The sequence below is a fragment of the Anaeromyxobacter sp. PSR-1 genome (assembly GCF_000964525.1).
Taxonomy (GTDB): domain Bacteria; phylum Myxococcota; class Myxococcia; order Myxococcales; family Anaeromyxobacteraceae; genus Anaeromyxobacter.
The window spans coordinates 1-54,627 of sequence record NZ_BAZG01000008.1 but is presented as its reverse complement, the minus strand read 5'-3'; the positions used below and the strand labels follow the sequence as shown (position 1 = coordinate 54,627).

Annotated in this window: 56 protein-coding genes, 1 other RNA gene and 1 pseudogene (1 of these 58 only partly in view); 30 read left to right on the top strand and 28 right to left on the bottom strand. The window is 74.3% G+C overall.

The annotated features are described in order from the left end of the window. The 7 genes from PSR1_RS02805 to PSR1_RS02775 form a co-directional block, all read right to left on the bottom strand. Positions 1-375, bottom strand: partial view of a MarR family winged helix-turn-helix transcriptional regulator gene (locus PSR1_RS02805; protein WP_059436119.1) — the 5' portion only. The gene continues 54 nt to the left of window position 1, outside the view; the window shows 375 of its 429 coding nt (coding positions 1-375); the start codon lies at positions 373-375; its stop codon lies off the left edge, out of view. A 77-nt stretch (positions 376-452) separates the two neighbouring features. Beyond that, the gene (locus PSR1_RS02800) at positions 453-737 is read right to left on the bottom strand and encodes a hypothetical protein (RefSeq protein WP_059436118.1); all 285 of its coding nucleotides are present in this window, start codon (positions 735-737) and stop codon (positions 453-455) included. 97 nt (positions 738-834) lie between these two features. Then, the gene (locus PSR1_RS02795; protein WP_059436117.1) at positions 835-1,101 is read right to left on the bottom strand and encodes a hypothetical protein; all 267 of its coding nucleotides are present in this window, start codon (positions 1,099-1,101) and stop codon (positions 835-837) included. 136 nt (positions 1,102-1,237) lie between these two features. Next, on the bottom strand, positions 1,238-2,527 hold the full coding sequence (locus PSR1_RS02790; protein ID WP_059436116.1) for a HAMP domain-containing sensor histidine kinase: 1,290 nt from the start codon (positions 2,525-2,527) through the stop codon (positions 1,238-1,240). Continuing rightward, the gene (locus PSR1_RS02785) at positions 2,524-3,228 is read right to left on the bottom strand and encodes a response regulator transcription factor (protein WP_059436115.1); all 705 of its coding nucleotides are present in this window, start codon (positions 3,226-3,228) and stop codon (positions 2,524-2,526) included. Before PSR1_RS02785 ends, PSR1_RS02790 begins: the two co-directional genes overlap by 4 nt. 58 nt (positions 3,229-3,286) lie before the next feature. Beyond that, on the bottom strand, positions 3,287-3,739 hold the full coding sequence (locus PSR1_RS02780) for a Spy/CpxP family protein refolding chaperone (protein WP_059436114.1): 453 nt from the start codon (positions 3,737-3,739) through the stop codon (positions 3,287-3,289). Between the two features lie 128 nt (positions 3,740-3,867). Continuing rightward, positions 3,868-4,407: a murein L,D-transpeptidase family protein gene (locus PSR1_RS02775; RefSeq protein WP_059436113.1), complete on the bottom strand. Its 540-nt coding sequence runs from the start codon at positions 4,405-4,407 to the stop codon at positions 3,868-3,870. Positions 4,408-4,553: 146 nt separating this feature from the next. Between PSR1_RS02775 and PSR1_RS02770 the strand changes: the two genes are divergently transcribed. Next, positions 4,554-5,399, top strand: coding sequence for a L,D-transpeptidase family protein (locus PSR1_RS02770; protein ID WP_059436112.1), 846 nt, complete (start codon positions 4,554-4,556; stop codon positions 5,397-5,399). A 47-nt stretch (positions 5,400-5,446) separates the two neighbouring features. Here PSR1_RS02770 and PSR1_RS02765 read toward each other — a convergent pair whose 3' ends face one another. Then, a complete protein-coding gene (locus PSR1_RS02765; RefSeq protein WP_237757797.1) occupies positions 5,447-5,758 on the bottom strand; it encodes a hypothetical protein in 312 nt (103 codons plus the stop codon). Between the two features lie 321 nt (positions 5,759-6,079). Here PSR1_RS02765 and PSR1_RS02760 point away from each other — a divergent pair, with 321 nt between their 5' ends. The 5 genes from PSR1_RS02760 (at position 6,080) to PSR1_RS02740 (ending at position 11,574) form a co-directional block, all read left to right on the top strand. After that, complete coding sequence (locus PSR1_RS02760) at positions 6,080-6,262, top strand: hypothetical protein (RefSeq protein ID WP_059436110.1); 183 nt, start codon at positions 6,080-6,082, stop codon at positions 6,260-6,262. Positions 6,263-6,573: 311 nt separating this feature from the next. Then, positions 6,574-6,888, top strand: a complete 315-nt coding sequence (locus tag PSR1_RS02755; RefSeq protein WP_059436109.1) for a hypothetical protein — start codon at positions 6,574-6,576, stop codon at positions 6,886-6,888. 70 nt (positions 6,889-6,958) lie between these two features. Continuing rightward, positions 6,959-7,345, top strand: a complete 387-nt coding sequence (locus PSR1_RS02750) for a DUF488 domain-containing protein (protein ID WP_059436108.1) — start codon at positions 6,959-6,961, stop codon at positions 7,343-7,345. Between the two features lie 215 nt (positions 7,346-7,560). After that, positions 7,561-9,873, top strand: coding sequence for a collagen-like protein (locus PSR1_RS02745; RefSeq protein WP_059436107.1), 2,313 nt, complete (start codon positions 7,561-7,563; stop codon positions 9,871-9,873). A 429-nt stretch (positions 9,874-10,302) separates the two neighbouring features. Continuing rightward, on the top strand, positions 10,303-11,574 hold the full coding sequence (locus PSR1_RS02740; RefSeq protein WP_237757796.1) for an alpha-amylase family glycosyl hydrolase: 1,272 nt from the start codon (positions 10,303-10,305) through the stop codon (positions 11,572-11,574). A 6-nt stretch (positions 11,575-11,580) separates the two neighbouring features. Here PSR1_RS02740 and PSR1_RS02735 read toward each other — a convergent pair whose 3' ends face one another. Further along, positions 11,581-12,339, bottom strand: a complete 759-nt coding sequence (locus PSR1_RS02735; protein WP_237757795.1) for a phosphatase PAP2 family protein — start codon at positions 12,337-12,339, stop codon at positions 11,581-11,583. A 90-nt stretch (positions 12,340-12,429) separates the two neighbouring features. Between PSR1_RS02735 and PSR1_RS02730 the strand changes: the two genes are divergently transcribed. The 3 genes from PSR1_RS02730 to PSR1_RS02720 all read left to right on the top strand — a co-directional run bounded on the left by PSR1_RS02730 (position 12,430) and on the right by PSR1_RS02720 (position 16,469). Further along, entirely contained in the window at positions 12,430-14,136 is a 1,707-nt protein-coding gene (locus PSR1_RS02730) for a class I adenylate-forming enzyme family protein (protein ID WP_059436105.1), read from the top strand. Positions 14,137-14,302: 166 nt separating this feature from the next. After that, complete coding sequence (nrfH, locus tag PSR1_RS02725; RefSeq protein ID WP_059436104.1) at positions 14,303-14,758, top strand: cytochrome c nitrite reductase small subunit; 456 nt, start codon at positions 14,303-14,305, stop codon at positions 14,756-14,758. Between the two features lie 40 nt (positions 14,759-14,798). Beyond that, positions 14,799-16,469 carry an ammonia-forming cytochrome c nitrite reductase subunit c552 gene (locus PSR1_RS02720; protein ID WP_059436103.1) on the top strand — a complete coding sequence of 557 codons (1,671 nt, stop codon included), beginning with the start codon at positions 14,799-14,801 and terminating at the stop codon, positions 16,467-16,469. Positions 16,470-16,490: 21 nt separating this feature from the next. Here PSR1_RS02720 and PSR1_RS02715 read toward each other — a convergent pair whose 3' ends face one another. Further along, entirely contained in the window at positions 16,491-16,853 is a 363-nt protein-coding gene (locus PSR1_RS02715; protein WP_059436102.1) for a cupin, read from the bottom strand. A 251-nt stretch (positions 16,854-17,104) separates the two neighbouring features. Between PSR1_RS02715 and PSR1_RS24035 the strand changes: the two genes are divergently transcribed. Together PSR1_RS24035 and PSR1_RS02705 are read left to right on the top strand one after the other, a co-directional pair. After that, positions 17,105-18,529 (top strand): vanadium-dependent haloperoxidase, encoded by a 1,425-nt coding sequence (locus PSR1_RS24035; RefSeq protein WP_059436101.1) that lies wholly within the window; start codon positions 17,105-17,107, stop codon positions 18,527-18,529. 134 nt (positions 18,530-18,663) lie between these two features. After that, positions 18,664-20,775: a PD40 domain-containing protein gene (locus tag PSR1_RS02705; RefSeq protein ID WP_059436131.1), complete on the top strand. Its 2,112-nt coding sequence runs from the start codon at positions 18,664-18,666 to the stop codon at positions 20,773-20,775. A gap of 3 nt (positions 20,776-20,778) precedes the next feature. Here the strand turns inward: PSR1_RS02705 and PSR1_RS02700 are convergent, their stop codons facing one another. Further along, positions 20,779-21,447 (bottom strand): NAD(P)H-binding protein, encoded by a 669-nt coding sequence (locus PSR1_RS02700; protein ID WP_059436100.1) that lies wholly within the window; start codon positions 21,445-21,447, stop codon positions 20,779-20,781. A gap of 246 nt (positions 21,448-21,693) precedes the next feature. Between PSR1_RS02700 and PSR1_RS02695 the strand changes: the two genes are divergently transcribed. The 9 genes from PSR1_RS02695 (at position 21,694) to PSR1_RS02655 (ending at position 33,777) form a co-directional block, all read left to right on the top strand. Then, positions 21,694-22,962 (top strand): acetate/propionate family kinase, encoded by a 1,269-nt coding sequence (locus PSR1_RS02695; RefSeq protein WP_059436099.1) that lies wholly within the window; start codon positions 21,694-21,696, stop codon positions 22,960-22,962. A gap of 17 nt (positions 22,963-22,979) precedes the next feature. Then, positions 22,980-25,124, top strand: a complete 2,145-nt coding sequence (gene pta / locus PSR1_RS02690; protein WP_059436098.1) for a phosphate acetyltransferase — start codon at positions 22,980-22,982, stop codon at positions 25,122-25,124. Between the two features lie 138 nt (positions 25,125-25,262). Beyond that, positions 25,263-25,742 (top strand): cupin domain-containing protein, encoded by a 480-nt coding sequence (locus PSR1_RS02685; RefSeq protein WP_059436130.1) that lies wholly within the window; start codon positions 25,263-25,265, stop codon positions 25,740-25,742. A 47-nt stretch (positions 25,743-25,789) separates the two neighbouring features. Then, positions 25,790-26,401, top strand: a complete 612-nt coding sequence (locus tag PSR1_RS02680) for a histidine phosphatase family protein (RefSeq protein WP_059436097.1) — start codon at positions 25,790-25,792, stop codon at positions 26,399-26,401. A gap of 241 nt (positions 26,402-26,642) precedes the next feature. Continuing rightward, entirely contained in the window at positions 26,643-27,806 is a 1,164-nt protein-coding gene (locus PSR1_RS02675) for a TRAP transporter substrate-binding protein (RefSeq protein ID WP_059436096.1), read from the top strand. A gap of 9 nt (positions 27,807-27,815) precedes the next feature. After that, positions 27,816-28,484: a TRAP transporter small permease subunit gene (locus PSR1_RS02670; RefSeq protein WP_059436095.1), complete on the top strand. Its 669-nt coding sequence runs from the start codon at positions 27,816-27,818 to the stop codon at positions 28,482-28,484. Beyond that, complete coding sequence (locus PSR1_RS02665) at positions 28,481-30,400, top strand: TRAP transporter large permease subunit (protein ID WP_059436094.1); 1,920 nt, start codon at positions 28,481-28,483, stop codon at positions 30,398-30,400. The genes PSR1_RS02670 and PSR1_RS02665 overlap by 4 nt, the downstream gene beginning before the upstream one ends. Before the next feature lie 231 nt (positions 30,401-30,631). Then, entirely contained in the window at positions 30,632-32,164 is a 1,533-nt protein-coding gene (locus PSR1_RS02660) for a hypothetical protein (RefSeq protein WP_059436093.1), read from the top strand. A 47-nt stretch (positions 32,165-32,211) separates the two neighbouring features. Beyond that, positions 32,212-33,777: an arylsulfatase gene (locus tag PSR1_RS02655; protein WP_082100118.1), complete on the top strand. Its 1,566-nt coding sequence runs from the start codon at positions 32,212-32,214 to the stop codon at positions 33,775-33,777. Positions 33,778-33,838: 61 nt separating this feature from the next. Here PSR1_RS02655 and PSR1_RS02650 read toward each other — a convergent pair whose 3' ends face one another. Both PSR1_RS02650 and PSR1_RS02645 read right to left on the bottom strand, forming a co-directional pair. Next, positions 33,839-34,426: a zf-HC2 domain-containing protein gene (locus PSR1_RS02650; RefSeq protein WP_059436092.1), complete on the bottom strand. Its 588-nt coding sequence runs from the start codon at positions 34,424-34,426 to the stop codon at positions 33,839-33,841. Continuing rightward, positions 34,423-34,992, bottom strand: a complete 570-nt coding sequence (locus PSR1_RS02645; protein WP_059436091.1) for an RNA polymerase sigma factor — start codon at positions 34,990-34,992, stop codon at positions 34,423-34,425. The genes PSR1_RS02650 and PSR1_RS02645 overlap by 4 nt, the downstream gene beginning before the upstream one ends. Positions 34,993-35,125: 133 nt before the next feature. Here PSR1_RS02645 and PSR1_RS02640 point away from each other — a divergent pair, with 133 nt between their 5' ends. Then, positions 35,126-35,872: an MBL fold metallo-hydrolase gene (locus tag PSR1_RS02640; protein ID WP_059436090.1), complete on the top strand. Its 747-nt coding sequence runs from the start codon at positions 35,126-35,128 to the stop codon at positions 35,870-35,872. Between the two features lie 69 nt (positions 35,873-35,941). On the opposite strand, the gene PSR1_RS02635 is transcribed toward PSR1_RS02640, so the two are convergent. Together PSR1_RS02635 and PSR1_RS02630 are read right to left on the bottom strand one after the other, a co-directional pair. Beyond that, complete coding sequence (locus tag PSR1_RS02635) at positions 35,942-37,777, bottom strand: long-chain fatty acid--CoA ligase (protein WP_059436089.1); 1,836 nt, start codon at positions 37,775-37,777, stop codon at positions 35,942-35,944. A 120-nt stretch (positions 37,778-37,897) separates the two neighbouring features. Further along, complete coding sequence (locus PSR1_RS02630) at positions 37,898-38,323, bottom strand: VOC family protein (RefSeq protein WP_059436088.1); 426 nt, start codon at positions 38,321-38,323, stop codon at positions 37,898-37,900. A gap of 227 nt (positions 38,324-38,550) precedes the next feature. On the opposite strand from PSR1_RS02630, the gene PSR1_RS02625 reads away from it, so the two are divergent. Continuing rightward, a complete protein-coding gene (locus PSR1_RS02625; protein ID WP_059436087.1) occupies positions 38,551-39,702 on the top strand; it encodes an NAD(P)/FAD-dependent oxidoreductase in 1,152 nt (383 codons plus the stop codon). 61 nt (positions 39,703-39,763) lie between these two features. Here the strand turns inward: PSR1_RS02625 and PSR1_RS24355 are convergent, their stop codons facing one another. Next, positions 39,764-40,135, bottom strand: coding sequence for a hypothetical protein (locus PSR1_RS24355; protein ID WP_059436086.1), 372 nt, complete (start codon positions 40,133-40,135; stop codon positions 39,764-39,766). Positions 40,136-40,356: 221 nt separating this feature from the next. Between PSR1_RS24355 and PSR1_RS02615 the strand changes: the two genes are divergently transcribed. Then, entirely contained in the window at positions 40,357-40,929 is a 573-nt protein-coding gene (locus PSR1_RS02615) for an NADPH-dependent FMN reductase (RefSeq protein WP_059436085.1), read from the top strand. Positions 40,930-41,021: 92 nt separating this feature from the next. On the opposite strand, the gene PSR1_RS02610 is transcribed toward PSR1_RS02615, so the two are convergent. Continuing rightward, a complete protein-coding gene (locus tag PSR1_RS02610) occupies positions 41,022-41,432 on the bottom strand; it encodes a RidA family protein (protein ID WP_059436084.1) in 411 nt (136 codons plus the stop codon). A 117-nt stretch (positions 41,433-41,549) separates the two neighbouring features. On the opposite strand from PSR1_RS02610, the gene PSR1_RS02605 reads away from it, so the two are divergent. Next, the gene (locus PSR1_RS02605) at positions 41,550-42,176 is read left to right on the top strand and encodes a TetR/AcrR family transcriptional regulator (protein ID WP_059436083.1); all 627 of its coding nucleotides are present in this window, start codon (positions 41,550-41,552) and stop codon (positions 42,174-42,176) included. Positions 42,177-42,228: 52 nt separating this feature from the next. Here the strand turns inward: PSR1_RS02605 and infA are convergent, their stop codons facing one another. Continuing rightward, the gene (infA, locus tag PSR1_RS02600) at positions 42,229-42,447 is read right to left on the bottom strand and encodes a translation initiation factor IF-1 (RefSeq protein ID WP_012634130.1); all 219 of its coding nucleotides are present in this window, start codon (positions 42,445-42,447) and stop codon (positions 42,229-42,231) included. A 249-nt stretch (positions 42,448-42,696) separates the two neighbouring features. After that, the gene (locus PSR1_RS02595; protein WP_059436082.1) at positions 42,697-42,975 is read right to left on the bottom strand and encodes a hypothetical protein; all 279 of its coding nucleotides are present in this window, start codon (positions 42,973-42,975) and stop codon (positions 42,697-42,699) included. A gap of 355 nt (positions 42,976-43,330) precedes the next feature. Between PSR1_RS02595 and PSR1_RS02590 the strand changes: the two genes are divergently transcribed. Both PSR1_RS02590 and PSR1_RS02585 read left to right on the top strand, forming a co-directional pair. Continuing rightward, positions 43,331-43,699: a hypothetical protein gene (locus tag PSR1_RS02590; protein ID WP_059436081.1), complete on the top strand. Its 369-nt coding sequence runs from the start codon at positions 43,331-43,333 to the stop codon at positions 43,697-43,699. Then, positions 43,700-44,326, top strand: coding sequence for a YdeI family protein (locus tag PSR1_RS02585; RefSeq protein ID WP_059436080.1), 627 nt, complete (start codon positions 43,700-43,702; stop codon positions 44,324-44,326). A gap of 166 nt (positions 44,327-44,492) precedes the next feature. Here the strand turns inward: PSR1_RS02585 and PSR1_RS02580 are convergent, their stop codons facing one another. The 5 genes from PSR1_RS02580 to PSR1_RS02565 form a co-directional block, all read right to left on the bottom strand. After that, positions 44,493-44,894, bottom strand: coding sequence for a type II toxin-antitoxin system death-on-curing family toxin (locus tag PSR1_RS02580; protein WP_059436079.1), 402 nt, complete (start codon positions 44,892-44,894; stop codon positions 44,493-44,495). After that, on the bottom strand, positions 44,891-45,115 hold the full coding sequence (locus tag PSR1_RS02575; protein WP_059436129.1) for an AbrB/MazE/SpoVT family DNA-binding domain-containing protein: 225 nt from the start codon (positions 45,113-45,115) through the stop codon (positions 44,891-44,893). The genes PSR1_RS02580 and PSR1_RS02575 overlap by 4 nt, the downstream gene beginning before the upstream one ends. 179 nt (positions 45,116-45,294) lie before the next feature. Beyond that, positions 45,295-45,645, bottom strand: a transfer-messenger RNA (tmRNA) gene (ssrA, locus tag PSR1_RS02570). A gap of 97 nt (positions 45,646-45,742) precedes the next feature. Beyond that, positions 45,743-45,910 carry a hypothetical protein gene (locus tag PSR1_RS24150; RefSeq protein WP_193388335.1) on the bottom strand — a complete coding sequence of 56 codons (168 nt, stop codon included), beginning with the start codon at positions 45,908-45,910 and terminating at the stop codon, positions 45,743-45,745. Between the two features lie 159 nt (positions 45,911-46,069). Continuing rightward, a complete protein-coding gene (locus PSR1_RS02565) occupies positions 46,070-46,663 on the bottom strand; it encodes a TIGR02265 family protein (protein WP_059436078.1) in 594 nt (197 codons plus the stop codon). A gap of 208 nt (positions 46,664-46,871) precedes the next feature. On the opposite strand from PSR1_RS02565, the gene PSR1_RS02560 reads away from it, so the two are divergent. From PSR1_RS02560 to PSR1_RS02545, 4 genes are read left to right on the top strand one after another with little or no spacing between them, the layout of a single operon-like run. Further along, complete coding sequence (locus PSR1_RS02560) at positions 46,872-48,338, top strand: FAD-linked oxidase C-terminal domain-containing protein (RefSeq protein WP_059436077.1); 1,467 nt, start codon at positions 46,872-46,874, stop codon at positions 48,336-48,338. Beyond that, positions 48,335-49,564: an FAD-binding oxidoreductase gene (locus PSR1_RS02555; RefSeq protein WP_059436076.1), complete on the top strand. Its 1,230-nt coding sequence runs from the start codon at positions 48,335-48,337 to the stop codon at positions 49,562-49,564. Before PSR1_RS02560 ends, PSR1_RS02555 begins: the two co-directional genes overlap by 4 nt. Further along, positions 49,565-50,881 carry a (Fe-S)-binding protein gene (locus PSR1_RS02550; protein ID WP_059436075.1) on the top strand — a complete coding sequence of 439 codons (1,317 nt, stop codon included), beginning with the start codon at positions 49,565-49,567 and terminating at the stop codon, positions 50,879-50,881. 36 nt (positions 50,882-50,917) lie between these two features. Next, positions 50,918-51,619: a YkgJ family cysteine cluster protein gene (locus PSR1_RS02545; protein WP_059436074.1), complete on the top strand. Its 702-nt coding sequence runs from the start codon at positions 50,918-50,920 to the stop codon at positions 51,617-51,619. A gap of 97 nt (positions 51,620-51,716) precedes the next feature. On the opposite strand, the gene PSR1_RS02540 is transcribed toward PSR1_RS02545, so the two are convergent. The 4 genes and pseudogenes from PSR1_RS02540 to PSR1_RS02525 form a co-directional block, all read right to left on the bottom strand. Beyond that, positions 51,717-52,220 (bottom strand): Hsp20/alpha crystallin family protein, encoded by a 504-nt coding sequence (locus tag PSR1_RS02540; RefSeq protein WP_202813217.1) that lies wholly within the window; start codon positions 52,218-52,220, stop codon positions 51,717-51,719. A 131-nt stretch (positions 52,221-52,351) separates the two neighbouring features. After that, positions 52,352-52,792, bottom strand: coding sequence for a hydrogenase maturation protease (locus PSR1_RS02535; protein ID WP_059436073.1), 441 nt, complete (start codon positions 52,790-52,792; stop codon positions 52,352-52,354). A 162-nt stretch (positions 52,793-52,954) separates the two neighbouring features. Next, positions 52,955-54,229, bottom strand: coding sequence for a dicarboxylate/amino acid:cation symporter (locus PSR1_RS02530; protein WP_059436072.1), 1,275 nt, complete (start codon positions 54,227-54,229; stop codon positions 52,955-52,957). Positions 54,230-54,321: 92 nt separating this feature from the next. Beyond that, positions 54,322-54,627 (bottom strand): annotated as a pseudogene (locus PSR1_RS02525) (hypothetical protein); the annotation flags it as partial.

The following is a 54,627-nucleotide window of genomic DNA, read 5'->3' as shown; positions in this document are numbered from 1 at the left end:
GAGCTGCTCCGCGTTCGCGCCGAGCACGCGCTCCACCGCGTGCTGCGCCGAGGTCCAGGCCGGCGCCGCCGCCCGGAGCCGCGCCCGCCCCTCCTCCGTCAGCGCGGCGACGCGGTCCCGCTGGTCGTCGCCGGGCGCGAGCGCCACGAGCCCCATGCCCTCCAGCACCCGCAGGTTCCGGCCGAGCGTGCTGCGGTCGAGCCCGGTCGCAGCCGCCAGCGCGGTGAGGTTCGGCCGCCCGTGCCGCTTCACCGCGTGGAGCAGCGAGTACTGCGTGACCTTGAGGCCGTGCGGCGCGAGCGCCGCGTCGTAGAGCGAGGTCAGCGCGAGCGCGGCGCGCCGGACGTTCGCGGCGTAGCAGGGGACGGAGTCCATTGCGGGCATCTACCCGCATCGCGCGGCGGGCGCAACGCGCTCGCCGGGCTCGGAAGGGGCAGTCGGCCGGGAAGCTCTCAGCGGTCGCGCGGGTCCTGCCAGACGAACTGGTGCCAGTACACCGGGAACACCGCCCAGTTGCCTGCGAGGAGCACCAGCGCCCAGCCGCGGCGGAGGCCGCGGGTGAGCTGGTCGTTGCCGGCGAGGTGGCGCAGGTAGATCCCGAGCAGCACGGCGACGACCGCGACCTGCGCCGCGACCGCCGAGGCGGGCAGGTCGCCGTGGCGGTAGACCGCCACGGCCATGAAGCCGATGGGCCCCAGGTTCACGATGCCCAGCAGCAGCTTGCCAACACGGCCCATGCTCCGCGCCCTCCGGCGGACTTCGAGCCCCCCGTGTCTGGAACGGCCGGCGCGCGGGATGTGACGCCGGGGGGCGGGCGGCCAGGCCCGGCGAGCGCTACGTGCCGCCGTGGCCGGAGCAGGGGTCGAGGGGATCGTCCGAGCAGAGGTGCGTGCCGTCGCTGCAGTCGTAGCAGTTCCCGATCAGCGGCAGCCCCTCCTTCTCGCAGTCCACCACGGTGCGCCACCCCGGGTCCGAGCCGCCGGAGGGATCGACGCAGACCTGGAGGTCGTGGCCGCTGCAGCGCAGCTCGCCCTCGTCGCACTCCTTGTGACAGGCCACCGACCCCAGCGCGAGCAGCATCGCCACGATCGCGATCCGCATGGGCGCACCCCGGGCAGAATGGTAGCGCGCGGCGCGGTGGCCGGCGGTGGCGCGGCGGTCACATCCACGGGGTGGCACCGAGGGTGGACCAGCGCCGCGCCGCCTCGAACGCGTGCGGCGGGCGCGACCGGCCCGGCTACTCCCCCGCGGACGGGAGCCGCACGCGGAACGTGGACCCTTGCCCCGGCGCGCTCTCCACCGAGATCGACCCCCCGTGCGCCTCCGCGACGCGCCGCGCCAGCACCAGGCCGAGGCCCGTGCCACCGGTGCCGCGCTCGCGGCTCCGGTCGGTGCGGAAGAACGGGGTGAACAGGCGCGGCAGGTCGTCGGCGGCGATCCCGATCCCGCGGTCGGTCACCTCCATCACGGCGGCGCCGGGCTCGGCGCGCACCGAGAGCCGGACCGGGGCCGGAGGCTCCGAGTACTTCGCCGCGTTGTCGAGCAGGTTGTCGAGCATGCGCCGGAGGAGCGCCGCGTCGCCCTGGACCCGGGGCAGCCCGTCCGCCACGTCCAGCTCGAGCGCGCGCCCCTCGTGTCCGCCCTGGAAGCGCGCCGCCGCCGCGCGCGCCACCTCCCCGAGGTCCAGCGGGCCGGCGTCGAGCCGGAGCGCGGCGGCGCCGCGGGCCTCCAGGCGCGCGGCGTCGAGCACGTCCTGCACCAGCGCGTCCAGCTCCGCGAGGTCCTGCCCGATCTCGCCGAGGTAGCGGCGGGCGCGCGCCGCGTCGCCCTCGGCCGCCAGCTCCAGCGCGACCCGGATCCGCGCGAGCGGGGTGCGCAGCTCGTGGGAGACGTTCGCGAGCAGCTCGCGCTCGCCGCGCACCAGCGCCTCCAGGCGCGCGGCCATCTCGTCGAACGAGCGGCCAAGCTCCCCGAGCTCCCCGTGCGCGCGGACGTTGGCCCGCGCGGCGAGGTCGCCGGCGCCGAGCGCGCGCGCCGCCGCGGTGAGCCGCTCCACGGGGGCGACGATGGCGCGGGTGAGCGGGTAGGACGCGACCGCGAGCGCCGCCAGGACGGCCCCGATGAACAGCAGCCCGCGCGCCGGATCGTGCGGGGGCGAGTGGACCACCAGCGTGCCGCCGCCCCGGAGCGGCACCGTCCACCCGCGCCGCCGCCCGTCGGCGCGCGCCGCGGCGGCCGGGTCGCGCGCGCTCGTGGCGACGAGCGCGCCGCCGGGCCCGTACACCGACGCCTCCACCCCGAACGCCTCGCGCACGCGCGAGAGCTCGGCGGCGAGGCGGGGCGGATCGCCGGCCAGCTCGCCCACGCGCTCCGCGGCGTAGCGCCCGGCCCCGCGCTCCGACCACCAGCCGCTCCCGCGGCGCAGGGCGAACCCCACCCCGCCCACGGCGACCGCCACCACCAGCAGCAGGAGCACGCCGTGCAGGTAGACGCGCCAGAAGAGCGGCCCGTGCCCGCGCCGGCTCATCCCGGCTCCCCGGCGAGCAGGTACCCGGCGCCGCGGACCGTCTTGATGAGCCGGGGCCGCCGGGGATCGTCGCCGAGCTTCTGCCGCAGCCGCGAGACGTGCACGTCCACCGAGCGGTCGAACGCCTCCTCGGCGCTCCCGCCCGCCAGCTCGATGAGCTGCTCCCGGGCGAGCACCCGGCCCGCGCGGCGCGCCAGCGCATACAGCAGCGCGAACTCGTACCCGGTGAGCGTCACCTCGCGCCCGTCCAGCGTGACCCGGCGCGCCGCCGGATCCACCACCAGCGCGCCGACCCGCACCGTCTCGCGCGCGGGACCGGCGCGTCCGGTGGCCCGCCGGACCACGGCGCGGATGCGCGCGAGCAGCTCGCGCGGCGAGAACGGCTTCGCCAGGTAGTCGTCCGCGCCGAGCTCGAGCCCCATCACGCGGTCCGCCTCCTCGCCGCGCGCGGTGAGGACGATGACCGGGACGTCGGAGCGCGACCGCAGCTCGCGGCAGACCTCCAGGCCGTCCTTCCCCGGCAGCATGAGGTCGAGGAGCACCACGTCGAAGCGCCCGCCGAGCGCCTCGTCGAGCCCGCGGCGCCCGTCGGTCACGTGGACCACCGCCACGCCGTGCCCCTCGAGATACTCGCGGGTGAACGCGGCGAGGCGGAGGTCGTCCTCGACGAGCAGCGCCAGGAGCGGGGTCGCGGCGGTCACCGCGGCATCATAGCGTGGGGCTCGCGCCGTCACCGCGGGTCCGCTCCGGGGCGCCGGGCTAGCGATGCAGCCGCTCGATCTTGCGGGTGAGCTTCTCGCGCTGCGCCGGCGTGAGCGCGTCGTGGACCTCGACGCCCGCGTCCACCGCCTCGTGCGCGAGCTTGCGGAACGCGTCCGCGCGCGCGTCCACCAGCGCGTGGAGCCGGGCACGGTCCGGCGCGTCCGCCTTCCACTCCGCGAGCAGCGCCTGGTGGGCCTCGTCCTGCCCGGCGTGCAGCTCGGTGGCCGCGGCGAGCATGCGGTCCTTCACCGCGTGGATGCGGGTGCGCTGCTCCGGGCTCGCGTCCACGTGGTCGAGCAGGTCGTCCACCCGGTCCGTCACGAACGCCGACATCCGGGCGGGATCGTGCCCGTGCCCGCGCCAGCCGCACCCACCGTGGAACCCGGTGAGCGCCACGACCCCCACCGCCAGCACCCCGAGCGCCGCGATCGCGCCGATGATCCGCTTCATGTCCCGTCTCCTTCCGGCCCGTCCACCGCGGGCGGGCACGGTGGGAGGATGCGGGGCGGAGATGTCCGGGGCCTGTGCGGTTCGTGAAGAAGCGTGAAGCGCGGCGCCGGGGCGGGGCGCCCGCCCGCTCAGCGGATCACGAGCCGCGGCCGCCGCGCGCGCACGAACGCGGCGATGGCGTCCACGTCCTCGTCGCTGCCGGTCGCGATGCAGCCCTGCGTCCAGTCCACCTCGGTGACCGGGTACCCGGCGCCCTCGGTCCCGCGCGGCGGCCCGTGGATGCCGACGGCCGTGCCGGTGAAGCCGCGGGCGGCCTGCGCCGGCGTCGGGTAGGCGATCGGGATGAACGTGCCGTACTGCGGGGACGGGCGCGGGTCGCCGAGCGGATAGGTCCCGAGCGGCGTCCGGCCGTCGCCACGGCGCCGCTTCCCGACGCCGCTGCGCCCGAGCGCCACCGCGTACTGCGCCGCCGGCGTGCCGCCGCTGCACAGCCACAGCTCCCGGCGATCCGTCATCACCACGACCGCGTCGCGCGAGCGAGGGCACGGGGACGGGGACGGGTCGAGCGCGCCCGCGGCCGCCGGCGCGAGCGCCGCGGCGAGCGCGAGCGCGAGCGCGCCCGCGGCGTGCCGCCGGCCGTCTCCGCTGCAACGCGCGCCCCTCCCCATCGACCCCACATCCTATGCGCGGCGGAGCGCAGCGGCCAGCGGGCGGCCGCGCGCACCCGGCCGGCGCAGTCCTCCAGGGCGGTCGCGGCGCGGCGCGGCTCGCGCGATGGTGGGACGGGGGAGTCCGCCCGCCCGCGGGAGCCGACATGTGGTTGCCGCTCCTCGCCGTGCTGCTCTCGGGGCCGCCCGCCACCTGGCCCGGCGGCGACGAGGTGATCGGCGCGACCGGCGCCCACCGCATCGGCCGGGGCGAGTCGCTCATCGAGATCGCGCGCCGGTACGATCTCGGCTTCGGCGAGATCGCGGCCGCGAACCCGCGCCTCGACGCGTTCGTCCCGCCGCCGGGCGAGCTCGCGATCCTCCCGACCGCCTGGATCCTCCCGTCCGCGGTGGAGGAGGGGACGGTGGTGGTGAACCTGTCGGAGATGCGGCTGTACTACCTGCGGCCGGGGCCGACGCTCCTCACGTTCCCGGTGGGCGTGGCGGTGGAGGCGGGCGCGACGCCGCTCGGCGTGCTCACGGTGGAGCAGAAGCTGGTGTCGCCGAGCTGGTACCCGACGTCGTCGATCCGGCGCGAGGACCCGGAGCTGCCGGTCGCGGTGCCGCCCGGGCCGGACAACCCGCTCGGCAGCCACGCGCTCCGGCTCTCCGTGCCGACCCTCCTCATCCACGGCACCAACCGGCCGTACGGCGTCGGTCGCCGCGTGTCCCACGGCTGCATCCGGCTGTACCCGGAGGACATCCCGCAGCTCTACCGCGCGGTGCGGCTCGGCACGCCGGTCGCGATCGTGCGCGAGCCGGTGAAGGTGGGCGTGCGGGACGGGCGCGTGCTGGTCGAGGTGCACGCCGACGAGGCGGCCGCCGCCGATCCGGCGGAGCTCGCGCAGCGGCTGCTGCGGGACCGGGGCGTGCTGGAGCAGGTGGACCCGCGGAAGCTCGCGCGCGCGCTCGCGGCGCGGAGCGGGATGCCCGTGGACGTGACCGCCGATTGACGGGGCGCGGCGGCCGGCGGCCGCCGCGCGCCCCCCAGCGTACGCCGCTACATCTTCCCCTTCACCTGCGTCAGCTCGAACGCCTTCGCGGACTTCTGGGCCGCGACCTCGGCGCGCTCGGCCGCTTCCTGGGCCGCCTTCACGGCCTCCTGCGCCCGCGCCGACGTGGCCGCGGAGTCCGCCACGTCCTTGCGCAGCGCCTGGAGCTCGGCCGTCTGCGCGTCGAGCTTGGCGTTCGTCGCCGCCTGCTGCCGCTCCACCGCCGAGATCCGATCGGCGAGCGGGTCGATCTGCTGCTTCACGGAGCCGTTCGTCGCGCAGCCCGCGGCGAGCAACCCGAGCACCAACAGTCCTGCCATCCGCATCATGGCGCCTCCTCCGAGTCGGGGTTCGACACCACTTTTCACGCTCCGGACGAACTCGCGGAAGGGCCGTTGGGGACGGACGTCGTGGTGCGACCGAGGGCGCCGCCGGCGGATGGCCGGCGCCGTGCCTCGGGCGCCTCCCGGTTCACGCTCCGTGCGTAATCGCGCCCCGCGCGGAGCCGGCGGTGCCGACGTCGGGGGGCTCGAGGCAGGGATCTCGCGGGAATATGTGCCCAACGGGGACGGTGCGGAGCTTGGCGGGCCGCGTCATGGACGTTTTGACGCACCGCACGCCCACGCCAGGAGAGCCCCGCCATGGAATCCCCGAGCACCGAATCCTCCGCCAGCCCGCACCCACTCCACGACGAATCCCACGGCCGCTGCGACTTCTGCGGCTGCTCCGTGACCCGCGAGACCGCCGTCCAGCGCGTCGAGCGGCGCGACGAGGGACCCGAGGTCGTCGTCCTCTGCGCCGACTGCGCCTTCGGCAGCGAGTAGCAGGCGCGCCCGCTCGCCGGCCGGTGGCCCTCGCGCCGGCCGGCGGGTGGGGACAACGCGCGTCATCGTTCGATTACCGACGTCCGGCGCCGTCCGCCGGCGCGCCAACCCCTCGGCGCCACGAGCGCAATCGCCGGGCGCGGCCCCGCCCCTCGCCGGAGTGCGGCAGCGGGGACAACGCGCGGGCGACGGCCGGCGGCGAACCTGCCGCACCCGCTCGGCGCCGGTCGCTCCGTGCGCGTCGATCGACCACGCGGGCGGGCCACACTGACGGTGGTAACCCGGGATCGAACCGTCTCCGGGGGGAGACCATGCAGATCGATGCGATCCGGGATGCGCTGGACGTCCGCGTGGGCAGGACGTTCGGCGCGGACGACGTGCGGCGGCTGCAGGAGACCATCGAGGTGCTCGGGCCGTTCGCGCGCCTCAGCATCGACTTCGGCGCCGTGCGCCAGTGCGACGACGCGGCGCTGGCGCGCTTCGCGAGCCTGCTGGCGTGGGTGCCCGGCGCGCAGATCTCGGTGCGCGGGCTCACGCTGCACCAGTGGCGGCTGCTCACGTACCTGGGCGTCCACCCGGGCGACGCGGCCGGCGCCGCCGCGACCGCGGGCGCCGCCGCGTCCTGACCGCCGCGTCGGGCGGTGCGACCTCTCCGGTCGCTGCGCGTGGCGCGCGTGCCCGGCTAGGCTCGGCGGCATGGCGATCCGCATCGTCCGGCTCGGCACCCCCCGCGCACGCGGGGAGGGGCTTCGCATCGGCACCGTCCGCCGCCCGCCGCGCGGCGTGCCCGCGTCGCGCTTCGCGGCCGACGACTGGTACGACGTCTGGTTCCCGAACCTCGCGCCCACCGTCCCGACCATGAAGCTCGCGCAGGCGGCGCGGAGCGACCGCGAATGGGCGGCGTTCAAGCGGCGGTTCCGGGCGGAGATGGCGGAGCCGGCCGCGCGCCGGACGCTCGACCTGCTCGCGGCGCTCTCGCACGGCGCCGACCTCGCCGTCGGCTGCTACTGCGAGGACGAGGCGCGCTGCCACCGGTCGGTGCTGCGCGAGCTGCTCGCGGAGCGCGGGGCCCGGCTGGCCTGATCGTCGCCGTCCCCGCGACCGCGGACTACATCGCGGCATGCGCGCAATGACCGCGATCAAGCGCGATTGGGTCATATCGCGCAAACGCCAATGATTGACCTGGGCATGTTGTCGCAGGGGCCGCCCTGCGCGGGGAAATCCTGCGGCGCTTTGGTAGGGTCCCGCCCGAAGTCAGTCTTCGGGCCTAGGCCCATCAACGCGGAGAGGTTCAACACATGCACAAGTGGACGATGCGGACGACCGGCGCGCTGTTCTTCGCCGGCGCGCTCGCGATTGCGGGGTGCTCTGGCGAGGACGGCAAGACCGGTCCCCAGGGCCCCGCGGGTCAGGACGGGCAGCCGGGCCTTCCCGGGCAGCCCGGGCAGCCGGGGCAGGACGGCCAGGATCTCACGGCCTCGGCCAAGCCCGAGTCGTGCGCGGTGTGCCACGGCAGCGCCGGCGCGCAGCACCAGGGGATCTACAACCAGTACACGGACGCGAGCCAGCTGAACGTCGTCATCAACGACGTCTCGACGGTCGCGAACGCGGGCGGCACGAACTACACGTCGACGATGACGTTCACGGTGACCCGGAACGGCGCGCCGTACGTGGACGCGGGCCTCGCCGGCCTCGACCAGAAGCGCTTCTACGCGGCGACCTACGACAGCGCGACCCGCAAGTTCGTCACCGCGTTCGCGTACGGGAACATCACCAGCCAGGGCAACGGCGTGTACACCGCGACCTACGCGACCGCCACGTTCCAGCCCGAGGTGTCGAACGCCCAGGTCTACGCGTACGTGGCCGACGGCCCGCTCTCGACCGAGGGCATGCAGCTCTACACCGACGTGTCGAACACGGGCGTCGCCTACGGTAACGCGGGCACCTACGCCTCCTCGGCGAACGTCTCCGGCTGCGAGAAGTGCCACGGCTCGCCGTACCTGAAGCACGGCTACCGCGCCGCCGCCGTCGCCGGCCTGCCCGACTTCGCGGCCTGCAAGGCCTGCCACACCGACGAGTCCGCCGGCGGCCACGAGGGCTGGCAGCTCCTCGCCGACGACCCGGCCGCGTACGCGGCGCAGGGCGGCACGCCGACCGCCGAGCAGAAGGCGAAGTACGCCTACAAGAAGACGGTGATGAACGACACGCACATGTCGCACGCGATGGAGTTCGCCTACCCGCAGTCGATGGCGAACTGCGTGACCTGCCACGACGGCAAGCTCGACGTGATCCTCGCCGACGCGAACTTCACGCTGGCGACGTGCAAGAGCTGCCACCCGGTGACCGGCCTCAACGGTGACCCGAAGCGCGCGCCCGCCCTGAAGGACGTCGTCCCGCACAACCTCGACCTGTACACGTACACGGGCGCCTGCAACACCTGCCACAAGGCGCAGGCGGCCGGCGGCATCGGGCCGACGTTCGCGCAGGTCCACGCCGGCTACAACAAGGCCATCTACAAGGACGCGACCACCAAGTTCTCCAGCGTGGTCACGACCAAGGTGGACTCGGCGTCCTTCGACGCCGCCACCAACAAGCTGACGGTCGCCTTCAGCGTGGCCGGCGCCGACGCGTCGGCGCTCGTGAAGCCCACGGTGGTGGTCAGCCTCTACGGCTACGACACCAAGGACTTCATCGTCTCCGGCCACGGCAGCCAGGCGGACACCCTGCGCAACCTCGAGTGGACCGAGGCGTCGACGAAGAACAGCAACCGCCTGACGGTGGATCCGGCCGTCGCGGTGGCCGGCGGGACGACGTGGACGGCGACCGCCGACCTCTCGACCTGGGCCAGCATGGTCGCCGACGGCACGGTGAAGAAGGTGCAGGTCGCCGTGCTCCCGGCCGTCGGCCTGAACCAGGCGCAGCCCGTGAGCACGACCAACCCCGCCATCGCGATCGCCGGCGCGACCGCGACGGTGGACCTCGTCGGCAACGCGATCGTCCCGGCAGCGTACGGGACGGCCATCGTGGACACGGCGAAGTGCAACAAGTGCCACGAGGCGCTCGGGACGACGTTCCACAGCCCGTCCTACGGCAGCGCGACGGTGGTGGCCTGCCGCACCTGCCACACCGTCCGTGACGGCGGCTCGCACCTCGAGATGCAGTCGCGGTCGATCGACTCGTACGTCCACGCGATCCACTCGATGCAGCCGTTCGACATCCAGAGCATCGACTTCTCGGATCCGGTGGCCTCGATGCGCTACGACCACCACGTGGAGTCGACCTACCCGAACTTCACGATCCTGAACTGCGAGTCCTGCCACAACCCGAACACCTACGAGGTCCCGGACCAGTTCCGGACGCTGCCGGGCGTGCTGTCGGCGGCGCGGACCCTCACGGGCAAGGATCGCAACATCGGCGCGGTGCCGTCGTACGTCACCGGCCCTGCGTCGCGCGCCTGCGGCTCCTGCCACCGCGCGGAGATGATCAACGAGGACCTCGCCGGCGACCTCGCCTCGTTCAACGCGCACACCGCGACGTTCGGGTTCGCGATCGAGAACGGCACCGGCGTCTTCGACGAGGCCGTCGCGAAGATCATGGCGATCTTCAAGTAGCCCCGGCCGGCGGGGCGGGCTCCGGCCCGTCCTGCCTGCCATGAGGTGAAGGAAGCAACCGGGCGAGGCGAGCGCATCCTGCTCGCCTCGCCCTTCTCGTGTCCGGGGCCGGTGCGCGTGCGGAACACCGCCGGCCCGCGCGGCGTTGGTCAGGCGATGCACGCCGACCTGCCCCGTCCACCCGCCCGTGGTTCGACGGGCTCACCACGAGCGGGCGGCGCCAGAAGGCCACCCGCCCGTGGTTCGACGGGCTCACCACGAGCGGGCGGCGCCGGAAGGCCACCCGCCCGTGGTTCGACGGGCTCACCACGAGCGGGCGGCGCCAGAGGGCCACCCGCTCGCCTGGCCGCGGTCCTGGCGCTCCTCTGCATCGCGCCGCTCCGCGCCGGCGCCGACGTCCGGCCGGATCCAGACTGGTACCGCGGCGCGGTGATCTACGGCGTCGTCCCCCCGCGGTTCGGCCCCGAGCCGCTCAGGGCGGTGACCGCGCGCCTCGACGCGCTCCGCGACCTCGGCGTGGACGCGCTCTGGCTCGCGCCGGTCAACCCGACCGACGACCCCGGCGACGTCAGCTACGCCATCACCGACTACTTCGGCCTGCGCGCCGACTTCGGCACGCCCGAGGACCTGCGGGCGCTGGTCCGCGAGGCGCACGCGCGCGGCATCCGGGTGCTCCTCGACTTCGTGCCGAACCACACCTCGACCGGCCACCCGCACCACCTGGACGCGGCGGCGCGCGGCCGCGCCTCGCCGTGGTGGGGCTGGTACGACCGCGATCCGGCCGGCCGCGAGACGCACTACTTCGACTGGAAGCACCTGCCGAACCTCGACTACGGCAACCCGCTCGTCCGCCAGATGATGCTGGACGCGTTCGCGTTCTGGGTCCGCGAGTACGACGTGGACGGGTTCCGCGTGGACGCGGCGTGGGGCATCCGCCAGCGCGCGCCGGCGTTCTGGGGGGCGCTGCGTCGCCGGCTCGACGCGGTGAAGCCGGGGGTGTTCCTGCTCGCCGAGGCGAGCGCGCGCGATCCGTTCTACGTCCGCAACGGCTTCGACGCGGCCTACGACTGGACCGGCGAGCTGGGCCACTGGGCCTGGGAGAAGGTCTTCGACGATCCCTCGCGGATCGGGCCGGCGCTCGACGCCGCGCTCGCCTCGCGGGCGACGCCGATGGACCGGGTGGCCCGCTTCCTCAACAACAACGACACCGGCGAGCGCTTCGTCACCCGCCACGGCCTCGCCATGACCCGCGTCGCCGCGGTGCTCCTGCACGCGCTGCCCGGCATCGCCGTCGTCTACACCGGCGACGAGGTCGGCGCGGAGTTCCAGCCCTACGAGGAGGGGCCGCCGGTCTCGTGGGTGGACGCGCACGGGCTCCGTCCCCTGTACCGGCGCCTGGCGGCGCTCCGCGAGGACCTGCCCGCGCTCCGCCGCGGCGCGTACCGGCGGGTCGCCGTGCCCGGTCACCCGGAGGCGTTCGCGTTCCTGCGGGACGCCGGGGCGGCGGGCCGCGCGCTGGTGGTGCTCGACTTCGGCGGCCCGGCCCGGCTCCGGCTCGCGGCGCCGCCGGGCCCGCTGCCGGACTGGGACGCGATCACGGAGCGCCCGGCGGCCGTGCGCCGCGCCGGCCCCGGCACGATCGAGGTCGAGCTGGCCGGGCAGCAGGCCGTGATCCTGGTGGACCGCGCCGGCCGCCGCTGACGCGGCCTACGCCTCCTCCGACCCGGGGCCGCTCCCCTCCGGCGGCGTGCCGCGCGCGCGGCGCCGGTCGAGGAGGTCGGCGGCCAGCCAGCAGGCCACCGCCCAGCTCCCGCCGACGGCCCACCCCGCGATCACGTCGGTGGGCCAGTGCACGCCCAGGTACACGCGGCTCGCGCCGGTGAGCAGGGTGGCCCCGAGCGCGCAGGCCATGACGAGGAGCTTCATGCGGCGGCGCGGCAGCACGCGGGCGAGGAGCGCGCCCAGCGTCAGGTAGACCACGGCCGACATCATCGAGTGGCCGCTCGGGAAGCTCGCCGTGTACACGTAGGAGCCGTGCGGCACGAGGTCCGGCCGCGGCCGGGCGTAGCCGTGCTTCAGGACCAGGCTCAAGGCCTGTCCGCCGGCGATCGCCACCGCGAGCAGCGCCACCGAGCGCGGGCGGCGCGCCATCCACAGGAACAGCACCGCGGCGAGCGAGACCAGCGTGAGCACGGCGGTGCCGCCCAGCGCGGTCAGGTCGCGGCCCATCTCCTCCACCCAGCGCGGGCCGAGCGGCTCGGCGGGGTCCGCGGGATCGCGCAGGGCGAGGAGCACCGCCCGGTCGAGCGAGCGGACCTCGTCGTGGCGGATCGCCTCGGCCACCTCGAGGAAGAGCCAGAGCCCGCCCGCCGCCAGCGCCACCAGCGCCACCGTGACGAGCTCGCGCGCGCGGAGCAGGCGCCGCAGCGACCATCCTCGGGGGCCGGCCGGGCGCGGGGCTCGCATGCGCGGCATCTTCGCCCCGGCCCGCGGCGATGTCGACCTCGCGCCCGCGGCGCTCGCCGGGCCGCCCGGATTGCGCTAGAACGCCCCGCCATGAAGACCGCCGCCCAGGACCAGGCCTGCCGCGACCGCGCGGCGCGGCTCCCGGAGAACATCGCCGATCGCGTCGCCGAGCACGCGCGCCGCGCGCCCGGGGCCGTCGCGCTCCTCGAGCACAACACCGGCGAGACCGTCACCTGGAAGCAGCTCGACACCGCCGCCGACGCGTTCGCGGCGCGCCTGCTCGCCGCGGGGTACCGCAAGGGCGACGTCGTCGCCACCAGCCTGCCGCTGCTCAAGGAGCACGTCTTCCTGCTCGTCGCCTGCTACCGCGTCGGCGTGATCCTCGCCCCGCTCGACCTGCGGCTGCGCGCGGGCGAGCTCCGGGCCGCCTTCGAGAAGCTCCGGCCGAGGGGCTATTTCTTCGTCGGCGCGCCCGCGCTCCTGCCGGTGCTCCAGGAGGTGGTCGGGAAGTTCCCCGGCGTGCGCGACTGGGTGCAGTTCCAGAAGGAGCCGGACGGCATCCTCCCCGGCGCCACCTGGGTGAAGGACTTCACCCGCCGCATCAAGCTCGACTACCTGAAGGCGAAGCTCCTCGGCACGGTGCGGCGCGCGCGCGCCCGCGTCGGCAAGCGCGACGGGTGCCTCATCATCTTCACCACCGGCTCGACCGGCTCGCCCAAGCCGGCCCTGCTCTGCCACGAGAGCATCCTCGTCCAGAACGTCGGGCTCACCGTCGGGTTCGACCTCCGGGCGGACGACCGGCTGCTGGTGAACCTCCCGCCCTCGCACGTGGGCTGCACCACCGAGCTGCTCGGCACCGCGCTGTACGAGGGCATCACCTCGGTGCTCCTGCACGTGTTCGACGCGCTGAAGAGCCTGGAGGCCATCGCCGAGCACCGGGTCACCGTGGTCGGGCAGATCCCGGCGCTGTTCAACGCGGAGTGGAGCCACCGCCGCTACGCCGAGCTCGACCTCTCCAGCCTGCGCGCGGCCATCTACGGCGGGCAGGGCGTGCCGCGCGCGTTCCTCGACCGGCTCCGCGCCATGGCGCCGGAGATCGGCACCGGCCTCGGGCTCACCGAGACCTCCGGCTTCTGCACCTACACCGCCGTGGGCGCGAGCGCCGACGACCTCGCCGGCGGCATCGGGTTCGAGTCCCCGCTCTGCCCCATCTCGATCCGCGGCCCCATGACCGCGGACGGGCACGCCGGCCCCGTGCTGCCGGCGGGGACGGTGGGCGAGATCTGCTTCTCGGGCCCGCAGGTGTTCCTCGGCTACCTGAACGACCCGGCCGCCACCGCGCAGGCGGTCACGAGGGACGGCGTCTGCTACACGGGCGACCTCGGCAGCTACGACCCGGCGCGCGGGCTCCGGCTCGCCGGCCGCGCCAAGCTCGTCATCAAGCCGAAGGGCTTCCAGGTGTTCCCGGGCGACGTGGAGAACCACGTCGTCTCGGCGCTGCCGGGCAGGGTGGCCGCGGCCGCCTGCGTGGGCGTCGAGCACGCGCGCTGGTCGGAGGCGATCGTGCTGTTCGTGGAGGCGGCGCCCGACGCGACCGTCACGCCCGAGGACGTCCACGCCGCCTGCGACGGCATCGCCTCGTACGCCCGCCCCAGCCACGTGGAGGTGGTGTCCACCGGGACGCTGCCGCTGAACCGCGTCGCGAAGGTGGACTACGTCGTCCTGCGCGAGCGCGCCCGCGAGCTGGTCGAGGCGCTCCGGCGCGAGGGGAAGTGGGACGCCCGGGCGAGCCGCTGACCACCCGGGCCGCCGCGCGGCCGCCCCGCGGACCGCCCCGCCGGGGAACCCCTGCGTCCCTTTTGCGCATCCCCGACTGAAGCACCCGTCTCCGGGCCCGAGGCGCGCTACCTTGCGGGCAATCGCCGGATGCGTGCGCCCACCGGAGGGCGACGTTCGAGGGTCCATGCCATCGAGCCGCGGACTGTCCGTGTTCCCGCTGTCGCTCGTGCTGGCGGCCACCGCCGGGCTGGCGCTCGGGCTCGGCGCCTTCGCGTTCGACTACGCGAAGGGCTCCTCGTACCTCGGGAACGACCCGAGGACCTGCGCCAACTGCCACGTGATGGAAGGCCACTACGCCGGGTGGCTGGCGGGCACGCACCACGCCGTCGCGACCTGCAACGACTGCCACACCCCCGCGGCCTTCGTCTCGAAGTACTGGGTGAAGGCCACCAACGGCTATCACCACTCGATGGCGTTCACGATGGGGGGATACCCCGACGCCATCAAGGCCCGCCCCGAGAGCGCCCAGGTGGTGGAGGACAACTGCCGCCGCTGCCACGCCGCCGTGGTCGAGGACATCGCGCACGGGGGCGACGTCTCCTGCGTGCGGTGCCACCGCAACGTGGGCCACCTCCGCTGATCCGCCCGTCCGTCCCGCAGCCCCGGAGAAGGAGCACGCCATGCCCGCCGAGACCCAGCCCACCAAGAACCGCGCGCTGCTCATCGCGCTCGTGGCCGGGGTGTTCGCCCTGGTCGCGGTGGGCGTCGCGATGCTGCTGGTGAACATCAGCGAGAAGAAGTCCGAGGCGCGCTTCTCGTACGTGCGGGTGGTCGAGGTCGGGGAGGACGACACCGACCCGGCCAAGTGGGGCAAGAACTGGCCCCGCGAGTTCGACGACTACAAGCGCACCGCCGAGCGGACGAGCACGAAGTACGGCGGCGCGATCGGCACCGCCGAGGGCGAGATGGCGCCGCAGAAGGCGGAGCGCGATCCCTGGCTGAAGCGCGTCTTCGCCGGCTACCTGTTCGCGGTGGACTACCGCGACCGCCGCGGCCACGCCTTCATGCTGAAGGACCAGGAGATCACCAAGCGCAACGTCCCGGGCGAGGGGAAGCAGTCCGGCAACTGCCTCCACTGCCACGGCTCGATCATGCCGCTGTACCGCAAGCTCGGGAAGGAGGCGGCGCCGCAGGGCTCGCCGGCCGAGCAGCTCCAGGCCGGCCTCGCGAAGGTGGCGGAGATGGGCTACTGGGACGCGCACAAGGCCCTGGAGGACATGGGCGGCGGCAAGGCGCACCCGGTCTCCTGCGTGGACTGCCACGACCCGGCGTCGATGGAGGTGCGGGTCTCGCGCCCCGGCTTCATCGCCGGCATCCAGAAGCTGGCGGCGGGCTCGGCGGAGGTGCCGCACCTCCCCTCGATCGAGCGCTGGCGCAAGGGCGACCGGTCGAAGCCCTACGATCCGAACCTCGACTCCACGCGCCAGGAGCGCCGCGCCTACGTGTGCGGCCAGTGCCACGTCGAGTACTTCTGCGGCAAGGGCATGACGCTGCTGTTCCCGTGGGCCGAGGGGCTCAAGGTCGAGAACGCCGAGCACCTCTACGACAACCTGCAGGTGAAGGGGCAGCGCTTCAAGGACTGGGTGCACGCCGAGACCGGGTTCGAGGTGCTGAAGGCGCAGCACCCCGAGTTCGAGGTGTGGAGCCAGGGCATCCACGCGCGCAGCGGCGTCACCTGCGCCGACTGCCACATGCCGTACAAGCGCGAGGGCGCGCAGAAGTACTCCGACCACTGGGTGCGCAGCCCGCTGCTCCAGCCGAACCGCGCCTGCGCGACCTGCCACCCCCTGACCGACGACGAGCTGAAGGCGCGCGTGCTCGCCATCCAGGACCGGCACTTCGCGCTGCTCACCCGCGCCGGCAACGCCGCCGTGGCGATGATCGACGCCATCGTGGCGGTGCGGAAGCCCTACGACGAGCGGAACCTCGCCGCGGCCACCGCCAAGGCGAAGGAGACGCTCGAGAAGCAGGACGCGTTCCAGAAGGCGCCGAAGGAGGAGCAGGACAAGAAGATGGGCGCCGAGGTGAAGGCCAACCTGCTCGCCTCGTGGCGCGAGGTGATCGCGAAGACGCCGGCGCTGCAGGAGCTCGAGAACCTGCAGCGCGCCGCGCAGTGGCGCCTCGACTTCGTGGCGGCCGAGAACTCGATGGGCTTCCACGCGCCGCAGGAGCTGGCCCGGATCCTGGGCGAGTCGATCGACCTCTCGCGCGAGGCGGAGGTGAAGGCCACGCGGCTCGCCGCCGGGACCACCGCGTCGGCGGCGGCCGTCCCCGGGACGCAGCGCAGGTAGTCGCGGCGCGCCCGTGCGCCGTCACGCGTCGCGGTGCACGAGCTCGGGGGCGAACGCCGGCGCGCAGACGGCGACGTACTCGGCCCCCTCCGCGGCGGGCGTGCTGTAGCGGACCCATTCGCCGCGGGGGACGACCACGGCCTGCCCGGCGCCGACGTCGATCACGCCCGAGGCGCTCTCCACGCGCAGGGACCCCCGGAGCACCAGCGTGTACTCGTCGAACTCGGGCGTCTGCCCGGGCTCGCGCCAGCCCTCCGGGCTCACCATCCGGGCGATGCTCACCGCCTCGGTGCCGCTGTTCACGCGGCCCACGAACTCCTGGATCACCTTCGGCTTGCTGCCCGCCGCCGGGACGACCGTGGGCGCGCGGATGAGGGTCGGCATGGGCGTCTCCTGGCGCCCATGCTGGTGCCGGGCGCCCTCCTGGCCGGGAGGCTGTAACCGGCCGCGCGCCCCGCGTCGCGGGCCTCGCGAGGGGGTGGTCGCGCGACCCCGGCTCGCACGGCGATGGACGGCGTTCGACGGCAGGGCGCGGGATCCCTGGCGATCCCGCCGATCGCGCGTTGACCGGGGTCAATCCGGCCCCGAGGCTTCCGCCGCGGGCTCGAGACGAGCCCTCGAGGAGGAAGCCGGTCATGCGAGAGGCCCCTGAGCTGGTTCCGTGCAGCATCGCGCAGCGTGTTCCCCGGACGCCTTCGCCCGCCGTCGCGGGCGCGGCCCCGCCGGGGAAGAAGGCGAGGACGATCGCCCGGCGCCGATGTGCGGCGCTCGCGCTCGGCTGGCTCGCCACCGCGTGCCTCGCCGCGGACGAGGCGGCGGCCGGGCCGCCGGCGGCGAGCCGGTCCGCCGTGCTCGCCGCGAACGCGGTCACGACCTGGCACGCCTACGCGCAGGACCTGGTCGCCGGGTTCCCCGGCCGCGGGAACGCCGCGCAGGCCTACACCGCGTCGCTCATCCAGGTCGCGGTGTACGACGCCGTGGTGGCGATCCGGGGGCGGTACCCGCCGTTCCTCGCGCCGGTCCCCGCGCCGGCGGGCGCGGACCTCGACGCCGCCGTCGCGACCGCGGCGTACCGGGTCGGCATCACGCGCGTGAACGCGGGAACGTCGCGCACCGCGTTCCAGGACCGGTACACGGCGTTCCTCGCCGCCATCCCGGACGGCGCGGCCAAGGCGGGCGGCGTCGCGGTGGGCGAGGCGGCCGCCCAGGCGGTGCTGGCCGCGAGGAGCGGCGATCACTTCTACGACGCGGCGGCGTTCGCGAACCCGCCCGCCGACCCCGGCGTGTGGCAGGCGACCCCGGTCGCGAACGCGTACGCGACCGCCGGCGCCTCCGACTACGCCATGGCGTTCGTGATGCCGCTGACCGCGGCGTCGCCGGGGGCCCGCCGGGCGCCGCCGCCGCCGAACCTGCGCTCGGCGAGGTACGCGGACGCGCTCGCCGAGGTGAGGGAGTACGGGCGCAAGGAGAGCGCCGCGCGAACCGCCGCGATGACCGACGTCGTCCAGTTCTGGACGGAGAGCGGCTTCACGCTCTGGCAGCGCAACACCCGCGACCTGGTGGCCGCGCGGGACCTCGACGAGCTCGAGACGGCGCGGGCGCTCGCCGCCATCGGCGTGGCCGGGGGCGAGGCCATGCTCGCGTGCTTCGAGAGCAAGTACCACTACCTGAGCTGGCGTCCGTTCCAGGCCATCCAGCGCGCCGACGAGGACGGCAACCGGCGGACCGAGCCGGAGCCGCTCTGGACGCCGCTCGTCCGCGCGAACCACCCCGAGTATCCGGCCGGGCACGGGTGCTACGGGAGCGCCATGGCCACCGCGCTCCGGCTGCTGTTCGGCGACATGCCGGTCACGCTGACGAGCACCGGCAGCCAGGTCGCCGGCTGGCCGCAGGTGCCGTCGCGCAGGTACGCGTCGCTCGCGGCCATCCCCGACGAGAACGCCGACGCGCGGGTGTGGGGAGGGCTGCACCTCCGCACGACGATGGAGCAGTCGGCGCGCTGGATCCGCGACGTGACGGACGACGCGCTCTGCGGCCGCTTCGGCATCGCCTGCGAGTGACCCGGGCCCGTCTCGCGCGGCGCGGTCGCCGGGCCGCGTCGCGCGAGCCGCCGATTGCGGCGCGCACCGCCCCCCGACTACATACCCGGGCGCCGGCTCGCCGTCGGTGCGGCCGGCGGATGCGGGGGGTGGCCATGCCCGACTCGACTCCCGGAGGGGCCTCCGGCGCGGCGCGTCCCGCGTCGGACCGGCTCGAGTCGTGGAAGGAGATCGCGGCCTACCTGCGCCGCGACGTCACCACCGTGCAGCGCTGGGAGCGGCGCGAGGGCATGCCGGTCCACCGGCACCTGCACGACAAGCTCGGCTCGGTCTACGCGTTTCGCTCCGATCTCGACGCGTGGGCGCGCCGCCGGAGCGCCGGGGCGGCGGGCGGCGCACCGGGCGAGGGGACGCTCCCGGGCGCCGGTCCGGAGGGGGAACCCGCCGGCGACGCGGGGACGGCGGCCCCCCTCGAGCCGGCCGGCGGCGGGCCGGCGGCGAGCGGGTTCGCGGGGGCCTCGCGGGCGGCGGTCCTGCTCGCGGCGGCCGTCGCCGCGGCCGCCGCGGTCGGAGCGGGCGCGACCTGGCTCGTCCAGCGGCGCGCCGCCTCGACGCGCGATCCGCTGGCCGGCGCCCGCTTCGTGCCGCTGACCGACTTCGGCGGCGTCGAGCAGGCGGCCGCGATCTCCGCCGACGGGCGCTTCGTCGCGTTCCTGTCGGACCGGGCCGGGCGCGTGGACGTGTGGCTCACGCAGGTCGGCTCCGGGCAGTTCCTGGACCTGACGCGCGGCAGCGCGCCCGAGCTGGTGAACCCGTCGATCCGGGCGCTGGGCTTCTCGCCGGACGGCTCGCTGGTGACGTTCTGGGCCCGCGGCCGCACCGGCTCGGACCCGCCGGACATCGGCATCTGGGCGGTGCCGCTGCTGGGCGGTCCCCCGCGGCCGTACCTGGAGGGCGCGGCGGAGTACGCCTGGACGCGCGACGGCACGCGCCTCGTCCACCACACGCCGGGCCCGGGCGATCCGATGTACGTGAGCGAGGCCGGCCGGCTGCACGAGGGCCGCCGGATCTTCTCCGCGCCGGCGGGCCTGCACGCGCACTTCCAGACCTGGGCGCCGGATCAGGCGTTCGTGTACTTCGTGCAGGGGGCGCTCCCGGACCGCCTCGACCTGTGGCGGATCCGGCCGGACGGCAGCGCGCCGGAGCGCCTGACCCACCACGACGGCGTGGTCAGCCACCCCGTGTTCGCGGACGCGCGGACGCTGCTCTACCTCGCCACCGACGCCGACGGCTCCGGGCCGTGGCTGCACGCGCTCGACGTCGAGGGCAGGGTGGCGCGGCGCGTGGGGACGGGCGCCGAGCGGTACACCTCGCTCGCGGCGAGCGCGGACGGGCGGCGCCTGGTCCTCACGCAGGCGAGCCCGAAGCGCACGCTCTGGCGCGTGGCGCTCGGACCGGAGCACGCGGACCTCGCCGACGCGCGGCCGATCCCGCTGACCACCGGGACCGGGTGGGCTCCGCGGCTCGGCCCCGGCTACCTCGTCTACGTCTCGGCGAAGGGCGCCGGCGACGGCCTGTGGAAGCTGCAGGACGGCGCCAGCACGGAGCTCTGGAGCCAGCCCGGGGCGCGGATCGCCGGCGCACCGGCGGTCCGCAGGGACGGGCGGCGGATCGCGTTCTGGACGCGCGAGGGCGGGCGGACCCGCCTCCGCGTGGTGGACGCGGACGGCACCGGCGGGCGCGTGGTCACCGACGCGCTCCAGCTCGCGGGCGCGCCGGCGTGGATGCCGGACGGGACCTCGCTCGCGGTCGGCGCCATCGTGGACGGCGCGCCGAGGCTGTTCCGGGTGCCGCTCGAGGGCGGCGCGCCCGCGCCGCTGGTGGCCGAGCCTTCGGCGGATCCGGCCTGGTCGCCCGCCGGCGATCTCCTCGCGTTCACCGGCGCGGACGTCGGCACCACCTTCCCGCTGAAGGCGGTGAACGCCGACGGGAGCGCGCACCGGATGCCCCCGCTCACCCTGACGCGCGGGGAGCGGCACGTCGCGTTCCTCCCCGGCGGGCGGTCGATCGCGGTGCTGCGGGGCGAGATCCGCCGCAAGCGCCTCGCCGCGGTGGACCTCGCCTCGGGCGCGTCGCGCCCGCTGGTCGTGCTGCCGCCGGACTTCGACGTCCGCGACTTCGACGTGTCGCCCGACGGCCGCGAGCTGGTGCTGGAGCAGGTGCAGGAGCGCTCGGATCTGGTGCTGGTCGAGCGGCCCGCGCGGTGAGGCTCAGCGCCCCAGCGCGTGCAGCCGCTCGCTCTCCACGACGCGGACGGTCTCCGCGGCGTCGTCGAGCGCGAGCCGGACGAGCGCGCGGGCGACGGCGTCGGCCGGGACCGGCGCGTGGCGACGCTCCCGGCCCAGCACGGCGAACGCCGCGCGGGCGAGCGGGAGCGCGAGCCGCTCGCCGAGCCGGGGATCCTTCCGCGCGCCGCCGTCGTCGAGGAACGAGGGGCGGAGCACGGTGAGCTGCCGGTAGCCGAGGCGCGCCAGGGCCTCCTCGGCCTCGCCCTTGGTCCGCAGGTAGAAGCTCCTCGAGCGCGGGCTCGCGCCGACCGAGCTCACCAGCACGAACCGCTGCGCGCCCCTCGCCCGCGCGGCCTCGCCGAACGCGACCACCGCCTCGAGGTCCACCGCGCGGAACGCCTCCCGCGATCCGGCCTGCTTCATGGTCGTGCCGAGGCAGCAGACCGCGACGTCCACCGCCTCCGGCAGCGCCCGCCGGATCGCGGCCGGATCGCGGAGGTCCGCGATCCGGGAGGCGAGCCTGGCGTGCTCGACCGGCAGCGCGCGCCGGCCGACCGCGACCACGCGGCCGACGTCCTCGCGGGCGAGCAGGTGCCGGAGCGCGAGGGAGCCGACGAGGCCGGAGGCGCCGGCGATGGCGAGGGTCCGCATCGCCTACGGATAACCCGGCACGCCGCGCGCCGCGACGCGTCAGCGCGTGGCCGTGACGCCGATCAAGCGCGGGCGCGTCCGTGCGCGGAAATGCCGCGAGTGGCCCTTGCGCGCCGCGCGCCCCACATGAGACCGTGACCGCTCCGAGGCCATCGCGTCCGCGAGGCTTACGGCCCCAGCCCATGTCCCGTCCAGACTCCGTGCCCGTCGGCGCGACGGAGCCCTCGTCTCGTGGAGGTAGGTGGCGTGATCGTTCTGGTGCTGAACTGCGGAAGCTCGTCGGCGAAGTTCGCGGTGATCGACGCGGTGACCGGCCGTGAGCTGGTCTCCGGCGTCGCGCAGCGGGTCGGCTCGGCGCAGGCGACGCTCGACTTCAAGGTGGACGGCAGGAAGGAGTCGCGCCTGCTGCACGGGGCCGGGCACGAGCGCGCGCTGCGCGCCGTGGTCGAGCTCCTCGACGAGCTCGGGGTGGCGGGCGAGATCGCCGGCGTCGGCCACCGCGTCGTCCACGGCGGCGCCAAGTTCTCCGGCTCGATGCCCATCACGCCCGCCGTCGTCGCCAAGATCGAGGAGTGCATCCCGCTCGGCCCGCTCCACAACCCGGCCAACCTGCTCGGCATCCGCATCGCGCAGGAGCTGTTCCCGGCGCTGCCGCAGGTGGCGGTGTTCGACACCGCCTTCCACCAGACCATGCCGTCCCGCGCCTACCTGTACGCGGTGCCGTACGAGTGGTTCGCGAAGCACGAGGTGCGGCGGTACGGCTTCCACGGCACGAGCCACCGGTACGTCTCGCAGCAGGCGGTGAAGCAGCTCGGCCTCGACCCCGAGGACCACGCGGTGGTCACGGCGCACCTCGGGAACGGCTGCTCGCTCGCCGCCGTCCGCAACGGCGCCAGCATGGACACGACCATGGGGCTCACGCCGGTGGACGGCGTGGTGATGGGCACGCGCAGCGGCAACATCGACCCATCGATCATCGCGCACATGAAGAAGGCGCTGCACTGCACCGCCGACCACGTGATGGACGAGCTGAACCGGAACTCCGGCCTGCTCGGCATCTCCGGCCTGTCGAACGACATGCGCACGCTGCAGGAGGCGGCCGCGAACGGGCACGAGCGCGCCGCGCTCGCCATCGACAAGTTCTGCTACTCGGTCGCGAAGGCCGCGGCGGGCATGTTCGTGTCGCTGGGGCGGGTGGACGCGCTCGTGTTCACCGGCGGGATCGGCGAGAACGCGGTGGACGTGCGGGCCCGCATCGTGGAGCTGCTCGGCTTCGCCGGCTTCGCGCTCGACGCCCACGCCAACGCGTTCCACGGCAAGGCGCTCCGGGGCCGGATCACCCGGACCACCAGCCCGATGGCGGCGGTGATCGCCACCAACGAGGAGCTCATGATCGCCATGGACACCGCCGAGATCGCGGGCGCCCACGCCCACGTCCACGGCCACGCGGACGCGCCCCCGGATGCGGCCGCGGACGCGGAGCGGCCCGCCGCCGAGCGGCGCGCCTTCGCCTAGCCCGGGAGCGCACGCAGATGGCCCACGTCCTCCTCCTCGCGCCGGCCGGACGCCAGGTCGGCCTCACCACCGCCTGCCTGGGCCTGGTGCGCGCCCTGGATCGCCAGGGCGTGCGCGTCGCCTTCGCGAAGCCCATCGCCGCGCGCGGCGAGGACCGCGTCTCGGCGCTGGTCCGGCTCGGCTCCAGCCTGAGGCCGCCCGACCCGATCCCGCGCGCCGAGGCGGACGCGCTGCTCGCCGCCGGGGACGACCAGACGCTGATGGAGCGGGTGGTGGCGCTCTGCGCCGGCGCCGCGGAGGGCGCGGACGTCCTGGTGGTCGCCGGGATGTGGCCGGAGCCCGGGATGGTGCACTCGACGCGCGTCAACGCGCTGATGCTCAAGGCGCTCGACGCCGAGCTGGTCCTGGTCGGCTCGCCGCGCGGCGAGACGCCGGCGGAGCTGGCGGACGCGATGGCGATCGCGGCGCGCGGGCTCGGCGGCTTCGGCGACGGCGAGCCGGTGAGCTGCTTCCTGAACCGCGTCGCCCCCCGGGCGCCGGCCGCCCGCGTCGGTGAGTCGCGGCCCATCTGGCTGGAGGCGGGCGAGGAGGGCGAGCTCCCGGCGGCGGAGATCGACGCCTACCGCGCGGCGCTGGAGGCGGAGCGCCTCCGGCCCATCGCGGTGGTGCCCGCGAGCGGCGACCTCGCCGCCCCGCGCGTGAAGGACCTCGCCCAGGCGATCGGGGCGCGGGTGCTCCGCGCCGGCGACCAGGAGGGCCGGCGCATCCGGCACGTGGCGCTGTGCGCGATGGCGGTGCCGGGGTCGATCAAGACGTTCCGGCCCGGCACGCTCGTCATCACGCCGGGCGACCGGAGCGACATCCTGCTGGCCGCGGCGCTGGCGGTGCTGAACGGCGTCCCGCTGGCGGCGGTGCTGCTCACCGGCGGGGTCGAGCCCGAGCCCCACGTGTTCGAGATGTGCGACTCCGCGCTGCGCGCCGGGCTGCCGGTCCTCGCCGTCGACCAGGGCAGCTACGCCGCCGCGAACGCGGTGGCCGGCATGAACCTGCAGGTGCCACCCGACGACCCGGTGCGCGTGGAGCGGGTGATGACGGCGGTGGCCGACCTCATCGACCCCGCCTGGCTGCGGTCCCGCGCCGCGACCACCCGCGTGCGGCGCCTCTCGCCGCCCGCGTTCCGGCAGCGGCTGGTGGAGGCGGCGCGCGCCGCGAACAAGCGGATCGTCCTGCCCGAGGGCGCCGAGCCGCGCACGGTGGCGGCGGCGGCCATCGCCCAGGAGCGCGGGATCGCGCGCTGCGTGCTGCTCGGCGACGCGGACGAGGTCCACGAGGTCGCGCGCCGGCAGGGGATCACGCTGCCGCCGTCGATCGAGATCGTCGATCCGGCCCGGGTCGCGCCCTGGTACGTGGCGCCGCTGGTCGAGCGGCGCGCGGCCAAGGGGATGACCGCGGCGCAGGCCGCCCAGGAGCTGGGCGACGCGGTGATGGTCGGCACCATGATGATGGCGCTCGACGAGGCCGACGGGCTCGTCTCCGGCGCGCTCCACACCACCGCCCACACCATCCGGCCCGCCCTGCAGATCGTGAAGACGGTGCCCGGCTGCAACCTGGTGTCGAGCGTGTTCTTCATGTGCCTGCCGGAGCAGGTGCTGGTGTTCGGCGACTGCGCCGTGAACCCGACGCCCACCGCCGAGCAGCTCGCCGACATCGCCGTCCAGAGCGCCGACTCGGCCGCCGCGTTCGGCATCGAGCCGCGCGTGGCGATGCTGTCCTACTCGACCGGCACGAGCGGCGCGGGCGAGGAGGTCGAGAAGGTGAAGCGCGCGACCGAGCTCGCGCGCGCGGCGCGGCCGGACCTCGCCATCGACGGGCCGCTGCAGTACGACGCGGCGGTCATGCCGGACGTGGCGCGGCAGAAGGCGCCGAGGTCGAGCGTGGCCGGCCGCGCGACGGTGTTCGTGTTCCCGGACCTCAACACCGGGAACGTCACCTACAAGGCCGTGCAGCGGAGCGCGAACGTGGTCAGCATCGGCCCGATGCTCCAGGGGCTCGCCCGGCCGGTGAACGACCTGAGCCGCGGGTGCCTGGTCGAGGACATCGTGTTCACCATCGCGCTCACGGCCATCCAGGCCCGGCAGCTGGCGGCGCGCCGGGCGCGCTGACGGGCCGGGACGCGCTCGCGGACGGATGCGCCGGCGTCCCGCCGAGGGCGCGCCGCGGCTCCCGCGGTCGAATCCGAGGCGGCCCGGGCCGCGGGCGCTATGCTCCGCGCCCGGCGTCCCGCCGCCAAGGAGCACCGCATGAGCCAGCCCGTGCCGCCCATCGCCATCGAGGCCGCCTCCGCCCCGTCGCGCCAGGGCGCCCAGCTCGTCCCCGAGCCCTTCGCGACGCGCCTCTCGCGGCGGGTCAAGCACGCCCTCGGGGATCCGTTCGGCCTGAGGGCGTTCGGGGTCAACCTCATGCGGCTGCCCGCGGGCGACACCTCGGCCATCCACCACCGCCACACCGTGCAGGACGAGTTCGTGTACGTCCTCGAGGGCCACCCGACGCTCGTCACCGACGACGGCGACGTGCAGCTCGCCCCCGGCATGTGCGCCGGCTTCCCCGCGAGCGGGCGGGCGCACCACCTGGAGAACCGCACCGAGCGCGACGTGGTGGTGCTCGAGGTGGGCGACCGCGCCGGCGGGGACCAGGTGATCTACCCGATGGACGACCTCATGCTCGTGCCCGGGCCCGACGGGCGGCGCCGGTTCGTGCACAAGGACGGGACGCCCTACTGACGGCCGGCGCCTGGCGGTCCGGGCGCGGCGAGGGTAGGGTCGGGCCGATGCCGCCCGAGCGCCACGTCCTCCTCGTCCGCCACGGCGAGACCGACTGGAACGCCGCCGGGCGCCTGCAGGGCCAGACCGACGTGCCGCTCAACGCGAACGGGCGGGCCCAGGCGCTCGCCCTCGCGGTCCGCCTCCGCGCCGAGGGCGTCCGCGCCATCGGGTCGAGCGACCTCTCCCGCGCGCGCGGCACGGCGGAGCTCGTGGGCGGGGCGCTGGGCCTGGAGGTCGCGCTCGTGGACGAGGACCTGCGCGAGCGCGGCTACGGCGCGTGGGAGGGGCTGACCCGCGGCGAGTGCGCGGCGCGCGACCCGGACGCGTGGGCGCGCCACCTCGCCGACCCCCGCACGCCGCCGCCGGGCGGCGAGACCACCGAGGCGCTCCTCGCGCGCGTGGTGCCGGCCATCCACCGGGCCGCCGAACGGCTCGCCACGCCCGCGCTGGTCGTGACGCATGGTGGAGTCATGCGGGCGTTCCTCTCCGCCGTGCTCGACGGCGGCCCGGCCGGCGGGGCGGTCGCGCCGCCCGTCGTCCCGAACGGCGGAGTCTGGCGGGTGCGCCTCGCCGGCGGCCGGGTGATCGGCGCCGCGGCGCTCGACCCGGACCGCTGACGACGCCTCGCAGCCCGCCGGAACACCCCGCGCCGGTGCGTGACGCGCCGCGGTGCCACACCCGTGGCCGCCGCTGCGAGGGGCCCGAACCTGGACCTCGCTCGCCCCGGGCGGTGCGGGATTGACGAATCGTCAATGACCACCGCGCAGGATTCGGCGCGCTGTACCCGGACGAAGGATTGCCGGCTCCCCGGACAGCACAAAGAACCGCTGACCACCCCGATTTCCGGGAGGAGCGCGCATGAAGAAGACCACGAGCAGGCCCCAGGCGGACACCGCCCCGAAGGCTTCCCGCCGTTCGTTCCTGAAGAAGGCAGCCCTCGGCGCCGCGGGCGTGGCGGCGGGGGCGGCCGCGCCGACCATCCACGTCGCGCAGGCGCCCACCACGCTGCGCTTCCAGAGCACCTGGCCGCAGAAGGACATCTTCCACGAGTTCGCGCTCGACTACGCGAAGAAGGTCAACGAGATGTCCGGCGGACGCCTCAAGATCGAGGTGCTCGCGGCCGGCTCGGTGGTGAAGGCGTTCGACCTCCTCGACGCGGTCTCGAAGGGCACGCTCGACGGCGGCCACGGCGTGGTCGCCTACTGGTACGGCAAGAACACGGCGCTGGCGCTGTGGGGCTCCGGCCCCGCGTTCGGGATGGATCCGAACATGGTGCTCGCGTGGCACCACTACGGCGGGGGCCGGCAGCTCCTCGAGGAGATCTACAAGTCCCTCAACCTGGACGTCGTCTCGCTCATGTACGGGCCCATGCCGACCCAGCCGCTCGGCTGGTTCAAGCAGAAGCCCATCGCGAAGCCGGACGACATGAAGGGGCTCAAGTTCCGGACCGTCGGCCTCTCCATCGACATCTTCAACGGCCTGGGCGCGGCGGTGAACGCGCTCCCGGGCGCGGAGATCGTGCCGGCGATGGACCGGGGCCTCCTCGACGCCGCCGAGTTCAACAACGCCTCCTCGGACCGCGTGCTCGGGTTCCCGGACGTCTCGAAGATCTGCATGCTGCAGAGCTTCCACCAGTGCTCGGAGCAGTTCGAGATCCTGTTCAACGGCAAGCGCTTCCAGGCGCTGCCGGCCGACCTCAAGTCCATCATCTCGATCGCCGCGCAGGCCGCGTCCGCCGACATGAGCTGGAAGGCCATCGACCGCTACTCCAGCGACTACTTCGAGATGCGGGACAAGCAGGGGGTGAAGTTCTACTCGACGCGCCCGGAGATCCTGAAGCGGCAGCTCGAGATCTGGGACCAGGTGATGGAGAAGCGCGCGGCCGAGAACCCCATGTTCAAGAAGGTCCTCGAGTCGCAGCGCAAGTTCGCGCAGCGCGCGGCGCGCTGGCAGAACGACACCAACGTGGACTTCAAGATGGCCTACAACCACTTCTTCGGCGGGAAGAAGAAGCCCACGTAGGAGCGCCGCATGCAGCGCATCCTCCTCGCGGTGGACCGGCTCTCCACCGCCGTCGGCCAGGCCTTCGCCTGGCTCATCGTGGCGATCACCGGGCTCGTGACGTGGGAGGTCTTCTCGCGGAAGTTCCTCGACGCCCCGCACGCCTGGGCCTTCGACGCGCAGATCATGATGTACGGCGTCCTGTTCATGATGGCGGGCGCCTACACCCTCGCGAAGAGCGGCCACGTGCGGGGCGACGTGCTCTACGGCTTCTTCCCGCCGCGCGTGCAGGCCGGGCTCGACCTCGTCCTGTACGTGGCGTTCTTCGTCCCGGGCGTGCTGGCGATGGTGTACGCCGGGTGGACCTACGCCGCGGAGTCGTTCGCGATCCGCGAGCACTCCACCATCACGGTGGACGGGCCGCCGATCTACCCGTTCAAGGCGGCCATCCCGCTGGCGGGCGGGCTGCTCCTGCTCCAGGGCGTCGTCGAGATCGTCCGCTGCGCGGCCTGCCTCCGGACGGGCGAGTGGCCCTCGCGCACGCAGGACGTGGAGGAGGTGGACGTCGACAAGCTGAAGGAGCTGGTCCACGTGAAGGACGAGGACCTCGCCGCCCTCGACGCGCTGGTGGTCCGGCGCGAGGGCGGCGGCGCCGGGACCGAGCCGCCCGAGGCCGGCCGGAAGGACACGCGGCCATGAGGAAGGAGCTCTGGTTCGGCCTCGGCATGATGGCGGTGATCGTCGCGATCACCGCGTGGATCATGCCCGCCCCGTCGCAGATGACCACCGGCCACCTCGGGCTGCTCATGCTGTCGCTCGTGGTGGTCGCGATCATGCTGGGCTTCCCCACGGCGTTCACGCTGATGGGCATGGGCGTGATCTTCGCGTGGCTGGCGTACCGCTTCGACAACCCCGCCATCGCGACGCAGCAGACGCTCGACCTGATGGTGCAGCGGACCTATGCGGTGATGACGAACGACGTCCTCATCTCGATCCCGCTGTTCGTGTTCATGGGCTACCTGGTGGAGCGGGCCAACCTCATCGAGCGGCTGTTCAAGAGCCTCCACCTCGCCATGGCCTTCGTGCCGGGCTCGCTCGCCGTCGCCACGCTCGCCACCTGCGCGCTGTTCGCCACCGCCACCGGCATCGTCGGCGCGGTGGTGACGCTCATGGGCCTGCTCGCGTTCCCGGCGATGCTCCGCGCCGGCTACGACATCAAGCTCTCGGCGGGCGCGATCACCGCGGGCGGCTGCCTCGGCATCCTGATCCCGCCCTCGGTGATGCTCATCCTCTACGGCGCCACCGCGGGGGTCTCGGTGGTGCAGCTGTACGCGGGCGCGTTCTTCCCCGGCCTGCTGCTCGCCGGCCTGTACATCGCCTACGTGGTGCTGGTCGCGCGGCTCCGGCCCGCGCTCGCCCCGCCGGCCACGCCGGAGGAGCAGACGGTCACGCTGCCGGAGCCCTCGCGGATCCTGGCGGGCGGGCGGCGCCGCCTGGCCGTCCCGGCGCTGCTCGGGGCGCTGACCCGGCCGCCGCCGGGCGTCGGGCGCCGCTGGGCGGGGCGGCAGCTCGCGACCGCGCTCCTGCCGGCGGCCGCGCTGGCCGTCGGGATCGCGGCCGTGCACGGCGTCGTCACGGCCGAGCGCGTGGTGGACACCGGCGGCCTGGTCGAGGTGGGCGACGGCGAGGCGGCGCCCGAGGAGGCCTACCAGGGCGCGGAGCTCGCGCCGCTGGAGGACGACGGGGCTCCGGCGGAGGCGGGCGCCGAGCCCGTGCCGGTGGCAGGCCCGGAGGGCGCGGTGGAGGAGGTCCGCGGGGCCGGCGCGGAGGCGCCGGCGGTCGCCGCGCCGGCGAAAGGCAGGCCGGCCCCGCCGGCGTTCTGGATCGCGGTCGCGGCCGCGCTGGCTGCGCTCGCCGTGCACTACGGCATCTTCACGCTGGAGCGCCTCGAGATCCTGAAGATGCTGCTCACCAGCTTCTTCCCGCTGACCACGCTCATCCTCGCCGTGCTCGGGTCCATCGTCTTCGGCTGGGCCACGCCGACCGAGGCGGCCGCGCTCGGGGCCGCCGGCGCGATGGTGCTCACCGGCGCCTACCGGCAGTTCAGGTGGTCGGTGCTGAAGGAGTCGGTGTTCCTGACCGCGAAGACCACGGCGATGGTGTGCTGGCTGTTCGTGGGCTCGTCGATCTTCTCGGCGGCGTTCGCGCTGCTCGGCGGCCAGGGGCTCATCGAGCGCTGGGTGCTCGGGCTCGACCTCACGCCCATCCAGTTCATGGTGCTGGCGCAGGCGATCATCTTCCTGCTCGGGTGGCCGCTGGAGTGGACCGAGATCATCGTCATCTTCATGCCCATCTTCATCCCGCTGCTCGGGCACTTCGAGATCGACCCGCTCTTCTTCGGGCTGCTGGTCGCGCTCAACCTCCAGACCGCGTTCCTGTCGCCGCCGGTCGCCATGGCGGCGTTCTACCTGAAGGGCGTCGCGCCCCGGCACGTGACCCTGAACCAGATCTTCGCCGGGATGATGCCGTTCATGGCCATCCAGATCCTGGCGCTGGTGCTGCTCTACGTGTTCCCGCAGATCGGGCTCTGGCTGCCCCGCGTTCTCTACCGGTGAACCGGTCCGGCTGAGGTGCGTTGCCGCACCGCCGGGGCGGACCCACGGTCGCACCCGGCACGCGCCTCGCGACGCCGGGATCGCGCGCGGCGATCACGCGGCCGGCCTACCTCGCGCCCATGGAGGGAGCCCCGAGGTCCAGACCTCGGGGCACGCGGCGGAGGTGCACGCTCTCGCCGTCGACCCGGCACGTGCGTCCACCGTGCGGGCGCGACCACGACAGGGGGCGCCATGGGCAAGTCCAGCGAGAACGGGCGCGGGGGCCTGGGCCGCCGCACGCTGCTGAAGGGCGCGGGGCTGGCGCTGGGAGGGATCGCGGCGGCCGGGTCGGACGTCGCGCGCGCCGCGCAGCAATGCCTCGGCGTGGGCGACTGCTATCCGACCGCCGAGCGGCGCGACCGGTACAGCCTCTTCGAGCGGCTCGACACCATCAGCCCGTTCCGGCCGGTCGCGCCGGGCGAGATGCGGATCACGTTCATGGGCTCCGGGTTCCCGCCGGCCCGGCCGGCGCAGGAGATGATGAGCGTGTTCGTCCAGGTCGGCGAGGGGCCCGGGGGCACGAAGCCGGACCAGGTCGTCCTCGACTGCGGCAGCGGCGTCGCGGGGAACTACACCGCGATGAACGTCGGCTTCGCCAGGATGGACAAGGTCTTCGTGAACCACCTGCACGGCGACCACATGTCCGACCTCACCACGTTCTACTGCTTCGGGCCGGCCACCGACCGCAAGAAGCCGCTCTACGTGTGGGGCTCGAAGGCCTCGGGGGTCGAGAACCCGTGGTTCGACCCGGGGCGGCCCGAGGACCCGGCCACCAACCCGCGGTTCTACGAGGACGGCACCATCGAGTTCTGCAGGAACCTCCGCAAGGCGTGCCGCTGGCACACCGAGAGCTTCAGCTTCCTCTCCACCGCGGTCGAGGGCTGGCAGGACGAGACGCTGAAGTGGGTGCCTGCGTCGATCCCGCGCGAGAAGGTCGATCCCGGCGACCCGGACGGCGACGGCTTCGCCCTGTACGCGATCGAGCTCGACTGGGAGGTCCCCGGCGTCGCCTACGACAACGCCGAGACCGGGATGCGGGTGACGCACTTCCCCGTCGTCCACGCGCGGAAGGGCTCGATGGGCTTCAAGGTCGAGTGGAACGGCCTGCGGATGATCTACACGAGCGACACGCGGCCGGAGACGATGTGCGTCGAGCAGGCCAGCGGCGGCGAGGGCGTGGACGTGTTCATCCACGAGATGGTACCGCCGGCGGACGCCACCGTGCTGAGGTCGCTGCGGCTGCGGCAGGTGCCGGAGGAGGGCACCGCGCTCCGCGCGCAGTTCGACGAGACCGTCGCGATGGTCCAGACCGTCTACGAGAACTCGCACACGCCGCAGGGCGCGTTCGGCCACCTCGTCAGCCGGATCACGCCCCACCCGCGCCTCACCGTCGCTGCGCACTTCTCGGTGGGCGACGACACCATCGCCTGCGCCAAGCAGAGCATCCTGAACCACTGCGGGGACTGGATCCGCTGGCTGGGCCGGCAGCCGCTGCTCGGGGACGAGCGCGGCTACATGACGTGGGCCGCCGACCGGATGGTGCTGTCGGTGACGAGGCGCGGGATCAAGCAGCTCCGCGCCGACGTGAACGCGTACGCGCCGGCGCCGCTGTCGGCCGCGCAGGGCACGCCGCTCGCGCCGAAGTACCCGTCCCCGACCTCGGACATCGACACCACGCGCGTGATCCAGCCGGGCGAGGACACCTACTGCGCGAGCGGATACTAGCGCGAGCTCCCCGGCCGCACGTGGGGAGCCCGAGAGAGGAGCAGCACATGGCGAGCAAGAAGAAGCCGAACATCCTCGTCATCTGGGGGGACGACATCGGCTGGATGAACCCGAGCTGTTACCACCAGGGCATCATGGGCTACCGCACCCCCAACATCGACCGGATCGCGGCCGAGGGCGCGCGCTTCACCGACTGGTACGGCCAGCAGAGCTGCACCGCCGGCCGCGCCGCGTTCATCACCGGCCAGGCGCCCATCCGCACCGGCCTCACCAAGGTCGGCCTGCCCGGCGCCGTCATCGGCCTGCAGCCCGAGGATCCGACCATCGCCGAGCTGCTGAAGCCGCTCGGCTACGCCACCGGCCAGTTCGGGAAGAACCACCTCGGCGACCGCGACGAGTTCCTGCCGACGGTGCACGGCTTCGACGAGTTCTTCGGGAACCTGTACCACCTGAACGCCGAGGACGAGCCGGAGCACCCGGACTACCCGAAGGACCCGCGCTTCCGGAAGCGCTTCGGCCCGCGCGGCGTGCTGCACAGCTGGGCGAAGCCGGACGGCACGCAGACCGTCGAGGACACCGGGCCGCTCACCAAGAAGCGGATGGAGACGGTGGACGAGGAGTTCCTGGAGGCGAGCCTCGACTTCATCGAGCGCGCGCACGCCGGCAAGAAGCCGTTCTTCGTGTGGTGGAACTCCACCCGCATGCACATCAACACGTACCTGAAGAAGGAGTCGCAGGGCGCGACCGGGCTCGGGGTCTACCCGGACGGCATGGTCGAGCACGACGGGCACGTCGGGCAGCTGCTCGACAAGCTCGACGCGCTGGGGATCGCGGGCGACACCATCGTCGTGTACGGGACCGACAACGGCGCCGAGGTGATGAGCTGGCCCGACGGCGGGACCACCCCGTTCCGCGGCGAGAAGGACACCAACTGGGAGGGCGGCTGGCGCGTGCCGTGCGTGATCCGCTGGCCCGGCGTGATCAAGCCGGGGACCGTCGTCAACGACATCTGCGCGCACACCGACCTGCTGCCGACGCTGCTCGCCGCCGCCGGCGAGCCGGACATCGTCGAGAAGCTGAAGAAGGGCTACAAGGCGGGCGCGAAGACGTTCAAGGTCCACATCGACGGCTACAACCTGCTGCCGTTCTTCTCGGGCGAGGTCCGGGAGTCGCCGCGCAAGGCGTTCTTCTACTGGAGCGACGACGGCGACCTGCTGGCGCTGCGCATCAACAACTGGAAGCTCCACTTCATGGAGCAGCGCGCCCGCGGGATGAGCGTGTGGGCCGAGCCGTTCAGCCAGCTGCGCATCCCGATGCTCGTGAACCTGCGCAGCGATCCGATGGAGCGGGCGCGGGACGACGCCTCCATGTACTACGACAAGTGGCTCATGGATCACGCGTTCGTGCTGGTGCCGGCGCAGATCCTGGTCGCGAAGTTCCTCGAGACGTTCGAGGAGTTCCCGCCGCGGCAGCGCCCGGCCAGCTTCAGCATCGACCAGGCGCTCGAGAAGGCCCGCGAGCGCCAGCGGACGCTCGCGGCGAAGGCCAGCGCGGCCGTGGACGAGAGCGACGAGACCCTCGCGACCGGCGGGGTGGAGGCGACGGTGCACTGAGCCCGCGCGGCGCCTCCCGCCCGCGCGCCGCGGCGCGGTCCGCGGGACCGGCGGGGGGCGCTCAGCGGGGGGAGGCGGGGCCGGCCCAGGGCTCGTGGGCGAGCCCGTACTCGCCCACCACCGACTCGCCGTCGGCGGCCACGCGGATCAGCCGGAACGACACCCGCGTGGCGGAGCGCCGCCGCTCGCGCGCGGCGACCGAGAGCCAGACCAGCGTCCCGGTGGTCCGGTCGAGCGGCACGTCGTCCACGCGGACCGGCGGGTCTTCGCCGACGCTGGCCAGGAGATCGAACCGGTCCTCCTCGCCGGCGGCGAGGCCGCGCACGTCCAGCACGGCCGCCATGACCTCGTCCTCGGGCCAGACCGAGCAGGGGACGACCTGGCCGGCGGCGATGGCGTACCGGTGCACGCGGAGCCCGTCGCGCTCGAGGCGCGCGAGCACGCCCGCGGTGGTGGGTCCCGTCACCGCGCCGGACCGCGCCAGCGCGGCGACCCCACCCGCCAGGTCGGCCAGGCGAGCGGCCCGGGCGGCGCAGGCCTCGCACGCGAGCAGGTGCTCCTCGAGCACGTCCCGCTCCGCCGGCGGGAGGTCGCCGGCCCACCAGTCCGAGAGGTCGTCCCAGCTCGGGCAGCGAGGATCCGGGCTCATCCGGCGGCTTCCTCGAGGCCGAGGCAGGCGCGCAGGCGGCGCAGCGCGCGGTGGCGCAGCACGCGGACGTGGCCCTCGCTGAGCGCGTGGTCCCGCGAGATCGCCTGGGCGGGCTGCTCCGCGTAGAAGGTCGCGACCACGACGGCCCGCTCGCGGGCCGCGAGCGCCTCGAGGCAGCGCGCGAGGCGATCGCGCGGGAGCGGCTCGGCCGGCGGCTCGTGCGGGGCGGGGAGGGGCTCGGCGGAGAGGAGGGCCTCGCGCCGGCGCTCGGTGCGGACGGCGCTCCCGGCGACCTGCCGGCAGGTCGAGAGCACGAAGGAGGCGAGGCGGTCCGGCTCGCGCACCGCGCCGGCGCGCAGGCGGGCGATCACCGCCACGAGCACGTCCTGCGCCAGGTCGGCCGCGGCGGCCTCGTCGCGCAGGTGGCGCAGCCCGTACAGGCGGATCCGCGGGCGGAAGCGCCGGCACAGCGCCTCCTCGGCCGCACGATCCCCGGAGGCGGCGCGCCGCGCCAGCGCTCCGTCCGACGCGTCGTCGGGCGCGCCCGCCGTCCCCGGCCAGCCCATGCACGAGCGCATAACGGCGGGCGGCCCGGCGCGCCCCGGCCGCCCCTTCCGAGGCGCGGTAACGGCGGGCCCGGCCGCGGCACCTCCGCGGTGAGGCGCCCGGCTCGCGGGCGCCCGAGGCGAGGACCCCCACATGCTGACGAACACCGGCTCAGGAACGCGCGTCGACGAGGTCGCCGCCGGCACCTTCCGCATCTCCACCCCGATCCCCCCGGCGGCCATGCCGGGCGGCTTCAGCTTCAACCAGTACCTCGTCGTGGACGAGCAGCCGCTCCTGTTCCACACCGGGCCGCGGCGGCTGTTTCCGCTCGTCCGCGAGGCGGTCGCCGCGGTGATGCCGGTCGAGGGGCTCCGGTGGATCGCCTTCTCGCACTACGAGGCGGACGAGTGCGGGTCGCTCAACGAGTGGCTGGCGGCGGCGCCGCGGGCGGAGCCGCTGTGCGGCCAGATCGCCGCCATGGTCTCGATCTCCGACGTGGCGGACCGCGCGCCGAGGGCGCTCGCCGACGGGGAGGCGCTGCGCCTCGGCCGGCACGAGGTGACCTGGATCGACGCCCCGCACCTGCCGCACGGCTGGGAGTGCGGGTTCCTCTTCGACGGCAGCACCGGGACGCTGCTCTGCGGCGACCTGTTCACGCAGCCCGGCTGCGCGGAGGGGCCGGCCGTGACCACCGGGGACATCCTCGGGCCGAGCGAGGCGCTCCGCCGCGGGCTCGACTACTTCAGCGCCACGCGGAACGTCGCGCCGCTCATCGAGAAGCTCGCCGCGCGGCGGCCCACCACGCTCGCGTGCATGCACGGGCAGGCGTGGGAGGGCGACGGCGCCGCGCTCCTCCGGGCGCTCGGGGACGCGCTGGGCTCCTCGCCGGCGCAGCGCTGAGCGCCGGAGGTGGCGGACGCGAGGGCAAGGAATCCGGAGCGGCACTCAGGTCGGCCGGCGCCGCGGCGGTCAGTGCCGGCCGGCGGGAGACGCGACCCCCGGGCCGGCGCCGGTCTGCGGCGCCCCCGCGTACATCGCGTCGATCACGGCCCGGTACTTCTGCTCGACCGCGCGGCGCTTGACCTTGAGGGTGGGGGTCAGTTCGCCGCCGGCCTGCGTGAACTCCGCGGGCATGAGCGTGAACCGCTTGATCTGCTCGTACCCGGCGAGGCGCCGGTTGACGTGCTCGATGCGCTCCCGGTACAGGCCGACGATCTCCGGGCGCGCCACGAGCTCCTCGCGCGAGGCGAAGCCGATGCCGCGCTCGCGGGCGTGCTGCTCGAGCACGGGGAACGCCGGGACCACGAGGGCGCTCACGTAGTTGCGCCGGTCGCCGACCACGGCGACGTGCTCGACGTACGGCTCGCTGCCGAACATGGCCTCGATGTGCTGCGGGGCGATGTTCTTGCCGCCCGAGGTGATGATGAGGTCCTTGATGCGGTCGGTGATGTGCACGAAGCCGTCGTCGTCGACGAACCCCACGTCGCCGGTCTTGAACCAGCCGTCCTCGAAGACCGCCGCCGTCTCGGCAGGCCTCCGGTAGTAGCCCTTCATGACGTTGCCGCCGCGGGCGAGGATCTCGCCGTCCTGCGCGATCCGGAGCTCGCAGCCCAGGATGGGACGGCCGACGGTGCCGAACTTGAACGCGCCGGGCGCGTTGCAGGTGAGCATCGGGGAGGTCTCGGTGAGCCCGTAGCCCTGGCAGATGAGCAGGCCGGCGGCGAAGAAGAACTCCTCGACCTCCTGCGAGAGGGGAGCGCCGCCGGCGGAGAAGAAGTTCTTCTCGCCGCCCACGACGTCGCGGATCTTCGAGAGCACCAGCGCGTCGGCCACGCGGTGGCGGAGCGCGAGCAGCGGCCCCGCGCGGCGCCGCTCCTTCCTGCGCTGGCCGTACTCCTTGCCGACCGCCATCGCCCACCGGAACAGCGCCCGCCTCGGCGCGGACGCCTTGCCGATGCGGTCGAGCACCGCGGCGCAGATCTTCTCGTACAGGCGAGGGACGCTCACCATCGCGGTCGGCCGGAGCTCGGGCATGCAGGCGATCACGTCCTTGGGATCCGCGAGGTAGTCGTTCTCCGCGCCGCTCCGGAACACGTAGTAGGACCAGAGCCGCTCGTACACGTGGCTCAGCGGGAGGAAGCAGATGCTCCGGTCCTGCGCGCCGACCTGGAACCGGTCGTCCACGGCGCGGAACTGGTGGAAGAAGTTGGCGTGCGTCAGCACGGCGCCCTTCGGATCGCCGGTCGTCCCCGAGGTGTAGATGATCGTGGCGACGTCGCCGGGCGCGGCGGACTCGAGCCGCCGCTCCAGCTCGGCGTCGCGCGGCGAGCCCGCGCCGTCGCGGACGAAGTCGTCGAAGTGCTGCGAGCGGCCGCCGGAGAGCCTCGTGGCGCGGTCGAACGCGATCACCCAGGGTGATGGCGCGCCGCCGGACTGGAAGGCCATGACCTTGTCGTACTGGTCCTGGTCGCCCACGAAGACCAGCTTCAGCCCGGCGTCGCTCGCGATGTACTCCGCCTGCTCGGTGGTGTTCGTGGCGTAGATCGGGACCGACACCGCCTTCGCGGTCAGGATGCCGAAGTCCGCGATGGCCCACTCCGGCGCGTTCCGGGCGAAGAGCCCGACCCGATCGCCCTCCTCGACGCCGCGCTCGAGCAGCGCCTTCGCCACGGCCCGGATCCGCTCGCCCAGCTCGGCGTAGGTGATGGATCGCCAGACGCCGCCCTCCTTGTAGCGCATGGCGGCCTTCGGGCCGTGCGTGCGAACGCTCTCCCGGATCATGAACGCCAGGTGGTCCTTGCCCATGACGTGCCGATCGTACCTCGTCGAGGGCCCGCCGGACCGACGTCGGGCCGCGCCCTCCGGCCGCACACCTCCGTAGCGCCTCGTCCATCCGCCACCTCGGCGGCGGCAGGGCGATGGACGTCAGGGCCGCGCGCCCGCCGGCGATCGAGCGGGCTCGAAGAGCTCGATGGGATTCCCGTCGGGGTCCTCGATCTGGACCTGTCGGCCGCCGGGGCCCGTCTCCACGTCGTTGCGGAAGGGAACCCCCGCCGTCTTCAGCTCGGCGACGAGCCCGGGGAGATCGTCCACCCTCAGCACCACCCGGTTCCAGCCGCCCGGCTCCTGCGGCCGCCCATCGGGCATCGGTCGGGACCCGGAGGCGCCGGGACCGCTGAGCAGGAGGCTCACCTCACCCAGCGAGACGTTGGCGAAGGCGGGCAGCTGCTGCTGCTGCAGCTCGAACCCGAGCTGCCGCGTGTAGAACGCCACCGCGCGCGCGACGTCCTTCACCTGGTAGCGGACGCCGTGAACGTTCCGGACGAATGACCTCGGGCCAGCCTGGACCATGCGCGCCTCCCTTGCTCGCCCGAGTCTCTGATGCCGGTCCTCGAGGCGCGCAACGCGAAGCGACCTGCGCTCGCGTGCGCCGCCGCGCAGGGGAGCTGGCGACCTCCGACCCGTTCCGGGCGCCACCGACCGGCAGGTTGCGAGCTCGCGGCGGCACGGGAGGGTCGGATCGCACGACGGCTTGCGGCGGCCGACCGCGTCCACCATCTCAGCGCGCGGAGGTCGTCATGCACGCGAGCGTCCTCGTCCTGGGCGGCGGCGTCGGCGGCAACGTCGCCGCGACGGAGCTGCGCCGGCTGCTTCCCCCGGCGCACGCGGTCACCCTGGTGGAGCGCTCCGAGCGCTTCACGCTCGGTGCCTCGCTCCTGCGGATCATCGTCGGCGAGGCGAGCCCCGATGACCTCACGCGGTCGGTCTCGGGGCTGTCGCGACGAGGGGTCGAGGTGGTGACCGGCGACGTCGAGCGGATCGATCCCGCGGCGCGGCGGGTGACCGTCGGGGCGCGGCAGCTCGGGGCGGACCACCTCGTCATCGCGCTCGGCGCCGACCTGGAACCCGCGACGGTTCCGGGGCTCGCGGAGGCGGGACACTCGTTCTACTCGCTCGAGGGCGCGATCGCCCTGCGGGACGCGCTGGCGCGATTCGACGGGGGACGGAACGTCGTCCTCACCGCAGCGCCGGCCTACAAGTGCCCCGCCGCGCCGTACGAGACGGCGATGCTGATCGACGGGAGTCTCCGCCGCAGGGGCATCCGCGACCGGTCCAGCGTCGACCTGTACGCCGCGGAGCCGGCGCCGATGGGGGTCGCGGGGCCGGCGGTCTCGGCGGCGGTGCGCGGCCTCCTCGGCACCAAGGGCATCTCGTACCACCCCGAGCACCAGATCGCCCGCGCCGACGCCGCCGCGCACCGGCTGCACTTCGCCAACGGCGCGTCCGCTCCGTACGACCTGCTCGCCTTCGTGGCGCCGCATCGCGCTCCGCGCGCCGTACGCGAGTCGGGCCTCACCGGCGAGAGCGGGTGGGTCCCGGTGGATCGCGCGACGCTCCGAACGCGCTTCGAGCACGTGTGGGCGATCGGCGACGTCACCGGGATCCCGCTGAGCATGGGCAAGCCGCTCCCGAAGGCCGCCACGTTCGCGACCGGGGAGGCGGAGGTGGTGGCCCGCGCGATCGCCGCCGAGGTGACCGGCGGAGAGCCCGCCGGCCCGTACGCCGCGCTCGGGGAATGCTGGGTCGAGACGGGCGACGGCCGGGCCGCCCGGGGCCACGGGGACTTCTTCGGCGAGCCGACCCCCGTCGTCGCGCTCGAGGCTCCGAGCGCGGACGCTCATCACGCGAAGGCGGCGTGGGAGCGCGCCTGGCTGGACCGGTGGGCCTGACCCGCCGGCCCGGGTGCCCGCGACGGCTCCGGCTCGGCCGCGCGGGGTCGTCCTCCGGAGATCAGGGTTCGGTCAGGACCTGAGCAGAGCGCCCGCCCTGCGTTCTCGCCCGCTGCGCCGGAGAGCGCACGAGGAGGACGGGCATGCACCTGCCCTGAAGCGCGAGCGCTTCGGAGGGCTGCCGCGCACGATCCTCGAGATCGGGGCCGGGGGAGGACGGCCTCGAGGTCCTCGACCCTCTGGGCAGCTGCCGCAGCACCTTCACGATCCCCCGGGCGAAGCGCGCGGCGCTCACCGCCCGCTGGAGCGACGCGTCGGCGACGATCGCGTCCGGCCAGAGCTCTCGCAGCAGCTCCTCCTTTGGGCCGACGCGATGACGGTTCCGGACGAGGTAGGCGAGCACCGATCCGCGTCCCGCGGCGGTCTCGCCCATGTGGCCGACCGCTCACCTGGCGGCCCGCCTGCACCCGGGCGCGAGACACGAAGAGTGAACGTGGGGCGCCCCCACCGAGCCGGCAGGCGCGCACCGACCGTGCGCCAGGTCTCGGTTACCTTCCCGGCCGGCCGGAGCGGCAGGAGCCGGGGCGCTCGACGACGACCATCAGCCCGCAGCCGTGAAGGGAAACGACGTCGTTCACGCAGGGTGGAGCGCACATGACCAGTTACAAGGTCGGATACTTCGTCGGCAGCCTCTCGTCCACCTCCATCAACCGCATGCTCGCGAAGGCGCTGGTCCGCCTGGCGCCGCCAGAGCTGAAGTTCGAGGAGATCCCGATCAAGGACCTGCCGCTGTACAGCCAGGACCACGACGCCGACTACCCGCCGGTGGCACGGGCCTTCAAGAAGGCCATCGCCGAGTGCGACGCGCTGCTCTTCGTGACGCCCGAGTACAACCGGTCGATCCCCGGTGGCCTGAAGAACGCGATCGACTGGGCGAGCCGTCCCTGGGGGCAGAACTCCTTCGCGCGGAAGCCGTCCGGCGTGATCGGCACCTCACCCGGAGCGATCGGCACCGCCGTGGCGCAGAGCCACCTGCGCGGCGTGTTGTGCTTCTGCAACTCGCCGCTCATGAACAACATGGAGGCGTACATCCAGTTCAGGCCCGGCATGATCACGCCCGAGGGACAGGTGACGGAGGAGAGCACCGAGGCGTTCCTGCGAAATTACCTGAACGAGCTGCACGCCTTCATCGTGCGCGTGCTGACCGTGCTGCCGCGCGACGTCTGACGGCACGCCGGGCGGCCGGACGGGGCGGGTCCCGGGTGCGACCTCCGCCGCCGCGAATGGCACGGCGGCGGAGGGACGCGCCCGAGCCGGGCTCAGCTCGGCAGCCTGACCGTCAGCTCCAGCTCCACCTGCAGGTCGGGCCCGGCGAGCGCCGCGACGCCCACGCCGGTGATGCACGGCTTCGCGCCGTCGAACAGCTCGAGCAGCGGCGGGAAGACGGCGTGGAGCCGCTCGGGCGTGAGGTCCGTCACGAAGCAGCGGGCCATGACGATGTCGTGCGGGGTCGCGCCGAGGGCGTCGAGCGCGGCCCGGGCGTTGGCGGCCGCGATGCGGGTCTGCTCGACGAGGTCGGCGGGCGGTGCCTCGCCGCCCGGTCGCCACGCCACCTGGCCCGAGACGTAGGCCATGCGGGCGCCGGGCTCGACCACGGAGATCTGCGAGTAACCCATCGCCCCGGCGTCGGGCAGGGTGGGCGGGTTCAGGCGGGTGATGGGAGCGGTCATGAGGTCACGAGTCCTGTAGAGTAGTGGGAGACGCTGCGGAGTCTTTAGGAGGACTCTACATATGTAGAGACTCCGCCGCTGTCAACGCGCCCCGCACGAAGGACCCGAGAGACGCCCATGGGCAAAGCCGAACGGAAGAAGGCAGGCGCGGCGCACACGCCCAAGGACGCCGCCAGGGCGGACCGACCCGATCGCCGCGCCGTCATCCTCGAGGCCGTGCTGGAGCTGCTCGCGACGCAGGGGCTCGAGGGCGTGACCCATCGCGCGGTGGACGAGGCCGCCGGCCTGCCCCAGGGGTCGACGACCTACTACTTCCCGAAGAAGAGCGCGCTGCTCGTCGCGGCCGCCGACCACCTGGCGGCGCTGCTGGAGAAGGAATGCGACGAGCTGCAGGTCGGGTTCGCCGAGCGCGCCGCGCGGCAGGGGCTGGACGCCGCCATCGCGTACGTGGCCGACGAGCTCGTGGCCTACGCCGACGACACGCGCCACCTGTTCCTTGCGCGCGTCGAGCTGACCATGGCCGCGGCGCGGCGCGAGGACCTGGCCGGCGTCGGCGAGCGCCTCACCGCCGCGGCGCGCCGGCCCATCGCGTTCTTCGTGAAGCTGATCTCGCACGGGCGGGCGGACGCGCCCATCGAGACCTGCGCGGGCCTCATCGACGGCATCACGCTCATGTACGCCATCGGCCAGGGACCCAAGCCGACGACCGAGCAGGTCTCGTCCGTGCTGCGCGCGGTGCTGTAGGGGCCGGGGCTTCTCGGCCCCGTCGCAGCGGGACCGCGGAGGGGCGGCCGCGCTACTTGTCGCGGTACGTGATCCGTCCGCGCGTCAGGTCGTACGGGGACAGCTCCACCTTCACGCGATCGCCGGTGATGATGCGGATGTGGAACCGCTTCATCTTGCCCGACGGGTACGCCAGGACGACGGGGCCCTGGTCGAGCTTCACGCGATACATGCCGCCGCTCGACTCCTCGACGCGCCCCTGAACCTCGATGCCTGCTTCCTTCTCGCTCAAACGCTCTCCAGTTCGTGATCCCGCAGCGTAAAAGAAACCCGCCTCGCGGCGGGCGCTCCGGGGGTGTGGCGGCGCCCGGGGCCCGAGCTGGGCCGCTGGCGCTGGTCGGGCACTCATATAGCCCAACGTGCAACAGGATGGCCACTCGCGATCGACCGTGCGAGCCACCGCCCCGCCTCCCGCTCCCGGAGGGGACGGGATCTGCTGCATGGACTACATGAGCCTACATGCTGCGTGCCGCCGCGGGCGCTACTTCTCGTCCGGAACGACCTCGAACCAGAACTTCTTGTGCGTCAGCTCGGGAGCTTCCCGGGTGACCTCGTTCGTGTCGTTCTTCATCGCCTTCAGCACCGCGTGGAGCTGCTCGGTCGGCAGGTGCTCCTGCAGGAAGATGAGGGCCTGCTTCTCGTCCTTCCACCCGTGATCTCGCGGGTAGTGCTCCATCAAGAACTCTCGCAGGTCCACCACCTTCAGCTTGCGGCGCTCGACGGTGGTCCACTCCTTCGTCAGTCCGAGCTGGATCTTCATGCTTCGCTCCTATCGTTGAACGGGCGCGACTTCCAGCGCCTCGCGCTGCGAGGGGAACAGGCGAGGCCATCTTGCCACGTGGCCGCCCGTTCGCGCCGGGTACGTGACGGGAGCGCTGGCGAAAGGAGGCGCCCAGCTGGCCACGCAGGAGGTCGCCCCGTCGTCCGGAACGCCTCCAGGCGCGCGTAAGCGCGCGAGATCAGTGGACAGAGGCGATGCGCGTGACGAAGGCCCTGGGCCGACAAGATGTCGCGTCCGCTCGGGCAGCGCGGGGCCTGCCCGAAGACGGACGATTTCGCTGAGAGCGGATAGGATGCAGCCCGCTTCACCGTCACATCAGCGGAGGGGACGAGACGTGTCAAAGCCGAAGAAGCTGCTCCTGGGCGCCGTGACGCTGTGGCCACTGGCGTACATGTTCACGTTCCTGGTGACGGTGCTCGGAATGATCGCGATGGGCCCCGGTGGCCCCCGCGGATCCGGCGGTGGCTTCCCGGCGTGGATCGCGGCGCTCTTCGTCGTTCACATCGCCACGATGCTGCTGACGATCGGCCTGACGATCTTCTACGGCATCCACGCGTACCGCTCGACGCGCGTCCCCGAGAGCCGCCGCGTCCTGTGGGTCCTTCTCAACATCCTCGGCTCCTTCGTCGCGCAGCTCTTCTACTGGTACCTGTTCGTCTGGCGCGAGCCCGAACCCCAGGCAGCCACGCTGCCGAGGGCGTAGATGCAGAGCTCGAAGGGCGGCGATCCGATCCTCGAGCTGCGCGGCGTGGCCGCGTGGAATGCATGGCTCCGCGAGAACCACGATCGGTCTGCCGGCGTCCTCCTCCGCATCCCGAAGAAGGGGGCGAGCGACACGACGCTCACGTACGCGGCAGCGCTCGAGGCCGCACTGGCCTGGGGGTGGATCGACGGGCAGAAGCGAGCGCTGGACGGCACCGCGTGGCTGCAGCGCTTCACGCGCCGCACCCGGCGGAGCCCGTGGTCCAAGATCAACCGCGCCAAGGCCGAGGCGCTGATCGCGAGCGGCCGGATGGAGGAGCCGGGGCTCGCCGAGGTCGACCGCGCCAGGCGCGACGGGCGATGGGAACGCGCCTACGACGGCGCGAAGACCTCGACGGTCCCCGACGATCTCGCCGAGGCGCTCGCCGGCAATCCGCGTGCTCGGGCGTTCTTCGAGACCCTCGACGGCGCGAATCGCTACGCGATCCTCTACCGGGTCACGACGGCCAAGCTCCCGGAGACCCGGGCGAAGCGGATCGCCACCTTCGTGGCGATGTGCGCGGCGCACCAGACGTTGCATCCGGCCAAGACGAAGGCGGCGAAAGCGAAGTCCAAGACCTCGCGCTGACCAGGCGCGTGAGGCGTTGCGAGCCGGGGCCGCGTTCCGAGAGGTCGCGCATCCGCCGCGTTCAATGGTGCGCTCGGACCAGGGCCTGCCAGTACGCGCGTCTCACAGGCTGCTCGCCCCGCAGAAGCCGGCGCGCCGAGTCCCCCCACAACCTGTGACCGACGCACTAAGCCCCGCCGAATCCAGCGGCGAGGTGCCTGAACTGGGTGGCGAGGGCCGCCTTGTCCAGCCGTCGCTCGGCGACCGCGATCATCGCGTCGTAGAGGCCGCCGGCCGGATCGCTGATCGAGATGCCGTTCAGATCGAGGAACACGATGGCGGCGAGCAGCCCCGTCCGCTTGTTGCCGTCGACGAAGGGCTGGTTCTGCGCGATGTGGAACGCGTACGCCGCCGCCATGGCGAAGAGGTCCTCGTGCGCGAGCTCACCGCCCGCAGAGGCCCGCGGCATCGCGACGGCGGACTCGAGCAAGCCGATGTCGCGAATACCTGCGGCCCCTCCGTACGTCGCGAGCTGCTCCTCATGGATGAGCAACACGTCATCCACGTCGAGGAAGAGGGGATCGCTCACTTCGCGAGCTTCCGGAGCGTCGCATCGTGAGCCGCCATCGCTCGATGCGTCGCTGCCTTCACCTTCGCTCGCCTCGCGCTCCGGACCGGCTCGATGATGAGCCGCTCGCCATCCGTGCGCATGTCGAGCTCGGTCTCGCGGTCGATGTCCAGGAGCTCGAGGATGGGCTTCTCGATCACGATGCCGAGGCTGTTGCCGATGGCCGAGAGCTTCTTCCGCATGACGGTCACTCCGTTCTTACGAACGTATAACTGCGCGACCGACCACGGGCAACTCCGACCCGATCTCGTCTCGGCTCCAGAGCCGAGGCCCGGGTAGGTCCCGCTTGTGGGCGCTGGGTAGGTTGCCCTGGGGTCCGAAAAGAAAAAGCCCCCGCAGAACGGGGGCTTTCAGTGTCCTCAAGTGGAGGCGCCGGGAATCGAACCCGGGTCCGAAAGACTTCCAGTGAATGGCCCTACGCGCGTAGCTCGGAGTGGATACGTGAGCGGCAACCTCCGAGCCTGCAACCGCTCACGTCCTCGCCCTTTGATCTCGACCTCGGCAAGGCGGTTCGCTTCCCGCCAAGGTCCAGCCGGAGCTGACGTTCACACCCGGTACCCGGCGCTTCCGGGGGAACGCACGGCCTTTAGTTAGGCCGCGAGAGCCATGGGCTCGTTCGCGTTTCTGCTTGGTCCCGTTTTTACGTGGCCTCGTGACCAACCACGGCGCGCACCATACGCCTTCCGTCCTCCGTCGAAACCAGTTCGCCCCCAAGTCTGCGAACTGACGGTCCTTTCATAAGACCGCCGCCGCGGGAGTCAAGCGGCCGAGGCATCGTACCACGGGGTGCTGCAGACGGGGGCGGCGCCTCAGCGGCGCTCCCGCTCGCGCTCGCGCCGCTCGTCCTCCTCCAAGATCCCCTGCCACGTCTCGTGCTCTCGCTCGATGGGCGGAGCGGTCGTCCGTTCGCGCGGACGCTCGCGGTCCTCGGGCCGGGGCTCGGTCCTCGCTTCCCTGTGACGGTCCTCGCGGTCCATCTCGTGCCTCCTCCTCGACCGGAAGGTGGGGCGCGCAGGACGATGAGGCCTGGTCTCACCAGCGCCGGGCGCCAGCGCGACCGGGCGCCCGCCACGCGGCACGTCGGCCGTGCGCTCGAGGCTTTTCCTGGAGGGGAGGCGTCGGAGTTGGCGAGCGGGTCAGGCCCACTCGCAGCGGTACTCGCACGACGCCGCGCCGCGCGCGCGGCAGTGGGTCTCCGCCACCTTCACGGCCTTCCCGCCGGAGAGCTCGATGGCGCGACCGAGCCAGCCCACCGCCGTCAGGCAGTCGTCGGCGGTGACCTCGTCGCCGCCGTGCGTGCGGATCACCGCGGCGCGCCGGCCGGTGGCCTCGTACGTGCGCGAGCCGCTGGTGTGGCTGGCGGCGTAGAGCACGGGGACGCTGCGCAGCAGGTGGTGCGGCTCGCCCTCCCGCAGGTAGGCGCGGTGGGCGCCGGCGGGGGCGAGGTTGGTCTCGGCGGTGTGGCGGCCCATGGCGAGGAACATCGCGGACCGGTCGCCGCGGGCGAGCAGCGCGGCGATGGTGAGCTCGACCCGGATGAGCAGGTCGGCCGGGTACCACGCCGCCGGATCGAGCGTGCCGCGCAGCAGCGCCTGGTCCGCCACGGTCAGGCGGCGGAGCACGCGCTCGGCGCTCTCCGAGCCCTGGGCCCGCAGGTAGTTCATCCGGGAGACGAGCAGGGTCCCCTTCACCTTGCCGATGGCCCGCGTCGCGGTGGCGGTCGTGGTCATGGCCCGCCAGCGTACCGGGCGTGATCCCCGTGCGCCAGCGCGCAGCCCCCGGATCCGGGAGGGGACGCGTGGGTGCATGTGCGTCCTGGCGTGCCGGCGGGCGGCCGAAGCCCCCGTCCGCCCCCGATCGATGCACCCCGTCGACGGTTGACCGGGCCGAGCGGTCCCGGAACATTCAACCACCCACCTCGCAGCCGGAGGAGCCCGCGTGCCCCGAGCTCCCGCCGTGAGCAGCGCCCTCGCCCGACGCCTCGCCGCCGCCCTGGGCCCGGCGCACGTGATCGCGGACCCGGCGGAGCTGCGGGTCTACGCGTGCGACGGGATCACCCACGGTCGAACCACGCCGGCGCTGGTCGCGCTGCCGGGCTCGACCGAGGAGGTGGTCGAGGTGGTGAACGCGGCCCGCGAGGCGGGCGTGCCGCTCGTGCCGCGCGGCGCGGGCACCGGGCTCTCCGGCGGCGCGCGCCCGTCGCCGGGCTCGATCGTCGTCTCGCTCGCGCGCATGCGGCGCATCCTCGAGCTGGACCTCGAGAACGGCTGGGCGCGCGTCGAGCCGGGGGTCATCAACCTCGACGTCTCGCGCGCGGTCGCGGCGGCGGGCTGGTACTACGCGCCGGACCCGTCGTCGCAGGGCGTGTGCTCGATCGGCGGCAACGTGGCCGAGAACTCGGGCGGCGCGCACTGCCTCAAGTACGGGTTCACCACCAACCACGTGCTGGCCGCACGCGTGGTCCTCTCCGACGGCAGCGTGGTGGACCTGGGCGGCCCGGCGGCGGACGCGCCCGGCTACGACCTGCTCGCGGCGATGGTGGGCAGCGAGGGGCTGCTGGGCATCGCCACCGAGGCGACGCTGCGCCTGCTGCGCAAGCCCGAGGTGACGCGCACCTTCTTCGCCACGTTCCCGTCCACCGACGAGGCGGGCGCCGCGGTGTCGGGCATCATCGCCGCCGGCATCCTGCCCGCCGCCATCGAGATGATGGACCGGCTCGCCATCGTGGCGGCCAAGGCGGCCACGGGCCTGGACTGGCCGGACGTGGGCGCGGCGCTCCTCATGGACGCGGACGGCCCGCGCGCCGAGGTCGAGCACGTCTCGGCCCGCGCCATCGAGCTCGCGCGCGCCGCCGGCGCGCTGGAGATCCGGGTGCCGCGCGACGAGGCGGAGCGCCAGCTCATGTGGAAGGGGCGCAAGAGCGCCTTCGCCGCGGTGGGCCGCATCAGCCCGAACTACCTGGTCGAGGACGGCGTCATCCCGCGCTCGGAGATCGCGCGCGTGCTGCGGGAGATCGAGCGCATGGCCGCCGAGGCCGGCCTGCGCGTCGCCAACGTCTTCCACGCCGGCGACGGCAACCTCCACCCGCTGGTGCTCTACGACGCGCGCAACCCCGGCGAGGAGGCGCGCGCCGCGGCGCTGGGCGGCGAGATCCTGCGGCTGTGCATCCGCAGCGGCGGCTCGATCACCGGCGAGCACGGGGTGGGCGCCGAGAAGGCCGCGTACATGGCGGAGCAGTTCGCCCCGGAGGACCTCGAGACGATGCAGCGCGTCCGCTGCGCCTTCGACGGCGCGGCCCTCATGAACCCGGGCAAGGTGTTCCCCACGCCGCGGCTGTGCGGCGAGCGGCCCGGCCCCTACCGCCCCCATCCCGCCGAGGTGGCCGGGCTCGCGGAGCGCTGGTGAGCGCCGCGCCGCGCCCGGCGGACGCCGCCGACGCGGTGGCCGGCGTCGTGCCGCGCCTGGCGGTCGAGCCCGCGACGCTCGACGAGGCGGCCGAGGCGATGCGCGCGCTCGCCGCGGACGGGCTCGCGGTGGCGTTCGTGGGCGGGGGCACCGACCTCGGCCTCGGCGCGCCGCCGTCCCGCCTCGACGCGGTGCTGCGCACCCGCCGGCTCGACCGCGTCCGCGAGCACGCGCCCTCCGACCAGATCGTGGCGGTGGAGGGCGGGATGACGCTCGCCGCGCTCCAGGACCACCTCGCGCCGCACGGGCAGCGGCTCGCCCTCGACGCACCGCTCGCGGAGCGCGCCACGGTGGGCGGCATCGTGGCGGCGAACGCGTTCGGGCCGCGGCGCGCCCGCTTCGGCGCGGTGCGCGACCTCGTCATCGGCATGACCGTCGTCCGCGCCGACGGCGTGGTGGCGCGGGGCGGCGGCAAGGTGGTGAAGAACGTGGCCGGCTTCGACCTGCCGCGGCTGTTCTGCGGCTCGCTCGGCACGCTCGGGCTGGTGGCGGAGGTGGTGTTCCGCCTGCACCCGCTCCCGGAGGCCTCGGCCACGGTCGCGGTGCCGGGGCTGGGCGCGCCGGCCTGCCGCGCGCTGGCGAAGGCCGTGCTCGACGCGCGCCTCGAGCCGGTGGCGGTGGTGGCGCGGCGCGACGGCGGTGTCTACCGGCTGGGGCTCCGGTTCGAGGGCTTCGGCCCGGGCGTGCGGGATCAGTCGGAGCGCGCGCTGGCGCTGGCGGCGGCGCAGGGCACGCCGGGGGAGCGGCTGGGCGGCGCGGACGAGGCGGCGCTCTGGGCGCGCCAGGACGCGGTCCGCACCGCCGGCGACGTGCGGATCCGGGCGGCGTTCCAGCCGGCGGCGCTGGCGACGGCGGCCGGCGCGCTGGAGCGGGTGGCGGGCGCGCTCGCCGGCGGCGGCCTCCTGCTCCACCCGACGCTCGGGATCGGGCTCGTCTCGGGCACGCTCGAGGACCCGGCGCTCGCCGCGGTCGCCATCGAGGCGGCGCGCGGCGCGGTGGCGGCCGGCCACGGCTCGGTGGTGATCGCCGACGCGCCCGCGGCGCTCCGCGCCCGGGTGGACCCGTGGGGCGCGCCGCCGCCGGGGCTCGATCTGATGCGGCGGCTGAAGCGGGAGCTTGACCCGGAGCACCGGCTCGCGCCGGGCCGCCTGCCAGGAGGGATCTGAATGGGCGCGGGAGCGGACAGGGCGCTGCAGGCGGCGCCGCCGGCGCGCGGCGCGGCGCGCTCGCCGGCGGACGAGTGCGTGCACTGCGGCTTCTGCCTGCCGGTCTGCCCGACGTGGCAGAGCTGGCAGGAGGAGATGGACTCGCCGCGCGGCCGCATCGACCTCTTCCGCGGGCTCCAGGAGGGCGAGCTGGCCATGTCGGACGCGGTGGCGGCGCACTTCGACCGCTGCCTGGGCTGCATGGCCTGCCTGGGCGCCTGCCCGTCCGGCGTCCGCTACGACCACGTCATCGACGCGGCCCGCGCGCGCGTGGAGCGGGAGCACCGGCGCCCGGCGCTCGACCGGCTGCACCGCGCGTTCGTGTTCTCGCTGTTCCCGCACCCGGGGCGGCTGCGCGCGGCGGCGGTGCTGCTGTGGCTGTGGCGGGTGAGCGGGCTGCGCTGGCTGTTCCGCCGCACCGGCCTGCTGCGCCTCTCGCGGCGGCTCGAGCAGCTCGAGGCGCTCGCGCCGCCGCTCTCGCTGCGCGACGTGCTCGCGACCATCCCGCCGGCCACCGGCGCGCACGGCGAGCGGCGCCTGCGGGTGGGCCTCGTGACCGGCTGCGTGCAGAAGGTGTTCTTCCCCGGCGTGAACGCGGCCACCGTCCGCGTGCTCGCGGCCGAGGGGGTCGAGGTCGTCGCGCCGGCGGGCCAGGGCTGCTGCGGGGCGCTGTCGGTGCACGCCGGCCGCCTCGACGAGGCGCGGCGGCTGGCGCGGGCGCTGGTGGAGCGCTTCGAGGGGCTGCCGCTCGACGCCATCGTGGTGAACGCGGCCGGCTGCGGCTCGCACCTGAAGGACCTCGCGCACCTGTTCGAGGGCGACGCGGAGTTCGCGCCGCGCGCGGCGGCGTTCGCGGCCCGGGTGCGCGACGCCTCGGAGCTGCTCGCCGGGCTCCCGCCCCGGGCGCCGCGCGCCCCGCTCGCCGCGCGCGTGGCCTACCACTCGCCCTGCCATCTCCAGCACGCGCAGGGCGTGGGCGGCGCGCCGCGGGCCCTGCTCGCCACCATCCCCGGCCTCGAGCTGGTCGAGATCGCCGACGGCGACCAGTGCTGCGGCTCGGCGGGCATCTACAACCTGGTGCAACCGGAGAGCGCGTCGGAGATCGGACGGCGCAAGGCCGATGCCGTCTTGGCGACCGGCGCGACCGTGCTCGCGAGCGCGAACCCGGGCTGCACGCTGCACGTCCGCAGGCTGCTCGAGGAGCGGGGCGCGGCCGTCGAGCCGGCGCACCCGCTCGAGCTGCTGGACAGCGCCATCCAGGCGGCGCGGCGCGGGTGAGGCGCGAGCCCGGCCCGGCGCCGGGGAGGGGGAGCGGTGCTCGACGAGGCGGTGGCGCGTTGCAGGGACGAGGTCGGGGCACTGGCGGAGCGCGGCCTCGCCGCGGGGAGCGAGGCGGCGCTGGCGGCGCTGCTCGAGGGCGTGGAGCGCGCGGTGGCGGCGTCGCTCGGGGTGGCGCGGCCGTCCGGCACGCCGTCCCCGGCCTGCGGGCCGGGCTGCTCGAGCTGCTGCGTGCTGAACGTGGGCACGCTGCCGGTGGAGGGGGCGGTCGCGGCGGCGCGGCTGCGGCGCGGGCTGGACGCCGGCGCGGCGGCGGCGCTCGGCGCGCGGCTGCTCGCGTTCCACGACCGCGTCCGCTGGCTGGAGGACCGCGAGCGGATCGCCGGACGGGTGGCCTGCCCGCTGCTCGACGGCGCGGGCCGCTGCGCCATCCACCCGGCGCGGCCGCTCGCGTGCCGCAGCGTGAGCGCGGTGGACCGGGGCGACTGTCGCGCGGCGCTGGCCCTGGCGGCCGGCGACGGGCAGGACGACGAGGAGGACGGCCGCGCGCCGGTGGTGCGCATGGACGTGGCGCAGCGGACGCTCTACCTCGAGGCGCTGGACGCGCTCGGCGGCGCGCTCGCCCGGCGTGGCCTGGACGCGCGGCGGCGGGACGTGTCGGGGATGGTCGGGCACTTCCTGGCGCGGCCCGGCGCGCTCGACGCCTGGCAGGGGGGGGCGCCGCTGCCGCTCGACTGACGGGTCCCGCCGGATGCGACACGGGCGGCCGCCCGGATGGGCGTCCGCCCGCCGCGTGCGCGCCGTGCCGGGGGGAAGGGCCGGCGCGCGCCGCGTATCACGTCACCTCGATCTTCCGGCCGTGGCCCTTGCCCTCGCCGGCCATCGGCGCGCGGATCTCGAGCACGCCCTCGGTGAACTTCGCGGTCACGCGGTCCACCGCGATCTCCACCGGCAGCCGGACCGTGCGCGTGAACGCGCCCGCCGCGCGCTCGACGCGGTGGTAGTCCTTGCGCTCGATCCGCTCCTCCTTCTCCTTCTTCCCGGAGAGCGTCACGAGGTCCCCGGTGATCTCCACCTTGATGTCCTCGCGCCGCAGGCCGGGCAGCTCTGCCTTCAGGACCAGGTCGCGGCCGTCCTCGTACACGTCCACGGGCGGCACCTTGAACGCCAGCTCCTCGCCCAGCCGCAGCACGGGCCAGAACGCGGACCAGCGCTCCCCGACCAGCTCGTCGATCCGTTCCATCCACGGCGGAAGCGCCGGCATGCTCTCGCGCAGGGCCGCGAGCCTGCCGCGCTCCTTCGGCTCCTTGCCGTGATCGTGCTTCATCGGCTTCGTCATCGAACGCGCCTCCTTCCGCACGATCGAGCGTGGGCCGCGGTGGGGGGTGGGTCAAGCGGAGGCCGGGGGTCCGCCGCGGGCCCGAGGGCCGCGGGGTGCGAAGCCGGGTCGCGGCCGGAAGGCGTGCGCGGCTACAGGCGGAAGCCCGCCACCATCTCTCTCGCGCGCTCGCGCGCCAGGGGGAGCGCCGCCTCCACCTCGGGGGAGAGCGCGTCGCCGAACGCGAAGTCGCGCCCGGCCACGGTCACCAGGGCGGCGGGGGGCACGCGGCCGAACAGCGCACGCGCCAGCCCGAGCACCTCCTCCGGCATGAGCGTGTGGATCACCGCGGCGCGCGCCGGGCGGGGCGAGAGCCGCGTGGCGCAGACCTCCCCGGGCGTGCCGGCCACCGACGCGTCCAGGAACAGCACCCCGTCGGCGGAGGCCACCACCTCGGCGTGATCCGGGACGAGCTCGGGGATCTCCACCACCTCGAGGCCAGGGACCAGCGCCTCGAGGCCGTGCGCCACCGCCAGCCCGGCCGCGTCGTCTCCGCGCAGCGAGGTCCCGAGGGCCAGGGCGACGATCTTCATGGAGGGCTCCGGCGCCGCGCGGCCCGTTCCTGTCCAGGGCGACGCGAGGCGGAGGGTCATCCTACCAGGGGCGCCCCCGCCGACGGGAGGGGCGAGTTGCGAATCCCCGCGCTCGGGGGCGTCCCCCCGTTCGCGAACCGCCGGGGCGCGGCGCTCCGGTGGCTACGGCGCGGGTGGGGCCCCGGCCGCCGCGTCGGTCGCCTGGGCGGGCTCGCCCCGGGCGACGAACACCGCGGCGGCGAGATCGCCGGTGACGTTCACCGTCGTCCGGCACATGTCGAGGAACCGATCCACCCCGAGCACCAGGCCGATGCCCTCCACCGGGATCCCGAGGATGCCGAGGATCATCGCGATGAAGGGCATGGAGGCGGCCGGCACGCCGGCCGTGCCGATGCCGGCCAGGACGGCGATCCCCACCGCGATGGCCTGCTGGCCGAGCGACAGCTCGACCCCGTAGACCTGCGCCAGGAACAGCACCGTGACGCCCTCGAACAGCGCCGAGCCGTTCTGGTTCATGGCGGAGCCGGCGGTGAGGACGAAGCGCGCCACGTGCCGCGGCAGGCGAAGGTTCTCCTCGGCCACCCGGAGCGCGGTGGGAAGGGTGGCCGACGACGACGCGGTGGAGAACGCCGTCACCATGGCGAGCCGCACGCCGGAGAAGAACGCGCGCGGGCTCATGCCGCCGAACAGCTTCACCGAGAGGGAGTAGACCACGAACTGGTGCAGCGCGAGCCCGAGCACCACCACGCCCACGTAGGCGGCGATGGGCCGCACCACCGCCGCGCCGAGGCGGGCGGCCATGACGAAGAGCAGCGCGCCCACGCCGATGGGCGCGAGCCACAGCACGCCCTCGATGAGCTTCATGGAGACGTCGTAGAGCCCCTGCAGCGCCGCCTTCAGCGTGCGCGCGCCCGGCGTGTCGGTCATGGCGAGCGCCACGCCGAACAACAGCGCGAACACGATGAGGCCCATGAGGTCGCCGGTGGCGGCCGCCTTCACCGGGTTGTCCGGGACGAGCGCGAGGACGAACCCGGCCACCGAGTCGCCGCCGGGGAGCGGGGCGGGCTTGATCGTGGCGGCGCCGCGCGCGGCCTCGCGCACGGCGTCGGGCAGGCCGCGGCCGGGTCCGAGCACGTTCACCAGCGTCACGCCGATGAGCACCGCGATGGACGACACCGCCGCGGTGTAGCCGAGCATCCGCGCGCCCAGGCGGCCCAGGTGCCCGAGCTCGAGGTCGGCGACGCCGAGCACCAGCGCCGAGAACAGGAGCGGTACCACCAGCATGAACAGCAGCCGGATGAACAGCTGCCCGATGGGCTGGGCCACGTCGCGCACCGCGACGTCGAGCCAGGGCGCGCCGGCGCCCAGCGCGTTCGCGAGCGCGCCGAGCACGGCGCCCCCGACCACGGCGATCAGCATCCTGCGATGCGAGGGCATGCCCGTCCCGTGTACCCCGCCGCGGCGCGCGGCGGCAAGCCGGCCGGCGGGCCTGCCCGGGGCGTGGCATCGCCGCTGGGTGAACGCGACGCTCAGCGCCACGCACCCGGGCGCGCGTACACGAGCACCAGCGGCACCTCGTCGAGGAAGGCCCCGGCCACCGGCCGCGCGTCGCGGAACGCCGCCCAGGTGCGGTACTCCGCGTCGCGGGCCGCGCCGTCCACGGCCACCACGGCGACGTCCGCGTCCTCCGGCGCCTCCGCGCGGCGCAGGTCGGCCCGGAGCCGCCCGTCGCGCGCGTAGACCTCGACCGCCGCCTCGGCGGTGCGGGGCCAGTACACCCGCGCGCCGGGCCGGGCCCGCGCCGCGAGCGCGTCCAGCACCGCCGCGGCCGCCTC

Coding starts and splice junctions, on each gene's coding strand:
- PSR1_RS02760 (WP_059436110.1), top strand. CDS start 6,080: ATGGAATCCCCGAGCACCGAATCCTCCGCCAGCCCGCACCCACTCCAC.
- PSR1_RS02630 (WP_059436088.1), bottom strand. CDS start 38,323: ATGGTCCAGGCTGGCCCGAGGTCATTCGTCCGGAACGTTCACGGCGTC.
- PSR1_RS24150 (WP_193388335.1), bottom strand. CDS start 45,910: ATGGACCGCGAGGACCGTCACAGGGAAGCGAGGACCGAGCCCCGGCCC.
- PSR1_RS02550 (WP_059436075.1), top strand. CDS start 49,565: ATGGGCGCGGGAGCGGACAGGGCGCTGCAGGCGGCGCCGCCGGCGCGC.
- PSR1_RS02800 (WP_059436118.1), bottom strand. CDS start 737: ATGGGCCGTGTTGGCAAGCTGCTGCTGGGCATCGTGAACCTGGGGCCC.
- PSR1_RS02720 (WP_059436103.1), top strand. CDS start 14,799: ATGCCCGCCGAGACCCAGCCCACCAAGAACCGCGCGCTGCTCATCGCG.
- PSR1_RS02605 (WP_059436083.1), top strand. CDS start 41,550: ATGGGCAAAGCCGAACGGAAGAAGGCAGGCGCGGCGCACACGCCCAAG.
- nrfH (WP_059436104.1), top strand. CDS start 14,303: ATGCCATCGAGCCGCGGACTGTCCGTGTTCCCGCTGTCGCTCGTGCTG.
- PSR1_RS02535 (WP_059436073.1), bottom strand. CDS start 52,792: ATGAAGATCGTCGCCCTGGCCCTCGGGACCTCGCTGCGCGGAGACGAC.
- PSR1_RS02745 (WP_059436107.1), top strand. CDS start 7,561: ATGCACAAGTGGACGATGCGGACGACCGGCGCGCTGTTCTTCGCCGGC.
- PSR1_RS02775 (WP_059436113.1), bottom strand. CDS start 4,407: ATGGGGAGGGGCGCGCGTTGCAGCGGAGACGGCCGGCGGCACGCCGCG.
- PSR1_RS02610 (WP_059436084.1), bottom strand. CDS start 41,432: ATGACCGCTCCCATCACCCGCCTGAACCCGCCCACCCTGCCCGACGCC.
- PSR1_RS02680 (WP_059436097.1), top strand. CDS start 25,790: ATGCCGCCCGAGCGCCACGTCCTCCTCGTCCGCCACGGCGAGACCGAC.
- PSR1_RS02625 (WP_059436087.1), top strand. CDS start 38,551: ATGCACGCGAGCGTCCTCGTCCTGGGCGGCGGCGTCGGCGGCAACGTC.
- PSR1_RS02665 (WP_059436094.1), top strand. CDS start 28,481: ATGAGGAAGGAGCTCTGGTTCGGCCTCGGCATGATGGCGGTGATCGTC.
- PSR1_RS02735 (WP_237757795.1), bottom strand. CDS start 12,339: ATGCGAGCCCCGCGCCCGGCCGGCCCCCGAGGATGGTCGCTGCGGCGC.
- PSR1_RS02595 (WP_059436082.1), bottom strand. CDS start 42,975: ATGAAGATCCAGCTCGGACTGACGAAGGAGTGGACCACCGTCGAGCGC.
- PSR1_RS02640 (WP_059436090.1), top strand. CDS start 35,126: ATGCTGACGAACACCGGCTCAGGAACGCGCGTCGACGAGGTCGCCGCC.
- PSR1_RS02685 (WP_059436130.1), top strand. CDS start 25,263: ATGAGCCAGCCCGTGCCGCCCATCGCCATCGAGGCCGCCTCCGCCCCG.
- PSR1_RS02540 (WP_202813217.1), bottom strand. CDS start 52,220: ATGACGAAGCCGATGAAGCACGATCACGGCAAGGAGCCGAAGGAGCGC.
- pta (WP_059436098.1), top strand. CDS start 22,980: ATGGCCCACGTCCTCCTCCTCGCGCCGGCCGGACGCCAGGTCGGCCTC.
- PSR1_RS02585 (WP_059436080.1), top strand. CDS start 43,700: ATGCAGAGCTCGAAGGGCGGCGATCCGATCCTCGAGCTGCGCGGCGTG.
- PSR1_RS02565 (WP_059436078.1), bottom strand. CDS start 46,663: ATGACCACGACCGCCACCGCGACGCGGGCCATCGGCAAGGTGAAGGGG.
- PSR1_RS02575 (WP_059436129.1), bottom strand. CDS start 45,115: ATGCGGAAGAAGCTCTCGGCCATCGGCAACAGCCTCGGCATCGTGATC.
- PSR1_RS02755 (WP_059436109.1), top strand. CDS start 6,574: ATGCAGATCGATGCGATCCGGGATGCGCTGGACGTCCGCGTGGGCAGG.
- PSR1_RS02700 (WP_059436100.1), bottom strand. CDS start 21,447: ATGCGGACCCTCGCCATCGCCGGCGCCTCCGGCCTCGTCGGCTCCCTC.
- PSR1_RS02790 (WP_059436116.1), bottom strand. CDS start 2,527: ATGAGCCGGCGCGGGCACGGGCCGCTCTTCTGGCGCGTCTACCTGCAC.
- PSR1_RS02615 (WP_059436085.1), top strand. CDS start 40,357: ATGACCAGTTACAAGGTCGGATACTTCGTCGGCAGCCTCTCGTCCACC.
- PSR1_RS02780 (WP_059436114.1), bottom strand. CDS start 3,739: ATGAAGCGGATCATCGGCGCGATCGCGGCGCTCGGGGTGCTGGCGGTG.
- PSR1_RS02750 (WP_059436108.1), top strand. CDS start 6,959: ATGGCGATCCGCATCGTCCGGCTCGGCACCCCCCGCGCACGCGGGGAG.
- PSR1_RS02675 (WP_059436096.1), top strand. CDS start 26,643: ATGAAGAAGACCACGAGCAGGCCCCAGGCGGACACCGCCCCGAAGGCT.
- PSR1_RS02670 (WP_059436095.1), top strand. CDS start 27,816: ATGCAGCGCATCCTCCTCGCGGTGGACCGGCTCTCCACCGCCGTCGGC.
- PSR1_RS02635 (WP_059436089.1), bottom strand. CDS start 37,777: ATGGGCAAGGACCACCTGGCGTTCATGATCCGGGAGAGCGTTCGCACG.
- PSR1_RS02715 (WP_059436102.1), bottom strand. CDS start 16,853: ATGCCGACCCTCATCCGCGCGCCCACGGTCGTCCCGGCGGCGGGCAGC.
- PSR1_RS02795 (WP_059436117.1), bottom strand. CDS start 1,101: ATGCGGATCGCGATCGTGGCGATGCTGCTCGCGCTGGGGTCGGTGGCC.
- PSR1_RS02530 (WP_059436072.1), bottom strand. CDS start 54,229: ATGCCCTCGCATCGCAGGATGCTGATCGCCGTGGTCGGGGGCGCCGTG.
- PSR1_RS24355 (WP_059436086.1), bottom strand. CDS start 40,135: ATGGGCGAGACCGCCGCGGGACGCGGATCGGTGCTCGCCTACCTCGTC.
- PSR1_RS02650 (WP_059436092.1), bottom strand. CDS start 34,426: ATGAGCCCGGATCCTCGCTGCCCGAGCTGGGACGACCTCTCGGACTGG.
- PSR1_RS02645 (WP_059436091.1), bottom strand. CDS start 34,992: ATGGGCTGGCCGGGGACGGCGGGCGCGCCCGACGACGCGTCGGACGGA.
- PSR1_RS02655 (WP_082100118.1), top strand. CDS start 32,212: ATGGCGAGCAAGAAGAAGCCGAACATCCTCGTCATCTGGGGGGACGAC.
- PSR1_RS24035 (WP_059436101.1), top strand. CDS start 17,105: ATGCGAGAGGCCCCTGAGCTGGTTCCGTGCAGCATCGCGCAGCGTGTT.
- PSR1_RS02730 (WP_059436105.1), top strand. CDS start 12,430: ATGAAGACCGCCGCCCAGGACCAGGCCTGCCGCGACCGCGCGGCGCGG.
- PSR1_RS02660 (WP_059436093.1), top strand. CDS start 30,632: ATGGGCAAGTCCAGCGAGAACGGGCGCGGGGGCCTGGGCCGCCGCACG.
- PSR1_RS02705 (WP_059436131.1), top strand. CDS start 18,664: ATGCCCGACTCGACTCCCGGAGGGGCCTCCGGCGCGGCGCGTCCCGCG.
- PSR1_RS02765 (WP_237757797.1), bottom strand. CDS start 5,758: ATGGCAGGACTGTTGGTGCTCGGGTTGCTCGCCGCGGGCTGCGCGACG.
- PSR1_RS02770 (WP_059436112.1), top strand. CDS start 4,554: ATGTGGTTGCCGCTCCTCGCCGTGCTGCTCTCGGGGCCGCCCGCCACC.